Raw genomic sequence first — 57,671 nt, 5'->3', positions numbered from 1 at the left:
GCCGCACTGAGTCCATCACCCCGGGTCTGTGCGTCAATATTGTGAGCCAGCAGCAACCCTTTCAGACTGTGTGCCTCCAGCATGTTAGCGGCGCTATACACCTTGCACCAAGGTTCATTCATCATCGACCTCCTGTATCCAGCCTAGCCTGTACAGCCAAGAGCACCTATTCCCCTTTAGCGAATAGCCTCATAACGGCGCGCATCGCCGGTTTCGCCGATTGTCCCACCTCCGCGCCGCATCCCCTGCTACAGCGGCATGAAAACCCGATAACCGACCATGCAAACGATTACTCAGCCCAATGAAACACCAACACGATAACGGAGATCACAAATTGGCGGCAACGGCAGGCATGAGACGATAAAATCGCACTTAAAAACAGCCAACAACAACCTTTATTATCAACAAGATAAACAAGAACAAGGCAAAAAAAAGCAGAAAATACACCAGCCAGTACTCAAACAAAAAAAAGGGACTGATCGCCCAGAAAAACAGACGGTCGATCACTATTTTGTCAGACAAAAATAGAGCATCTTGTTTTATTCGTCTATCATTATGGCAAGCAAAAAGCAGAACACGCGAATATCTAACATCACGCTGACAAAAGCACTGTTTTTACATTTTTATTCTCACCACATGGTAAAAATGCACATTGGYGACAAAACAAACAGCAAAATAAATATCAAAAACAACACATTAACTGAAAATCCACGGCGAAAATTACCAACGGACACCTTTTAACCAAAACAAATAACCACGTTTACTGTGCCATTTTCGCCCCATCAACACCCTATAAAATGTTTTTATTACCGCAAAATTACATTGAGGCTTGAGAAAGCAGTGAAAATGATGCTATTCTAATCACATCAATTATCCAGTAGCACGCCAAGGAGCCTTCTATGTTCACTTCTTCTCAAAAACAAGGCCTAGTTATGATCGCCGTCGTTGTCGGTCTGATGACGCTGCCTGTGATTTATTAAGCCTAAATTCGCATAAAAAAAGGTGCCCTAAGGGCACCTTTTTTTATGCGTGTTTGTTGGCGATAAGCCTTGGTTATCAGCGCCGAGTACTAGGCGCTCAGTGCTACGCTATTCGTTCTCACGTCAGGCTATCAAGGCATTAAGTCGATACGGTGCCAGTGCACGGAATAAAACCATAACGCCATCGCCGTCACCCCGACCACCAGTAAGATGGCTGCCGTCCAGACAAAACGCCCACTGCGCGGTGTCAGCTCTTTTTCACACACCTTACACGCCGCAATAAACCCTTTTTTATCGTCTAGCCGATAACCGTCCTCGTGGACCGTTTTATTACGTACTGAGGCAATGAAACGCAGTTTGGCTATCACGTCATGGGGTAAACGCTCTTCACAACTGTTGATCAGCTGATGTAAGCCCTTCCCCTCTGCATGGTAATGCTCACGCAGTAAGCGTTCTATCCGCCTTGACCGTGTCACCACTAACTCAATATTCGCCATAATCCATGGTTCCTTTTTAATCGCTCACTGTAACTTACCGCGAGTTGACAAGAAAACAAAGGGGGAATGATGCTGCCGATCCCCTTGCTCACAGGTCAAGCATAACCGATTGAGTCACTGCTTTTTTCACCCTTCCCTCACGTGTTTCGGGTGGATTACCGTATCCGGATCACGCTTTGCTCTCTCGCCCATACTCTCACTGGCTGTCATCCGGAATAATAGCGGCTAAATGCGTCATACAGGCAGTTAGGAGGACTCATGCCAACTTGGATCATTGTGGCCGTGGTGGCCATGCTCGCCGTTGCGGTCATTTTATTTATTCGTTTCTACCGCCGTCACATGCTGGGCGAAAACGCACCGGAACGCACGATTGAGGTCCAAATTCTCGATAAGCAAAGTAACGCCATCATTGGCGCACAACCGGGTGAGGACAACGAAGAGTACTGGATTTACGTGCAACCGACGAAAGGCGGCCCCAAGCGCGAGTTCATGGTAGGGATCCATTACTATCACCATCTGCAACCGGGCGACTATGGCACCATGACGTATCAAGGCGTGAAGTTTTTACACTTTGCCTTGCAGCGTGACTAACCCCAATCTTTGATTATGGCACCAGCCAGGCCGTTTTGGCGCTTTTCGCCAATAGCCAGCTGGCTGCCAATGACACCGCGGTGATCACGACCGTCAACAATGGGATCATCACCGCCGGTGGCCACACATACCCATCAAACGCCCGTACCGGCCACAAGAACAGCGGGTGCAGCAGGTAAATCCCTAAACTGTAGCGACTCATAAAGGCCATGCCGGTCATCAACCGAGGTGAACAGCGTGTCGCCAGATAGCGCCCCAAGGCAAACACGGCGGCAGCAATCAACGCGGTATTGAGGGTTTTATACGATAACCAGCGGCCGACGGTGTATTCCCCCGAGGCAAAGCTGCGACTGAGTACCATGTAATCGGTCACCACCAGCGCCAAGGCACCGAATCCCCATAACCAGCCCGCCCGCGGCCATTGATATTGGAATAAGCCATACCCCAACAGCAAATAGCCACTGTAGAGCACGAGCTCATGGCTCCACGGGCCATCAATATGGCATAAAAATAACGTCGTCAGCCCCAACCACACAGCGGTCATGGCCGTCACGGCGGTGCGATCCCCGTGTTGAACGGCGTGGCGCAAAAAAGGCACCACCAGATATAGCGGCAAAAAATAATAGAAGAAGCCAAGGTGGTAGTAGGTTTCATGCACGGGCAAATCGCGCAGTTTCTCCCACACCACCTGACCGTCAAACCCACTGAGGGTCACACCTGACAACACGGCGTAAAAACACGACCAAACCAAAAACGGGACCAGCACTTTGCCCAGTCGGCGCTTAAGGTAATAACCAAGTTCAAACGGCCGCTGATCCGACAGCATAAGCGCCCCGGTGATCATGATGAACACGGGCACCGCCCAGCGACTGGCGCTATTGATACTCACGGCGGTGATCCAGTCGGCGTCTGGGATCACCCCCAGCTGATCGCGGTAGGGACCCAGCACATGAATGGCCACCACGGCCAAGGCCGCCATGCACCGTAGTACATCAAAAAATAGGATCTTTTCTCTCACCGGTTTGCTCCGCCTCTCTTCGATCAACCTGCTGCCAGACAGCGCCAAAAACGCCAAAACGGCGCCTCCCCGCAAGGGAAGACGCCGTTTTGACTATAGCAGCCAGTCACCATGAAGTAACTGATGCCAGAAGAGAAACTGCCGGTCGAGATTACGGCTGCTGACGCGTCGCCGCCAAGACAATCTCACGAATACACAGGTGCTGTGGCTGGTGATAAGCGTAGCTGATCGCATTGGCGATATCTTGTGGTGCAATCACGCCGCCCATGCCTTCTTTCCACTCTTCGTAACCGTCTTTGATCGCGTCACTGGTGGTATGGCTCAGCAATTCAGTGTCTACCGCGCCAGGGGCAATCGTAATGAAACGCACATTATCATCGGCCACTTCTTCACGGATATTTTCCGTGATGGCATGCACCGCAAACTTGGTGCCGCAGTAGGCCGCGTGGTTCGGGAACGTTTTACGGCCCGCCACCGAGCTGATGTTGATCACAGTACCGTGCTTGCGGGCTTTCATCGGTGCCAACACCGCATGAATGCCATTCAGCAAGCCCATCACATTCACATCAAACATGGTTTTCCATTCTGTCGGATCTTGCTCGTGCGCCAAGCCAAGTAGCATGACACCGGCATTGTTCACCAAGCAATCCACCGGACCAAATTGGGCTTCCGCTTCGGCAATCGCCGCAGACACCGCCGCACCGTCGGTCACATCAACCTGACGACACAAGGTATTGGGTAGACCCAACGCTTCTAAACGGTCTAAACGGCGTGCCAACAACAACAAAGGATGACCGGCAGCAGACAAGGTACGCGCGGTGGCTTCGCCAATGCCAGAGCTGGCGCCAGTGATCACGACAAGAGATTGAGTAGACATAGTAATACCTTCAGAAAAGAAAACCTTGTCCCCATAGCGCCAGCCTATCGCCGCACCTCAGGGGAGCACTTTCATCCACGGCCGTGTGATGTTAGCCGTCACTATAATCCGTTTTGCTATAAGTGAAAAATACGCATTTCTTCTGTTTATCATTGGTTTTAGTTATGGATAGCACACTATACAAACCGTCAGTAAATTAACTTTTTTGAGACAAAAAACGAACAGTTAGCCATATTATGTGCAACTTCCTCTTGTTTTATGCATTAACAATAGCGTAACCTTTCGCAAAACACATATCGAAAGACGTACCCATTGATGGGATTAAAACGCTAAATGGAGGTCGGGATGCATAGCGCTTCACCGCAAACACAACATCCACAAAAACCGCAGAAAACCCGCTTTACCCGGTTCCTCGACACGGTCGAGTGGCTCGGTAACTTATTGCCCCATCCCATCACTCTGTTCGCCTTGTTCTGTTTAGCCATTTTGATCACATCAGGGATCGCGGGCTACTTTGGGGTCTCCGTGATGGATCCCCGCCCTGAAGGGGCACCGGGTCGGGCGGCCGATGGTATGATCCATGTCGTGAGCCTGCTGAACGCGGAAGGCTTGCAAAAAATTGTCGCGCATCTGGTGACGAACTTTACCGGTTTTGCCCCGCTGGGCACCGTCTTGGTAGCCATGCTGGGTGTCGCCATTGCCGAACATTCGGGCATGCTTTCTTCCGCCATGCGTGGCTTGGTCATGGGCGCGTCCAAGCGCATGGTGACCTTGGTCGTGGTGTTTGCCGGTATCGTGTCTAACACCGCGTCTGAACTGGGTTATGTGGTATTGGTGCCGCTGGCGGCCATGCTGTTCCATTCGCTGGGTCGTCACCCGTTGGCGGGCTTAGCCGCAGCCTTTGCTGGTGTGTCAGGCGGTTACAGTGCCAATCTGCTGCTGGGCACCGTCGATCCACTGCTGTCTGGGATCACCCAAACCGCCGCGCAAATGATTGATCCGACCTACACCGTCGGCCCTGAAGCCAACTGGTACTTCATGTTTGTCTCAACCTTTGCCATCACCATCATGGGTGCCTTGGTGACAGAGAAAATCGTGGAGCCGAAACTGGGTAAATACAACCCGGACGACGCCAGCGTGGATCTCGGTCAAGATAAGCTCGGCTCGCTGACGGCACTGGAAAAGAAAGGCTTGAAAGCCGCGGGTCTGGCAGCCTTGGTGGTGTCAGCCCTCTTGGCGCTGACCATCGTGCCGGAAAACGGCATTCTGCGTCACCCTGACACGGGCCTCGTCGCGGGCTCACCGTTCCTGAAAGGGATCGTGGCCTTCATCTTTGTGTTCTTCGCGATTCCGGGCTTTGTCTACGGTAAAGTCGTCGGCACGATGAAAAACGACCGTGATGTGATTGATGCGATGGCGAACGCCATGTCATCGATGGGCATGTACATTGTGTTAGTGTTCTTCGCCGCGCAGTTTGTCGCGTTCTTTAAGTGGACCAACTTCGGTCAGGTGTTTGCCGTCGGGGGTGCCGACTTCCTGCAGTCCATCGGCCTGACGGGTCCGGCGCTGTTCTTCGCCTTTATCCTGATGTGTGGCTTTATCAATCTGATGATTGGTTCAGCCTCCGCGCAGTGGGCCGTGACAGCACCGATCTTCGTGCCGATGCTGATGCTGGTCGGCTATGCACCGGAAACCATTCAGGCGGCGTACCGTATTGGTGACTCGGTGACCAACATCATTACCCCGATGATGAGCTACTTCGGCATGATCCTCGCGGTGGCATCCCGCTATCAGAAGAACCTGGGGCTAGGCACGCTGATTTCCACCATGCTGCCGTACTCGATGGTCTTCGTGGTCGGCTGGAGCATCATGTTCTACGTCTGGGTGTTCATCTTAGGACTGCCCGTCGGTCCGGGCGCCGCGACCTACTACAACGTCGCCGGTTAATCCCATCGACATCCACACAAGCCGGGCATTCTGTCCGGCTTGTGCTTTTCTGCTATGATCGCTCACACCCTCCCTCTTGTTCCCCAAGCGCATCACGATTATGGATTTACGTTTATTACGCTGCTTTGTGGCGGTCTATGAAGAAAAAAATATCACTCTGGCGGCCGAACGCTGCTTTGTTTCTCAACCGGCGATCTCGACGGCGATCAAGCAGCTTGAGAACGAACTCAATACGCCGCTGTTTGAACGGCACAAAAAAGGGGTCACGCTGACCGATGAAGCCCATTACCTCTACCCGCTAGCGATTCGCCTGCTGGCCGATGTACAGCGCTTACCCGGCCTGTTCCAAACCCGCACCGAGTGCTTGACGCTCAAACTGGGGCATTTCCCCGATCTCAGTCAAACCGCTTTGGCCAGCGTGATGGCGACCTTGGGGGCGCACATTCCGCATTTATTGTTGGAATTGGTGGATCACGACGCCCCGGCGGAGGCCCGTATTACGCTGGATATGTTCAAACAAGACGGCGAGATTTTTTTGCCGCTGTGGGAGGAAGATTATTTGCTGTGCATGCTGCCAGATCACCCGTTGGCCACACTGAAAAGCGTCCGCCCGGAACAATTACATCAGCATGATTTCATTGAGTGCCCACCGTGTGAGGCCCACCAGCAGACCATTGGTTTGTTAGCCTGTGATGGTTTGGCGGTGAATTTGGTGGCCAAAGCCGAACATAAAACGCAGGTGATGCACTTGGTGCAGGCGGGATTTGGGATCTCGTTTTTACCGACCGGGGTATTAGAAGCGGCGAACCGACTGATCACTGTGCCGTTAGACGGGCCGCGGATGTTTCGTCGCTTAGGCTTGTGTTACCCAGCCAACAAAACGCTGAATCCGGCGTTGGCCGCCGCCGTGAAAGCGCTGAGCCAGTGGTCTCTCGCCGCCACCGCTGATCGTTAGCGGTACGCCACCATCAGATATTGCGATACCCACTGCATCGCCTGATGGTAGCTGCTCCCAATCAACTCACTGCTTAAACCCAGTGCGCGGCCGTACTGATTCACGGTGGGCCAATCGGCCTGCTCAAAAGCTTCCACCAAGTGTAACATCTGCCCCATCGTCCCTTGTCGCGTTAATAATGCAGCACGAATGTCCCGCTCCAACGGCAACTGCGCCAACAGTTCTGGCAAGGGGCTATCAAGCAACGCATCCAGTAACGACAATAACCCCGCCATAAAGGCCATCTTACTGTCAGCATGCACACAACGGCTTTGTGCCAACACTTCACACATGCGCCCACGGACCAACGACAGCACATACAACTCTTGCGGTTTGTTGACCGTTGCTTGCGCGGTGGCCACTGCACTGACGAACATGCGCAGACGATCTTCGCCTAAATAGACCAAAGCTTGGCGAAAATCACGGATCGGCACTTTCGTCCGCTGAGCCGCATTATTAACGAAGCGCAGCAATAAATAAGAGAGAGAGACATCAGCAATGATGATCTGCTCGACCCGTGAAAAATCCACCGCCGGTCGACAAACTTCCTGCAATAAACGCAACGTGGCCACACGCTCAGGGGTAATTTGACGGTTCTTCATCACTTGCGGGCGGCTAAAGAAGTAGCCTTGAAAAAAATGAAAACCGCCTTCCAGCGCCCGATCAAAGTCGGCCTGGGTTTCCACTTTCTCAGCCAGAAACATCAATTTTCGATGGCGGTTATTGGCCACAAACTCACACGCCGCAGGCAAGCCCAGCGTCATTAAATCCAACTTAATGATGTGCACATAGGGTAGGAAACGCTCCCAGCGTGGATCCATTTCAAAATCATCCAGCGCAATCATATAGCCCATGCGGTGCAAATGACGGATCGCCAGAAACAGTTCGTCATTGGGCTCACACGTTTCCAGTACCTCAATCACCACCTGCTTTTTCGGCAGTAAAGTAGGCAATAAACGCACTAGACTCTGCTGAGGGAAGTTAATAAAACGGCGTTTGCCGAGATCGCACGCATCGCTCCCCATCGCAATGAAGTTTTCCACCAACAACCTGCACGTGGCCTTGTTGGCATCGATATTGGGAAAAGCATTGCTCTCGCCATCACGAAACAATAACTCATACCCGACCGTTTTCTGTTGACGGTTAAAGATAGGCTGACGCGCAACGTAAGCATACATGGTGTGAGTGACCCTCATGGCACACGAAAGGAATAACAGAGAATAATATCACTGAGCCATGCTGCATTCTTCACACGATTCCGTATTACGCCTAATTAACCACGCTTTATCGCGCAGAAAAAACCACAAAATGGCCACATACAACACAAAATTAAAATAATCCCGCCTATTTATGGAATATACATCCAGTTGCACCAATGTAACCCGCCATCCGCCCGACGCCACACGCAGATCACCCCTATTGTGATAATCCGGCCGAAAGTCGTGCACGTTCCTGATAGGACAAACGCGGATCTCAAACCCGCTTAGGTATATACTTGGCTCAGTAACGATTCACAGAGACCCCGCATGACAGCCCCTGCCACACAAATAAATGAGTTTACCCAAGAAACCCACTACCTTGAGACCCTATCCGGGCCGGCCGCCGCATTGTGGCAGCAACGCCAAGAGGGCGAGATACTGGGTGTCGGTCAACGGCGTATTGGTTGGGTGGCCTTCACGGCGGCGCAGCATGATAAAGCCATCCTCGTAGTGAACGGGCGCATCGAGAGCTATTGGAAATACCAAGAGCTGTTTTATGATCTCACTCGCCAAGGCTACGATGTGTACGCGTTGGATCACCGGGGACAAGGGGTATCCGATCGCCTTGCAGCTGACACCGAGCTGGGCCATGTCGAACAGTTTGATGACTATGTGGCGGACTTAGCGACCTTCTACCAGACGGTGATAGCGCCCAAAGGCTATCACCAGCGTCATTTACTGGCCCATTCCATGGGCGGCACCATCGCTAGCCTGTTTTTGGCGCAACACCCTAATCTGATCACCAGCGCGGTACTGAGCGCCCCGATGCACGGCATTGCGATCAAAAACTGGATGCGCCCAATTGCCTCACCGCTGGCGCGCGTGGTCGAACAATTTCAGCGTCAACCGAGTTACGCCCCCGGCCAAGTACCGTATTACCCGAAACCTTTTGCGGATAACCCACTCAGCCACAGTGCTGTGCGCTATCAGTGGTTCCGTCAGCTCTATCATGACCACCCTGAACTGCGCATCGGCGGGCCCAGCGCCCGTTGGGTGTGGCAAAGCATCGCGGCTGCTCACCGCAGTGTGGCACAAGCCGGTAACATTACCGCGCCCTTGCTGGTGCTACAGGCCGGGTTGGACAGCATTGTCGATAATGTCGCACAACAGCGTTTCTGCCACACCATGCAGCAAGCGGGACGAGATGGTCAGCTGCAGATCATCGACGGGGCATTCCATGAGCTGCTGTTTGAACGCGATGACTACCGCAATCCTGCGCTAAAAGCTGCGCTGGATCACTTTCGGAAAGCGGAAATCCACGTGCGATAAATTAGCCTCTTTTTTCTTCCGGTTTCTGGTTTACACTGCGGGCAGTCTCCCTATCCCGTGACGGTGATGGGGCTCTGTTTTTATCGCGAGAGGTTGCATGTACAAAATTATTGCGTCGGATCTGGATGGTACCCTGCTAACGCCTGATCATAAGATTGCCCCCTTCACCAAAGACGTCCTCAACCAACTTCATCAACAAGAGAAGGACTTTGTCTTTGCCACCGGTCGCCACCATGTGGATGTCGCCGGTATGCGTGAACAATTGGGGATCCCGGCCTACATGATCACTTCTAACGGCGCACGCGTGCACAACTGCCAGAATGAAGTGATCTTCAAGCAAGACGTACAACCTGACGTGATCCGCGACATCATCGCGCTGACCAAGCACGATCCAGCCTTGCGCATCCATATCTACCGCAATGAAGATTGGTTGCTGAACCAAGAAGACGAAGCCCTGCGTGATTTCCACGACACCTTCACCTACCAGGTGTTTGATGTCGAGAACCCACCAGTAGAAGGCGTGGCGAAAATTTTCTTCACCAATGACGACCGCGATCATGACAAGCTGGTGGTGTGGGAAGACAAGCTGAATGCGCTGTGCGGCGATCGCGCTAACATCGCGTTCTCCACCCCGTGGTGCTTGGAAGTGATGGATGCCAATGTCTCGAAAGGCCACGCGCTGGACGCCGTCGCGAAAGCGAAAGGCTACACGCTGGCAGACTGTATCGCGTTCGGCGATGGCATGAATGACGCCGAAATGCTACGTATGGCAGGCAAAGGCTTGGTGATGGAAACCGCCCACGAGAAAGTGAAAAAAGCCCTGCCTGATAATGAAGTAATCGGCAGCTGTGCCGATGAAGCCGTGGCGCACTACTTGGTTGAACACTGCCTGAAATAAGCGGCCATTCTGCCCACAGCACTCCCCACAAAGCGGCCTCGGCCGCTTTGTGTTTTTCGTCAACGTGAAAGGGCACACCCTATGCAATCACCGTCTTCTACCCCGCCCATGGCGGCTTGCCCACGCTGTGGCTTACGACACAACTGCATTTGCCATGCCGAGCCGAAGTTGCACAGCCAAAGCCACTTTGTGCTGCTGACCCACCCCCGTGAAGTGGGTAAAGCCACCAATACCGGCCAACTGATGCTGCGTAGCCTGCCCCATTGCCAGCGTCCGATTTGGGACAGGATCAATCCACCGGCTGAACTTTTGGCGCAACTGGCCGATCCCCGTTTTCAGCCTTGGCTGCTGTTTCCCGGCGATGACACAACCCCCGCCCAGCCGTATCAGCCCCAAGATGGCAAGATCCCCCTGTTTATTGTGCTCGATGCCACGTGGCAGGAAGCCCGAAAAATGGTGCGGCGTAGTCCGTGGTTAGCCACCTTACCGCGCTTAGCGTTACAACCCACAAGCACGTCACACTATGCCCTGCGCCGTAATCAGCAAGCGGGAAACTTGTGTACCTGTGAAGCGGGTATTGCCTTGCTCGACATGCTCGGTGACACGCACGATGGTCAACAACTGCAACAGTATTTCGACACCTTCATGGCCGTGTTTCATGCCGAACAAAGCGGCCATACGTTGCCCGCTAAATAATCGCGTGAGGTGGTTATTGCGCACACGCCAAGTTGTCTAGCAATTCACAGTCGGCAGCAGGGAAAACCGGTACACTAAAAACCGACTCTTTGTCGGTTTTTATAACGCTTACCTGATACGGAATTTAACGATGACTGCGGCCGAAAATGTCCATGCACTTCCAACCATCAGCCAACAGATGGAAGCCACGCTTTATAGCCAAAAAACAGCCTATCAAGCCGCAACGACACCCTCACTCCAAGAACGACGGGCGCATCTTTCCGCACTGAAAACGTCGATAAAAAAACACCGAAAAGCCCTCTGTCTGGCCCTCAATGAAGACTTTGGACAGCGCAGCGAACAAGATACGTTGTTGGCCGATATCGTACCGTGTATCACCAACATCAATTACAGCCTGCGTCACCTCAAGCACTGGATGAAGCCCTCGCGTCGCCATGCCGGCGTAATGCTGACCCCAGCCAATGTCAGTGTCATTTATCAGCCCCTCGGTGTTGTCGGTATCGTGGTACCGTGGAACTTCCCTGTGATGCTAAGCCTCGGGCCACTGATCACGGCACTGGCAGCAGGCAACCGCGCCATGATCAAACTCAGCGAATTTACGCCAGCGACCAATCAAATACTCCGCACTCTGCTAACCGATATTTTTCCCCCGGAACAGGTTGCGGTATTTGAAGGCGAAGCCGACGCTGCCGCCTATTTTTCGAGTCTCGCGTTTGATCACCTACTGTTTACCGGCTCCACCGCTGTAGGCCACCATGTCATGCGTGCAGCTGCGGATAACCTCACGCCAGTGACGCTAGAGCTGGGGGGAAAATCTCCCGTGATCATTGCCCCTGATATGCCGATGGCACTCGCTGTCGAGCGGATGCTGTTTGGCAAGTGCATGAATGCCGGTCAAATCTGTGTCGCCCCTGACTACGTCTTAGTCCCGAACGGGCAAGAGCACGATTTTATTGAGACGTTTAAACAGCAGTTCAACCGTCATTACCCCGGAGGGATTGCCAATAAAGATTTTGCTTCGGTGATCAATACCCGCCAATACACCCGCCTGTGCCGATGGTTAGCAGAAGCGGAAGAAAAAGGCGCCAAGATCCACCCTTGTCATGACAATGCCCGTAATGATGCACAGCATCGTTTGATCCCACACTTGTTAACAGAGATTCCGGCCGATGCCACAATCATGCACGAAGAAATCTTTGGGCCCCTGCTTCCTGTCATCGGCTATGACACCCTGGATGAGGCTATCGCCTACATTCAGCAACGGCCTCGCCCCTTAGCCTTGTATCTCATGAGCTTAGATCCATTGATACAAGCCAAAGTGAAACACGCAACCCACTCTGGCGGAATGGGGATCAATGAAACCGTATTGCATGTCGCCGCTGACGACGCCCCCTTTGGTGGGATCGGTCCATCAGGCATGGGGCACTACCACGGCAAAGAAGGTTTCTTAGCCCTGTCCAAAGCCAAAACCGTACTAACCCGTGGCAAATTCACCACCACCCGATTAATGGCTCCTCCTTATGGCCGCTGGTGGCAAACACTGATGCTGGCATTTTTCATGCGTTAACCAATGGGGGGAGCGTGTCAATACGCAAAAACACCCGCCAACTCACCGTTGAGCGCATAAAAAAACGGCAGCCAAGGCTGCCGTTCTTTGTTTTCTTTGCTCAGTATTACGCTTGGTTACGCGCGTACTGGCTTAGCTCGTCAACGCTTACCGCAGTGATGAATTCACCGTCTAGGTAGAAGTTCACGTTGTCGCCGGCTTTCTCGCCGCGCAATACCGCAGTCTCACCGTTGGTGTAAGACACGTTCATTTCTAGCGTGCTGTCATCCAACTGGTTGAAGCTTGCGGCTTCAATATCGCTATTGCGAACGCTTGCCAATGGTGGCGTAGACAGATCGCTGCCTAGCTGACCGTTCACTTTGATCACGGCATTCATCGGTGTATCAGCCAATGCGGGTGATTTGCCGGTAATTGGGTTGCGGCCAGTCCAGAATTCAATGGAGTTGAAAATGAACAAGTCCGCGGTCGCTGCAATGCCGTAAACCGGACCAAGAAGCAGATACAAACCTGCACGAGCGTAACGGTTATCTACCACGCTCAGGTTCACTTTGGTCACAAGCTGAGAGGTGCCCATCTGACCGATACAACCAGTCAATGATGTGGCAAGGATAGTCATCGCTACGGCTTTGAGTGCGATTTTTTTCATCTGGGGGGTAACTCCGAAAATAGAGAGGCGTAAAACACGTAAAAAAGCGCGCGAATTATAGGCTTTTTTTACGTCTCCGCTAGTGAAATCCGCATAAAATGGACGGAATTTCACTGTACCGACACAAACGTGACACTATCGCGACGCTATCGTGATGAAATCGTTAACAAATCGCCCCCCTGTGGCGACCGTCTATTCGTCGAATGAGAATGTGCGGCAAGCAACATTTCCAGTCCCTCGAAATGCCCGTCAGACACGGTTTGGTGTACGCTGTTTATCGCGGCCCCTAGGGGCAAAGTACATACGTGCAACTCGCGCGCAGACAGGACTGTGAGGAAAAGACAATGAACTGGTCTATCGAACCCAATACGGTATTTGCCGCCTCACCGGTTGTTCCGGTGATGGTGATTGAGCACCTTGAAGAGGCGCTCCCGATAGCGAAAGCGCTGCTGGCCGGTGGGATCGCGGTGTTTGAGGTCACTCTCAGAACCGCCTGTGCGCTAGATGCCCTTCGCGCGATTGCCACCGCCATGCCTCATGCACTGGTCGGCGCGGGTACGGTGATCAACACTGCGCAATACGATGCGGCGGTGGCGGCTGGCGCCAAGTTCGTGATCTCCCCGGGCATAACGCCCACGTTATTAGCGCATGCCAAACAAGGCCCTGTGCCACTTATCCCGGGCGTCAGTACCCCATCAGAAATCATGCAGGCTGTAGAGCTGGGCTATACCCATCTGAAGTTTTTCCCTGCCGAAGCCAACGGCGGGGCGGTGGCGCTCGCTGCCATTGCCGGGCCATTGCCACAAGTCCGCTTCTGCCCGACAGGCGGGATCAGCCCGACTAACGTGGCGGAATATACCGCCTTGCCTTGTGTAGCCACCGTCGGCGGATCGTGGATGCTGCCAAAAAAAGCCATCCGCTCAGGCGACTGGGGGCATATCAGTCACCTCGCCCATGAAGCGGTAGCGTTAACTAAACAGCGTTAACCACTTTGACAGTGATTAATGGAAAATAGACACAAAAAAAGCGGTGACATCACGTTACCGCTTTTTCATTACTGAACAGGCATCTTAATTAACGCAGATCACGCGTGCTGACCCACCACAAATCCTGAGCTCCACGCCCACTGGAAATTGTAGCCTCCCAACCAACCGCTCACGTCCATCACTTCGCCCGCAAAATAGAGGCCTTTGACCTTTTTCGCTTCCAAGGTTTTTGATGACAGCTCGTCAGTATCTACCCCACCCAATGTGACTTCGGCAGTACGGTAACCTTCGGTGCCGTTTGGCGCGATGGCCCACTGGTGCAGATAGGTAGCCAGCGCAGTAATGTCTTTCGGGTTAAGCTGTTTAAGCGGGCGATCCACCACGTCACCGCGGGCCATCAACACTTCAATCACGCGTTTTGGCAACAAGCGAGCCAAGGCATTCTTCAGGCTCTGGTTTGGGTTCTGCTCACGCATCGCGGTCAACGTTTCCGTCACATCCTGATCCGGCAACAAATCGATCGTCACTTTCTGTCCCGGCTTCCAGTAGGAGGAAATTTGCAAAATCACCGGCCCTGACAAACCACGGTGAGTAAACAGTAAATTCTCTTTAAAGCTGGTGCCATTTTCGGCTTCGACAACGGCTGGGATCGCAATACCAGACAGTTCCGCAAAGGCGTCTTTGTCGGCCGTGTGCAGCGTAAACGGCACCAAACCAGCCGTGGTCGGCACGCGCTTCAAGCCAAATTGCTCTGCGATCTGGTAGCCGAACGGCGTCGCGCCCAGTTTCGGCATGGATAAGCCGCCGGTCGCCACCACCAATGATTCACACTCAATGGTGTCCATGTTCAGCTTCAGACTGAATCCCGTTTCCGTCTGAGCAATATCCTGCACCTCGACCTGATAGCGCTGCTGCACGGTCGGTAAATCACACTCGGCCAGTAGCATTTTCACGATATCTTTGGCGGAGTCTTCACAGAACAGCTGGCCATGCTCGCGTTCTTCATACGCGATACCGTGCTTAGCCACCATCGAAATGAAATCCCACTGGGTGTATTGCGACAACGCCGATTTCACGAAATGGGGATTACGGCAAACATAATGATTCGCAGCGACATCGTAGTTGGTAAAATTACAGCGGCCCCCACCTGAGATCAGGATTTTACGGCCAGGTTTCTTGGCGTTATCGACCACTAGCACAGAACGACCACGCTTGCCTGCTTCCGCCGCACACATCAGGCCGGCAGCACCAGCGCCAATCACTACTACATCAAATTTTTCTGTCATTACGTCACCGCTGTCGGTATCAATCGTACCAAGCTTATCAACAAAAAAGGGATGCATTGCCACGTGGACAGCATCCCTCTCAAGGTTTTTTCTGGCTCACCATCGCCAGAGCGCGCTAATTTTAACCGCCCTCTGGGCTGAATACCAATGGATTATCGTGATGGGGAGATAGCGCCCGTGCGGCCTATCCGGCTTTTGCCAACACCCGATCCGGCGCGTCGAACTGCAACGTGGTGGTCGGGAAGGCAAAATCCGCCCCGTGCTCTTTGACGATTTCGACAATTTTCAGCATCACGTCTTGTTGCACGTCTTTATATTCGACCCACCCAATGGTTTTGGTGAAGGTGTACACCAGAATATCGAGCGAGGATGGGCCATAATTATCGAAGCTAACAATCAGGGTTTGTAGGGTGTCGATTTCATCATGCAGCGTCAGCATCGCTTTTATGTCTTTCACCACCCCCGCAATTTTATCGGCATCCTGATAACGCAAGCTCACTGTTTGTTTGATCCGGCGGTTTGTCATGCGCGAGGCATTCTCTACCACGATCGAACTGAATACGGAGTTCGGCACATACAGCGGCCGTTTATCAAAGGTGCGGATCATGGTGACACGAAAGCCGATTTGCTCCACCGTGCCTTCAATGTTGCGGTCAGGGCTGCGGATCCAATCACCGAGTTGGAACGGGCGATCAAAATAAATCATCACCGCCCCAAAGAAGTTGGCCAACAGATCTTTTGCCGCCATACCGACAATCAAGCCGCCCACCCCACCAAAGGTCAGTACCCCTGACAGACTCAGGCCGAGGTTTTGCATCGCGGCCAAGCCCCCGATCACAAACACGGTCAGGCGCAGCACTTTCGAGATAGCGGTAATGGTAGTGACATCTTTCGCCGTGCGGCTGATCGCCTCTTCGGCATTGCTGATCAAACGCAGCAAAATCCAAATCACGGTCCAAACGAGGAACAGATGACGCAGCACGGCCAAGAAAGCCGCCGAATGGGTCGAGGTATTTTCGATCACCACCCCGAGCGAAAACGCCGCCGGCCACAGCCAAATCAGCCAACTGATTGGCCGACGCACCGCTTGGACGAACGCATCGTCCCAAATTAAACGGGTTTTCTGGGTGACCTGTAACAGGTGGCGGGTGAGCAGCAACCACGCCGCCCACAACACGGCGCTAAACAGCAGCAGCACGCCGATATTCGTGATCCAGTTCTGGCTGACCCCTTGCTGCAGGGCATCCCACCAGAGATAAAAATGAGTCATAGCAACCCTATGGGTAAGTCACACAAGGGCGCTTAAGGTAGTGCGGAGTCCATCAGATAGCAAGCCTGACTCGGTAAGAAACGCTTATATGCCGAGATAAGCCACAACAAAGATAGAAACCAGAAATAACATGAGGTAGGCGCTGGCCAAAATGAACAGCTTGCGCACTTTGACGCATTTTTGCATGAACACCGGATCGTGATGATTGTGGTATTGCTCACTGCGGATATAGTGGAAAAGGCGGATTTGTTTAGTGACATTGCCTTGTGACGAGAAGAAGCCGCGGCCATCTACTTGCTGGTACAACAGTGGATCACATTCGCGCATCACAACCAACAACGTACGCAACGTGCTGACGTACCGTGAAACATTCACGACCGCGACCAAAAAAAGTGCAAGAAGCAGTGCATCACCACTAATCATATGAGCCCCCGAACAACGTGACAGGTAAGCCGGCTGACCGTGGAGAGAAGGGCATGTCACCATGCCCGTAAGACGGATCAGCCAGCGGTAGAGTCCATAACAGATGAAGAGTCAGCCTTCGCCATAGCAGCAAGGTCTTTATCGATAAAGAACAGTGCCTTACCATCTTCACCCACTAACTCGATCTTATCAAGAACGCTTTTAAACAGTTTTTCTTCTTCGTGCTGCTCTGCGACATACCACTGCAAGAAGTTAAACGTTGAGTAGTCTTGGGCGATGAACGCAGCATGGGCTAACTTGTTAATCTTACTCGTGATCAACTGCTCATGTTCGTACGTTTCACGGAAGACATCACCCAGTGATGCAAACTCGTGCTTAGGGGCTTCAATCGCACCTAAAATTGGCAGTGAACCGGTTTCGCTCACATACGTAAACAGGCGCTGCATGTGCTGCATTTCTTCTGCGGCGTGAACACGCAAAAATTCTGCCGCCCCTTCAAACCCTTTGTCTTCACACCACGCACTCATTTGCAGGTACAAGTTAGAAGAAAAGAATTCCAAGTTGATTTGCTCGTTGAGTTTCTCAACCATTGCTTGCGCTAACATCGTACTACTCCTATTTATTCTAGTGTATACCAATCTCAACGACAGGGATGAAATCGGCGATCCCCATTGTTACCCTGCACTTATGAGAATGCAACTCAACAGCCGCCTCAACCTCCTACGCGCTTGGCATTTTGCGTGAACAGCGAGGAAGGTAGAAAAAAGGGAAGAAATTCAATTTGTTTTCTTCACTGCAGCACACCATTACCCGCTATCAAGATGCGATCACGGTAATATTTTTTCGATCTCTTCAGTGCTAGCATAAAATAAAACCCGCACGGTGAAGGAGTGCATTATTATGGCTTACAAACATATTTTGGTCGCCATCGACCTCTCTCAAGATAGCCAGCTCATTGTCAGCAAAGCGGCGGCGCTCGCCAAGGCCTTGGATGCCAAATTGTCGTTAATCCACATTGATGTCAATTACGCTGAGCTGTACACCGGCCTGATCGACATTAACCTGTCGGAAGCCCAACATCGCATGGCTGACGATGCACAGAAACAGCTGCATGTACTGGCGGAATATGCTCAGTATCCGGTGTCTCACACCTTGGTCGGCAGTGGCGATCTCAGTGATGAAATCTGCCATGCGATTGATGACTTAGACATCGAACTGGTGGTGTGTGGCCATCATCAAGATTTCTGGAGCAAAATTCTCAGCTCTGCCCGTCAGTTGATCAACCGCTCACCAGTCGACATGCTGATGGTTCCTTTGAAGTAGATAGCGCCACTGAAATAAAATGGCAACCGCCAAGGCTTCGGTCTTGGCGGCGTATTTCCCCCACCCGTTACCACTCCGCTTATCACTCGCTATCTTCCCTTACGTCATGCCACGGGCCGGCGATCACGTTGACGCCCGCTTCTCGTCCTCGAGAGCTATCACGCTCCTGGCGATTCCACATAGGGACGCCCGAGAAATTCCGTTACACTCTCGGTCTATTTTTCAATCTCGGTTAACACGATGGGATATCTTTCTGCTGTCACCCTGCTTTGGGCGTTTTCATTTAGCCTGATCGGGGTCTATCTTGCCGGCCAAGTCGATGCGTGGTTCTCGGTACTGACCCGCGTGTCGCTCGCGGCCTTGGTCTTTTTGCCGTTTCTGCGTCGCCAGCACCTGCATTGGCGTTTGGCGCTCAAATTGATGGTGGTGGGCGCGTTCCAGCTCGGGATCATGTACTGCTTTTATTACCAATCTTTCTTGTATCTGAGCGTACCGGAAGTGTTGCTGTTCACCATTTTCACCCCGATTTATGTCACCTTGATCTACGATTTGCTGCACCGCCAGTTCTCTGCGTGGTATCTGGTAACGGCTGCCGTGGCGGTACTCGGTGCCGCAGTGATCAAATTTGAGGGAATCAACGAAGATTTCATTCTCGGCTTTTTCATCGTGCAAGGGGCGAACCTGTGCTTTGCCATCGGGCAGGTCGGCTATAAACGGATCATGGAACAAGAAAAAACCGATATTCCCCAACACACGGTATTTGGCTTGTTTTACCTTGGCGCGATGTGTGTCGCCCTACCGATGTTCTTGCTGTTTGGTAATACCGAGCAACTGCCCACCACCAGCACACAATGGGGCATTTTAATTTACCTTGGCACCATTGCCTCAGGGCTGGGCTATTTCATCTGGAACAAGGGGGCAACAATGGTGAACGCGGGCGCGCTGGCGATCATGAACAACGCGTTAGTACCCGCGGGCCTTATCGTCAATATCGTGATTTGGAACCGCGATGTCGACTATCTGCGCCTGATCCTCGGTGGGGCGATCATCATGGCCTCCCTGTGGCTGAATGAAGTCTGGGGTAAAAAAACTCAACGTTGTGACACTAGCCGCAAAGCCTAACATGGTAATGCGTCTTTCTCCGGCCAAGTTTGCTTGGTCGGCCTCCTCGCTTTCATACTGAGCTCGCCATTTATTATGTCAGTATCCAAGGAGGGATCATGACCCCATTACACTCACCCCATGACCAATTTTGGGCTAAAAGACTTAACACCCCTCTCACGGTGGGGCTTCACTTTTCAGTACTCGATTACTGGGATATGGGCGATCCCGATACGGTTGGATTTCTCTACAGTTCACCCGACTTGACCATACTCGACCTCGCGCCAGATCTCCTGCCACTATTACAACAAACCGTCGCTTCAATGCCCAATGCTCGCTTGCAATGTTTCAATCAGGCTATCAGCCTCAATCCGGCATTAGCGAGCTATGAGGTCGACTGCAATGATGGCGATTACTTCCGCCAAAATTGTCCCCCGCTCACCGCGCCCAATGTACCTTCAGGCTATCGAATCGAGGTGACGACCGAGCGTCCTGCGCTCCTTGACGCTTTCCTTGAGCAGCAGCCAGAGGCAGATCAACTCAGCGCCGGACTGGACGATGAGTTTGATCGCTATTACAGCGTATACCGTGACCAAGCGCTCGTCGCCTGCTTAGGCACCTTCCAGGGGCGGTCTTCTTACTTTGTGTCACTGGCTATGTTGGTCGACCAGCATGAGCGCAGGCAGGGGCTCGCTAAATACGTATTACAACAAGCAGTACACGAGATAGAAGCCAACAACGGGACGCTCTGCTATCGCGTCAATGTGGATAATGCCGCCTCGATTGCGGTCTGCCGCTCGCTTGGCTTTTCCCTCACCAATCAAGTTCAGACCCTTTCTATCAAGCACTCAGAGTGACAGACACAAAAAAGGCGAGATCCGTGATCTCGCCTCTTGTTTTGGTTCTGTAAGCGGAGTATTCGCCGCAACATCAGGTCGCCGAAGAACCCCCACAGGACCTTAGGATCATCGATCCGCTCTCATCGCTTTTCCTCGTCCCTCGCTACTCGCTACTCGCTACTAAGATCTAGATAAAGGAGAAAGCATCGGCAAACATGCGTTCGCGATCCGCCCCTTTTTCCGCAGAAAATTGCTCACGCGCTGCGCCGGCCATTTCAAAACGACCACAGATGTAAATGTCGTATGCAGACAAGCTGATAAAATCGCTGTTCACCGCATCCAGCACGTTACCCACTTTGCCCTGCCAATCAGCGGACGCACTTTCCACTACCGGCACATACGTCAGGTTTTTGTGCGCCGCAGCCAAGGCCTGCAGTTCATCATTGGCGTACAACTGACACAGATCACGACCACCCCAGTAGACGAAGATCGGCTGAGACACGCCACGGCTTAGGCAGTTGTCCAAAATACTGCGTACATACGAGAAGCCGGTGCCACCCGCAATCAACAACAACGGCTTGTCGCTGTCATCACGGACCCATGCGTCACCGTGCGGCGCTTCCACCTCGACCGTGTCGCCACTGGCCAAGGCGGCTTTCATCGTCTCGACCACTTCCATCGCGTATGGGTTATGCTCGGCCGCACCAATGTGCAACTCTAGCTCGCCGTCACGGCACGGACTGCTGGCAATGGAGAACGGACGTTTGTCTTTCTCACCCATCACCGCCAACAAATATTGGCCGGCTTTAAAATCCACCGGCTGGGTGGGTACCAGCAAAATACGGTAGGTATTACACGCCAATGACGTTACTGACTTTACTTCACATTTAATCGACATTTCTTTCCTCTACGCTAGCGCGAGCACCAAGTCACTGTCCGCCACCGCCTGACAGGCGAAGATCCAGCCTTCTTCTTGCTCTTTCTCTGTGAGCATGGGTTCCAACTGATAATGGATCTCCCCCGACAGTTTGCGGCACAGGCACATGGCACAGACCCCAACCTGACAGCGGTTCGGAAAAGCGATACCTGCGTTGAGCGCAGCCTCTAACACCGTGTGTTCACCGTCGGTGGTGAACGTCACGTCGCGAGGCAACAGGCGCACTTGATACCGTTCTTGATTCATGGTTATTCTCATTGTTGGTCACATGACCAACCGTCATGATGGTGTTCTTTATTACAGCTTGATGCCTAAGGCTGGCCACAACGCATCGACACTGGCCACCACCGCCGGATCTTTACTGATGGACGTTCCCCATTCGCGGGGTTTATCGTGCGCGTTATCGCCGGTTTCACTCGGCCACTTATTGGTCGCATCCCACCCCATGCGTGAACCGCCCTGCGCATCACGCACAATCAGGCTGTCACGACCGGGATCCATACGCGTGGTCACCGCCCAAATCACGTCATTCCAGTCGCGGCCATTCACGTCTTCGGCATCGCACACAATCACCTGCGCCAAAGCCGATGACTCGCCCGCAACCGCCCATAGGCGCGAGAGCAGATCCGCCCCTAAGCCCGCGTCGGTTTTATTCACGGTCGCGATCGCCAACTTGCCGTCACCGTTCGGGAAATGCAAATCAACGATCTCAGGGCACGCCTCTCGCACGGCCGCAATCAGCGCGTCAGGCGCGATCGTTGCGGTCGGCATCACATGGCCGCCCAAGGCGATTTCAGCGTCCCATTTACGGGTCGCATCCAGCCCCATTTTCGACCCTAACCCCACCACTGGCGAGGCAAAGTCGAGGGAATCTATCGGCGTGCTGTCGATGATCAACGTGTCGCGCGCCGGTGCCATATGGCCCGTCATCGCCTGTACCACACTGCCCCAATCGCGGGCATTGACATCCTCATCACACACCACGACAAACTTGGTGTACATGAACTGGCGCAAGAAGGACCACACCCCCATCATCACGCGCTTGGCATGACCGGGGTATTGTTTCTTCATGGTCACCACCGCCATGCGGTACGAACAGCCTTCTGGCGGCAAATAAAAATCGGTGATCTCCGGAAATTGCTTTTGCAAAATCGGGACGAACACTTCATTCAGAGCCACCCCCAGCACAGCCGGCTCATCCGGCGGACGACCGGTATAGGTGCTGTGGTAAATCGGATTGTTACGCATGGTGACATGGGTAATGGTGAACACGTGGTGACGTTCCACCTCGTTGTAATACCCCGTGTGGTCGCCATACGGGCCTTCATCGGCAAACTCGTTCGGATCAATGTAGCCTTCCAACACGATTTCCGCACTGGCAGGCACGTCCAAGTCATTACTCAGGCTCTTGACCACTTCGGTCTTGCGCCCACGCAGCAAACCGGCAAAGGCATACTCAGACAACGTGTCCGGTACTGGCGTGACGGCACCCAAAATGGTCGCCGGGTCAGCACCAAACGCGACCGTGACAGGGAACGGCTTACCCGGATGGGTTTCCATCCAGTCACGCAAATCAAGCGCACCGCCACGGTGCGCCAACCAACGCATGATGATCTTGTTCTTGCCGATTTTCTGCTGGCGATAGATCCCCAAGTTCTGGCGTTTTTTGTTCGGCCCTTGGGTAATGGTCAGCCCCCAGGTCAGTAACGGTGCGACATCACCCGGCCAACAACTCATCACCGGGATCTTGTCCAAATCCACCTCGTCACCTTGCCACACGATGTCTTGGCAAGGCGCCTGACGCAAGCGTTTCACCGGCATGTTCAACACTTGTTTAAACAGCGGTAGCTTGTCGATCGCATCGCGGAAGCCCCGTGGCGGTTCCGGCTCTTTCAAATAAGCCAGTAACTGGCCCACGTCACGCAGATCACGCACATCTTCACGCCCCATGCCCATGGCAACACGCTCTGGGGTGCCAAACAGGTTGGCCAATACCGGGATGTCGTAACCCACTGGATTTTCAAATAACAATGCCGGGCCACCTGCGCGCAAGGTGCGATCGCAGATCTCGGTAATTTCCTGATCCGGATCGACAGGCTGCGTGATGCGCAGCAACTGTCCCTGCTGTTCTAGGTAATCAATAAACTCTCGTAGATCCTTGAATTTCATTGTTTGCCGTGACCTTTCCTACATACGCTGACACGCAGGTGCCGTGGGCACCTGCGTAAAAAAAATCATTCTCGGGTTATTATAACGACTTGTTAACGTCTGAATAGCGGAAAATCGTGTCGGATCGCCGCCCTAAAGCCGGCGTGAGATCGCGGTTTTGATATTTTTCTGTAGCACTTGATTACGACTGCCCGTCACCAGTTGCTCTAACCAACTCAGGTACCCCTGACTCAGTAATTCTGAGGCCACCAGCTGACCATCGCTAACATCGGCCAAGCGGCCACTGAGAAAATCTTGCGTGCTGACAGGCAACGGCTGCAGCGCAACCAAAGCGCGGTAAGCCGAGGTTTTCAACGAGGGATTGATGGTCGCCGCCATCAGCTGCGCCGTGGCCATGGGCTCTGGTGCCAGCTGCGCTAAACGGTTGAGTTCAGTCAAACTGTACTGATCGCTGCGACGACGCCACAACAAATGGTACACCGCCTCATCACCGGAGGCCGCGGCTAACGCGGCAATCACCGCATTATCCGGCAACCACAACAAGGCTTTATCGGTCGAGAATTGGGCCGCGAGCTGCGCAATGGCCTGTGCCGATAAACTCGGTAACTGGGCCAGTAAAATATCGCGTTGCACGGTTTTCGAGGCCAGATCGCCCGCTAACCATTGTGACAGTATCAACTCGCCGCGTTCGGCCTGCGCATGCATGGCTTGGGCTTTGAGCATCTGAGCCCAACGCGTGACCTGCGCACGGGCTTTGGTCGCATAATGGAACGCGGTTTGCGTGACGGTATAGCCGTCCCCCTGCTCAACCACGGTAAACGCCGGTTTGCGCAGCGCCTGTGACTGCAGCCAGTTGGCTTTATATTGATCCAACACGGGGTGGGCCGCGGCGTGATCCACCAGCAATGACCGAATCGCTTCTTGCTTTAATGGCGGCAAGAGAGAAAGGTTAAATTCCAACTCGCGAAAATCATTATCATTATAGAGAGTCGCCAACGCGGTCGCGCGGGATTGGCTGTGCGGGGCAGTCAGCACCTCCGTCACAGTTTGGGACGAGATCTGAATCGCCGGGATACCGGTCGCCGATATGGCCGTTGCACTGGCCACGGCCATGTGTGTGGCTAACCATCCTATTAGCATGCACTGTCCTAGTCGCATGTCACCTCCTTGGTGAAAAGGAAATTGAGTGAACTGATCCATCCTGGTATCAGGTGCCCTGCTGATTCGCATGCAAAATTGAACAGCGCACAATAGGAGTATGCCCGAATTTAGGCAATAAAAAACGCCACACGAGGTGGCGTTTAGGAAACTGTGAGTCAGACAGTAAAAATATTATTTTTGACGGCGCATCGCGTCAAAGAACTCATCATTGGTCTTGGTCATCGACAACTTGTCGATCAAGAATTCCATGCTGTCTGTTTCACCCATTGGGTGAACGATTTTACGCAGGATCCACATCTTCTGTAGCTCATCCGCTTTCGCCAATAGCTCTTCACGACGGGTACCTGAACGGTTGAAGTCAATCGCAGGGAAGACACGCTTCTCAGCACTTTTACGAGAAAGGTGCAGTTCCATGTTACCTGTACCTTTAAATTCTTCGTAGATCACTTCATCCATCTTCGAGCCGGTATCAACCAACGCGGTTGCGATGATCGTTAAGCTACCACCTTCTTCTACGTTACGTGCCGCACCGAAGAAACGCTTTGGACGGTGTAGGGCGTTGGCGTCGACACCACCGGTCAATACTTTACCTGATGATGGGATCACGGTGTTGTACGCACGCGCTAGACGGGTGATGGAATCCAGAAGGATAACCACGTCTTTCTTGTGCTCAACCAAACGCTTGGCCTTCTCAATCACCATTTCAGCGACCTGTACGTGACGAGACGCTGGCTCATCAAACGTAGAAGCAATCACTTCGCCTTTTACCAGACGCTGCATTTCGGTCACTTCTTCCGGACGTTCGTCGATAAGAAGAACCATCAACTCACACTCAGGGTGGTTGTAGGCAATGCTCTGCGCAATATTTTGCAGCAGCATGGTTTTACCCGCTTTTGGCGGCGCCACAATCAGACCACGTTGACCTTTACCGATTGGCGAAGCCAAATCAAGGACACGGGCAGTGATGTCTTCGGTTGAACCGTTACCACGCTCCATACGCATACGCTCGTTCGCGTGCAATGGGGTCAGGTTTTCAAACAGGATCTTGTTACGTGCGTTATCCGGCTTATCGTAGTTAACTTCGTTAACCTTCAACAGGGCAAAGTAGCGCTCGCCATCTTTCGGCGGACGAATTTTACCTGAAATGGTGTCACCAGTGCGAAGGTTGAAACGGCGGATTTGGCTTGGAGAGACGTAGATGTCGTCAGGACCGGCAAGGTAAGAACTGTCTGCAGAGCGGAGGAAGCCGAAGCCATCTTGAAGAATTTCTAGAACACCATCGCCAAAAATGTCCTCACCACTTTTTGCATGCTGTTTGAGAATCGCAAAGATGATGTCTTGTTTTCTCAAACGGGCTAGATTCTCAAGCCCTAAGCTTTCGCCAAGCGCAACCAATTGTGGAATAGGTTGGCTCTTCAATTCAGTAAGATTCATAGTGGTGGGTTTCTTGTCAGTCAAAATCGGGGTTCTATATTAATTGAGAGAAGGTAGACCAATGGGGCAGGTCAAGGAATGAACGAATGTGCAGTTTACGTGCAATAAGTTAGCACTAAAGATCTCTTCCGTCTAGCATAGACGGTTGTCAAACCATGCACAACTGAGAAATTGCGCATGGCTTGAATTTGAATCGCTTACAGGTTCGCGTCAAGGAACTCTTTCAGCTGACTCTTAGACAGTGCACCCACTTTGGTGGCTGCAACACTGCCGTCTTTGAACAACAATAGCGTTGGGATACCACGAATACCGAACTTTGGTGGTGTGCCTGCATTCTGATCGATGTTGAGTTTACCGATCGTTAGCTTACCTTCGTATTCGTCTGCGATTTCATCAAGAATTGGGGCGATCATTTTACAAGGACCACACCACTCTGCCCAAAAATCGACTAGCACAGGGCCGGCAGCAGTAATTACATCGCTGTCGAAACTTGCGTCTGTCAGCTGCACAATCTTGTCGCTCATCTTCCACTCCAATGGTTGATTTTCTTAGCTGATTTGATTTTAACCAGCAAATCGTTGCTCTATTTGAATGGAATCCGTTTCGTATTGCAACCCTAAGCTGATATTCTATACGAATGAAGATGACTCATATCACAGAGCAAAAATTTGCCGACCTGGGGTTAGATCCTCGGGTTTTACAAGGATTGGAAGCCAAAGGTTTCCATAATTGTACGCCGATCCAGGCGCTGGCATTGCCGGTAGTGCTCTCCGGCCATGACATTGCGGGTCAGGCTCAAACAGGCACAGGGAAAACCCTGGCTTTCTTGACCGCGACTTTTAACCACCTGCTGCTAACACCAGCCAAAGAGGATCGTAAACAGAACCATCCTCGTGCCATTATTATGGCACCGACGCGTGAACTGGCCATCCAGATCTATAACGATGCCCAGCCATTGCTTGAAAGCACTGGCCTGACCGCAGGCCTAGCCTACGGCGGTGAAGCGTATGAGAAGCAACAAAAAATACTGGAAGATGGCGTTGATATTCTGATCGGCACCTGTGGCCGTATTATCGACTTCTATAAGCAACGTGTGATCGACTTACGTTCGATTCAAGCCGTGGTTCTAGATGAAGCCGATCGTATGTTCGATTTGGGCTTTATCAAAGATATCCGTTTCTTATTCCGTCGTATGCCTGTACCGGCTGAACGTCTGAACATGCTGTTCTCTGCCACACTGTCTTACCGTGTGAAAGAGTTGGCATTTGAGCACATGAACAGCCCTGAAAGTGTTGTCGTTGAACCGGAACAAAAAACCGGTCATCGAATTCAAGAAGAACTGTTCTACCCGTCTAACCAAGACAAAATGCGCCTGCTACAGACCTTGATTGAAGAAGAATGGCCAGATCGTGCCATCATCTTTGCTAACACCAAGCACCGTTGTGAAGACATCTGGGCGCACCTTGCGGCCGACAAACACCGCGTAGGCTTGCTAACCGGTGATGTACCACAGAAGAAGCGTACGCGCATTCTGGAGCAATTTACCCAAGGTGAAGTGGACATTCTGGTTGCAACCGACGTTGCCGCGCGTGGTCTACACATTCCACAAGTGACGCACGTATTTAACTATGACCTGCCTGACGATGCAGAGGATTATGTCCACCGTATCGGCCGTACCGGTCGTGCTGGCGCCAGCGGTAACTCGATCAGCTTTGCTTGTGAAGAGTACGCCATCAACCTACCAGCGATTGAAACGTACATCGAGCACGCGATCCCATTGTCGAAATACAATGCTGACGCGCTGCTTGACGATCTGCCAGAGCCACTGTTCGTGCCGCGTGCCCCTCGTCAGGGTGGCAACCGTCGCAACAACAACAATGGTGGTTCATCGCGTCAAGGACAGCCGCGCCAACGTAATCGCCGCCGTCCGCCGCAAAATAAAGCTTAATTACAGATAGATATGCCCATGGAAAGAAACGTATCCCCTTTGTATGCCGCCATTGACCTTGGCTCTAACAGCTTCCACATGTGGATTGTGCGAGAGTTTGCCGGCAACGTGCAGACACTGGCCAAGATCAAACGTAAAGTCCGCTTAGCCGCGGGGTTAAATGCCCAAAACGTGCTGAGCGATGAAGCCATGCAACGGGGCTGGGACTGCCTCAGCTTGTTTGCCGAACGTCTGCAAGACATTCCGGCAGGCAACATTCGTATTGTCGGCACCGCCGCCTTACGCACCGCAGTCAACGCCGATACATTTCTTTCCAAAGCAGAAGCGATCCTCGGTTACCCGGTCGATATTATTCCGGGCGAAGAAGAAGCGCGCATTATCTATCAAGGGGTTGCCCATACCTCTGGCGGTAGCAGCAAACGCCTGGTGGTTGATATTGGTGGCGCCAGCACCGAAGTGGTGATTGGCGAAGGGTTTGATGCCAGCGCCCTGACCAGCCTGAAAATCGGTTGTGTCACGTGGCTAGAGCGTTACTTTAAAGATCGCGCCCTGACCGCGGCCAACTTTGACGCTGCCATTCAGGCAGCAAAAGCGGATATTGCCCCGATTGTGGCGCAATATCAGGCGCTGGGGTGGAATACCTGTGTCGGTGCCAGCGGTACCGTGCAAGCCCTACAGGAAATCATGCTGGCACAAGGGATGGATGAAATCATCACCTTGGCAAAACTCAAGCGTTTGCAACGCCAAGCGATGCAATACGAGCGATTAGAAGATTTGGATATCGAAGGACTGACGCTTGAGCGTGCTCTGGTCTTCCCAAGCGGTCTGTCTATTTTGATCGCCATTTTTGAATCGCTGAATATTGCCACCATGACACTGGCTGGCGGCGCCCTGCGTGAAGGCATGGTGTACGAAATGATGCGCCAAATGCGCCATCATGACGTGCAAACCCGTACGCTGCACAGCTTACAATCGCGCTTTCAGCTCGATAAAGCGCATGCGGACTACGTCGCTGACACGGCCAATGCCTTATTAGCCGCCACCACACCGACTTGGCAACCGGAACCGCACGCGGCTAACCTGTTGCAAGCCTGTGCGGCGCTGCATGAAATTGGCACCATGATTGAATTTAAGCAAAGCGGGGATCATGCCGCGTACTTGATCAATCACAGTGACTTGCCGGGCTTTACCCGCGCACAAAAATTCCTGATCGCCGAGTTACTGCGTCGCTTCCGTGAGCAGCTCAGCAACTTGCCGACTCAGCATGCCTTGCCGACCGACAGTGCCACTCGCCTGCTACGCCTTTTCCGCTTAGCCGTGCTGTTGTGCCACCGTCGTGACAAGACTCAGCAGCCACCGTTTAGCCTGCACGTAGAACATAATGAGCTAGTGCTCACGCTACCAGCCGCTTGGCTCGCCGCGCACCCACTGACCCATGCAGAGCTACAACAAGAAGCCGAACGTCAAACCGACATGGGCTGGCCGCTGACCTTAATCGCCAGCGAATAACATATCCCCTCTATGATCCGATGGGATACCCCAAACAAAAAAAGCACCCTATGGGTGCTTTTTTATTGCCTCAGAATCCCGAATTAACCGGTGATTCCGCTGTGCTTTAAAAGCGCATCAATCTGCGGCTCACGACCACGGAAACGCTTGAACAACGCCATTGGCTCTTCACTGCCGCCACGCTCTAGGATGCAATCCAAGAAATCCGCGCCGGTTTGTGGGCTGAAAATACCGTCTTCTTCAAAACGTGAGAACGCATCTGACGACAATACTTCGGCCCACAAGTAGCTGTAGTAACCCGCGCTGTAACCACCGGCAAAAATGTGGCTGAAGCTGTGTGGGAAACGGCCCCATTCTGGGCTTTGTACCACAGAGACACGTGACTTGATGTCAGCCAGTGTGTCGAGCACTTTGGCACCGACTTCAGGATCGTACTCGGTGTACAAGGTGAAATCGAACAAGCCGAATTCTAACTGACGCAAAATGCCCATCGCAGACTGGAAGTTTTTCGCCGCCAGCATCTTATCGAGCATTTCTTTTGGCAGTGGCTCGCCGGTTTCGAAGTGGCCAGAGATAAAGGCCAAGGCCTCTTCTTCCCAGCACCAGTTTTCCAGGAACTGACTTGGTAATTCCACCGCATCCCATGGCACACCGTTGATGCCCGATACCGCTGGCACATCCACTTGGGTTAGCATGTGGTGAATACCGTGGCCGGTTTCGTGGAACAAGGTCACCACTTCATCGTGGGTAAACAGCGCAGGCTTGTCGCCCACCGGCTTGTTGAAGTTACATGTCAGGTACGCCACTGGCGCTTGCAGGCTGCCGTCTTCACGGGTACGGCGCACCAAGCACTCATCCATCCAGGCACCGCCACGCTTGTGTTCACGGGCATACAGATCCAAATAGAAGCTGCCGCGCAGTTCACCGTGCGCATCAAAGATGTCATAAAAGGTCACGGAATCGTGCCACACATCGACGCCATCACGTGGTTTCACGTCCATGCCAAACACACGTTTAAGCACTTCAAACAAACCGGCCACGACTTTTTTCTCAGGGAAATACGGACGCAGCTGCTCATCGGAAATGCTGTAACGGTGTTGCTTGAGTTTCTCGGCATAGAAAGACAGATCCCACGGCGACAGATCGGTCGCGCCAAACTCGCTTTGGGCATACTCACGCAGCTCAGCGATTTCACGATCACCTTGTGGCTTGGCACGGCTCGCCAAGTCATTCAAGAAGCCCAACACTTGCGCCGGGGTTTCCGCCATTTTGGTGGCCAACGACTTCTCACTGTAGCTGTTAAAGCCCAGCAGACGGGCAATCTCGTGGTTCAGTTTCAACTTCTCAGCGATGATGTCGCTGTTGTCCCACTTACCGGCATTCGGACCGCGATCAGAAGCGCGAGTCACGAACGCTTCGTACATTTCCTGACGCAAGGCGCCATTTTCACAGTACGTCATTACCGGCAGGTACGACGGAATATCTAACGTGAACAAGTAGCCGTCTTGCTCTTTATCTTCCGCATTGGCTTTGGCGGCCAGCAACGCCGATTCAGGCAAACCTGCTAACTCAGCCTCGTCCGTCACCAACTTACTCCAGCCCATAGTCGCATCCAGCACGTTATTGCTGAACGTCGACGACAGCTCAGACAAACGCTTGCTGATCTCACCGTAGCGGTGCTGCTCTTTGGCTGGCAAGCCGATCCCGGACAATTCAAAATCTTTCAGCGCATCGGTCACCGACTTTTTCTGCGCCAGTGTTAGGTTCGCGAAGCTCGCATCAGCTTTGATCGCTTTATAGGCGTCATACAGCCCTTTGTGCTGACCGACCCAGGTGCTGTAATCCGACAGGATTGGTAAACAGCTTTCATACGCGTCGCGCAGCTCATTGCTGTTTTTCACCCCGTTCAAATGGCCGATCGGCGACCAGATACGGTTTAGGCGATCATCGGTTTCCGCCAATGGCACACAAATCGACGTCCAGCTTGGCGCCTCGCCACTGGCCAGTACGGCTTCAACGGCGGCACGGCAATCGGCAATGGCTTGCTCAACGGCCGGTTTCACGTGTTCCGGTTGGATCTGTGAAAACGGGGGTAAACCTGTCATCGTAAGTAATGGGTTAGACATGCGCGATTCCTTTATTCTGTTATCCCTTAATACATGCGTCTTCAACGGCGAAAAATCAATCCTTTACTCGCCCTAAAGCGCAAAAACATCTTACCATTTTAACCTGACATTAACATCTGACGCAGTCGATGTCGTCACCGCCCCTAGCTATTCCCCGCCAATTCGCCATAATACGGGGCTTATTCATTACTTCTTTCTGTCGAGATCCCAGCCATGCTGAGCTACCGCCATAGTTTTCACGCCGGCAACCATGCCGATGTGGTCAAGCACATTGTCCAGAGCCTGATCCTTGATGCCCTCAAGCAAAAGGATAAACCCTTTGTATACCACGATACTCACTCCGGGGTCGGCCGCTACGATTTGCAAGACGAACGCAGCGAGAAAACCGGTGAGTTCAAACAAGGTATTGCCCGTATTTGGGGCCGCGATGACATTCCGGCAGATCTCAAAAGCTACCTTGACGCCATCACGGTATTGAACGACAGCGACGAGCTGCGTTACTACCCAGGCTCACCGAAAGTCGCCCGCGCACAGATCCGTGAGCAAGACCGCATGGTACTCACGGAACTGCACCCAAGTGATTTCCCGTTGTTACTGCAAGAATTTCGTGGCGATCGCCAAGTAAAAATCTACAAAGAAGATGCCTTTGCGCGTCTGAAAGCCAGCCTGCCACCGAAAGAGCGCCGTGGCGTGGTGTTGATTGACCCACCGTACGAGCTCAAGCATGAGTATATGGACGTGGTGAAAGCCATCAATGAAAGCTACAAGCGTTGGGCGACTGGCACGTACGCGATTTGGTACCCAGTGGTGTACCGCGAGACCATCGACAAGATGCTAAAAGGCCTGAAAGATTTGGGGATCCGCAAGATTTTGCAAATCGAATTGGGTGTTGAACCAGACACGGAAGAGCGCGGTATGACCGCCTCGGGCATGATTGTGATCAACCCACCGTGGACACTGGAAAGCCAGATGCAGACGATTCTGCCTTGGCTGCAGCAAGCCATTGCACCGACGCACGGCCATCACAAAGTGGAATGGATCGTCCCGGAGTAATACGGGATACACACCAGAGCCAATCGCTCAAAAGCATGATAACGGCGGGGATTTCCTCGCCTTTTTTATATTCGTATTTTCTCGATCTGCCCCACTCGTAACTCACTCCGTTCTTGATTACACTACTAGACCCAAGCTATCTCAAGATGCTGAACTCACTCTGAATCCAGTCTCTTGAGATAACTTGGGTATAACAGCCAAATTAATAAAATCATTGGAGTAAAGTCATGGCGAAGCATTTTGATTACATCTGTATCGGTGGTGGCAGCGGCGGGATTGCCTCAGCTAACCGTGCGGCTATGTATGGTGCAAAAGTGGCATTGGTGGAAGCCAAAGCCCTTGGCGGTACCTGTGTCAACGTCGGTTGTGTGCCGAAGAAAGTGATGTGGCACGGCGCGCAAATCGCAGAAGCGATGCACCTGTATGCCAAAGACTACGGCTTTGATGTCGATGTAAAAGGCTTTGATTGGAGCAAGTTGGTGGAAAGCCGTGAAGCCTACATCAGCCGCATCCACACCGCGTACGACAACGTACTGGGCAACAACAAGATTGAAGTGATCAACGGCTTTGCGACCTTCGTGGATGCAAAAACGGTTGAAGTAAACGGCGAGCACTACACCGCGGATCACATCTTGATCGCCGTCGGCGGTGAGCCAACGATCCCGAACGTACCGGGTGCTGAGCACGGTATCGACTCGAACGGTTTCTTTGAACTGACCGCGCAACCAAAACGCACCGCCGTTGTGGGTGCCGGTTACATCGCAGTAGAAATCGCGGGCGTACTGAGCGCACTGGGTACTGACACCCACCTGTTCGTACGTAAAGAGTCGCCACTGCGTAGCTTTGATCCGATGATCATCGATACCTTGGTGGAAGTGATGAATGCAGAAGGCCCAACACTGCACACCCACTCTGTCCCTAAAGAAGTGGTAAAAGAAGCTGACGGCTCTATCACTCTGCACTTTGAAAACGGCGAGAGCCACAACACTGACGTGTTGATCTGGGCGATCGGTCGTCACCCAAGCACGCACAAAATCAACCTTGCCGCGACCGGTGTTGAAACCAACGCACGTGGCTACATCAAGGTCGATGAATACCAGCAGACCAACGTTGAAGGTATCTACTGTGTCGGCGACATCATGGAAGGCGGCATCGAGTTAACGCCAGTCGCCGTTAAAGCGGGTCGTCAATTGTCTGAGCGTCTGTTCAACGGCAAAACCACCGCGAAGATGGACTACAACCTCGTCCCTACCGTGGTATTCAGCCACCCGCCTATCGGCACCATTGGCCTGACTGAGCAAGATGCCATTGCCCAGTACGGCGAAGATAACGTGAAAGTGTACCAATCGGGCTTTACCGCGATGTACACCGCGGTAACTGCGCACCGTCAGCCATGCAAAATGAAGCTGGTCTGTGCGGGTGACGACGAGAAAGTCGTAGGCTTACACGGCATCGGCTACACCGTCGATGAAATGATCCAAGGCTTCGGTGTGGCAATGAAGATGGGCGCAACCAAAGCAGACTTCGACTCTGTTGTCGCTATCCACCCAACGGGCTCGGAAGAGTTTGTGACTATGCGTTGATCGCAGCGTAGATAAGTGAATGCACTGAGCATTCAGGCATCAAATACACAAAAGGGAAGCAGTGGCTTCCCTTTTTTCGTTCGATATAAAATAGACAAAAGACTCTCGTGAATTCAACAAGTCAATACATTAGTAAAGGTTATCTATTTTTTTCATCCTCTCTGGAGTGCTATTCTTGAATACAGCATCAGACCCCATCCAGAAACTATCATTTGGAAGCTCATCTAACAATGACATATCAACAACTTTAATATCGTTTCCGTAAAGGCTAATGGATTTTAGTGAAGAAGGTAAATATAAGGTTTCTATTCGCTCAATATTATTCATATCCAATGATAACTTTTMTAATTTATTTAATTTATCAACATTTTCAATGTGACTAATTTCACCTTGTTCAATTGTTAGTTCAACCAAATTTTTCAAATTTTCCAACCCACTCATTTTCTTAATAGGATTTCGTGAAAAATACAAACGCTCAAGATTAACAAGGTTATCTAGACCAGAAATTTCATCAATTCGTGTTCGCTCTATTATAAGATCTTTAAGTTTTGTTAGTTTAGACAAGTTAGGTATTTTATAATTAACCTGTCCAGAAAATTCAAACAACTCTAAAGAAGGAGGAACATTAATGTTTCCGACATAAACCTTATCGCCAAGTATTAATGATTTTAGCTTCCTGAGATTACCTGGGTTAAATTCACTGACAGTCACCCCATCTGAAATATATAGATAATATAAACTAGTGAACTTTGATGGGTCTATATCCAAAACACCTTCCCCAGAAAAGCTTAAATATTCCATCGGATTATTAACACTTAATCTCTCAATATTTTTCACATCGGAATTCACTGCCAACACTTTTAACTTACTTTGCTTTTCAACATTTGACATGGATTTATAATCGCCAGATAGTGTCCCTATCAACTCGAGGTTACTATCTATAGGAAGTATTRAATTAGATATTACACCTCTTGATAAATATAGTTCTTTCAGGTTATTGTTATTAGCTAAGTCAATAGTTACATCCTGTTCCGTCATGACATCCAAACCTAAAAACTTCAAACTATTTAATTTTGAAAAGAAACTTGCATGAAATGACTTGTTAATYGGTAAATTTAAATGCGTTATTTCATGTAATTGGTTCAGAATCATATAATATCTGTACCTAGAAAAGTAATATTCTCCTTTTCCTGAAAGCTCCACTCTTGAGGTGACTAATTTATGTTTTCTATTTAAATTATAGAATGGCAATCTAGGTATAGAATTAGCATTTATTCCTTCAATAAAAACTCCTGGATTTTCAGTTAATCCTTGTGATTTAACAAAATCTAAAACATGTTTAACATCATTGGATTTAAATGCATCATCCGAAAAAGTTGAATCAGCCTGTACCATAGAAGATAAAAACACGAGAAACATAACGGCTAACCAATAAAATCCTCTACCAAAAATTTGGCAACACGGTTTATGTATGATCATGATGAACCTCCTTGTGTGTATGATTATGCGCCACGCTTTCCATGCGTTTTGCAATATATCAATCTATATTTTTAATTTCGCGGACAGATCACCACATCGAGGATATCTTCTATCATGCCTTCAACCCGTTTCCCCATTTTTTGTTGTCGTTCAGTAACCGTTACAACACTGAATATAAAAAATGGAAGCAGTGGCTTCCCTTTTCTTTTCCATTTCATACTGTGCTATTTCTTTGTTTGGTCGGAATCGTTTTGCTGATAAGCTCGAATAAGTTCTTTCTTTTTATTGATTTCGTCCTGCGCAGGCTTAAGAATTTTTGATAACCAAATCGCCAAACCCAACAAGGCGATGAAGACCCCTACGATGATTGCAAAAACTAACGCTACATAGCCAAAACTAAGATCACGCGATTCACCGTTTAACCAGGCATTTACCGATGGGCTCTTTGACATCGTATTGATGAATGACAACAACACTGTGATAAACACCACAACCTTTCCGAACAATTGCATACGCTCTCCTAAGCCCGCGCTCACATGCATTCCTTACATGTGAAAGAAAACATCGCAGTATAACGACTCCTTGCGCGCAATCCGATGCAAGACCCCAGTCTCTTTCATTATTGAAACCGGTTTCCCATTTTTACCGTGTCAGCCTGTAACTCACCATCCTATCACTATTGATCAGCATCACCCGCCTATTCACCACTCCGCCTCCCCGCACGTTCACGCTTTACAAACGCACAAGCCACTCACAATCAATAGCTTAAATGGCGATAAACACACCCAATAAAGAAGTCACGAGTGAATGATTAATCTCAATCACGGGTATTCTTGCACTCATTTCGCATAAAAAAGCACATTCCGCGATTTACTATTCCACCCCTTGGGTTTTACCTGTAGTATTCGCCTTCCCATTCCTACTTTAGTAGCGAATGGTTATAAAACTTGTTGAATAGTCAATTTATTATGCTGTTACTGACTGGATGATCTATGCAAGAGCAAACCCTCGCTGTTAAGCGCCCTACACCTGCCAATTGGCTCATGTTCGTGCTCCCTTCTTTGTTGGGTGTGTTCTTGTTTATGGCGCCCATTAACTATCAAGACTCGTTAACCATTCCTATCGCGATACTGGCCAAATCGGTGCAGGCGTTGTTTGAAGGCTCACTGACCACGATGGTCACGGGCATGATCAGCCTGACGGCGGCTGCGACCATTGTGACCAAAATTTTCAAGCCACAGGCCATTTTGAAGAGCCATTTTTTCAGTGGCCTGCTGAACCCGTCACTGCCTTGGTTCATTGTCCAGCAGCTGGGCGCGTTGTTCGTGCTGTTGACGTATTTCGGCGTGGGCCCAGAGATGATCCGCGATGGCGCAACGGGCGGCTTAGTGCTGAATGACCTATTGCCAGTGCTGTTCTCGGTGTTCCTGTTCGCGGGTTTGCTACTGCCTTTGCTATTGAACTTCGGCTTGTTGGAGTTTGTTGGCGCACTATTTACTCGCATTATGCGTCCGCTGTTTAACCTGCCAGGCCGCTCTGCGGTGAACTGTATCGCCTCTTGGTTGGGTGATGGCAGTGTGGGCGTGTTGATGACCAGCAAGCAGTATGAAAGCAAGATCTACACCGAGCGTGAAGCGGCAGTCATTGGTACCACCTTTACGGCGGTGTCGATCACCTTTAGCTTGGTGGTGATTGCGCAGGTGAACTTGGAACACATGTTTGCCCCGTTCTACCTGACGGTATGTCTGGCGGGCTTGGCAGCAGCGGTGATCGTGCCGCGTTTACCGCCACTGTCTTGGAAAAAAGATCGCTTCATTGATGGCACGCCATTAACAGAAGATCTTGAAGCGGTGCCTGCTGGCCACACGGTGGTAAGCTTTGGTCTGGAACAAGCGCTGGCGAAAGCCAATGAAGTCACCAGCCTGCGTGCCGTGATGGTGGATGGCATCAAAAATGCCGCTGACATGATCTTCGGTGTGCTACCCGTGGTGATGGCGATCGGTACTACCGCATTGATGATTGCCGAGAATACGCCGATCTTCAGCCTGATGGGTCTGCCGTTTATCCCATACTTGGAGTTATTGCAGATCCCGGATGCCGCTGCGGCGTCTGAAACCATTGTGGTGGGTTTTGCGGATATGTTCCTGCCGTCGATTTTGGCCTCTGGCATTGAGAGCGATTTAACCCGCTTTGTGATTGCGGCGATGTCAGTAACCCAGCTGATCTACATGTCAGAAATTGGTGCACTGTTGATCGGCAGTAAAATCCCAGTGAAACCGTGGGAGCTGTTCATGATCTTCATCCTGCGTACCTTGGTGACACTGCCTGTGATTGCGCTGATGGGTCACATCTTCTTCTGATAGGCTTGCTCACAGGCGACAAATAACAGACACAAAAAAACCGGCCTTGGCCGGTTTTTTTTATCGTTCTACATCGTGGTTTAGTCGATGTCTTCGTCTTCCTCTTCTTCGTGATCGCGCACGTAGAATTTCGAGAAGAACAAGCCCACTTCAAACAGCAAACACATTGGGATCGCCAACAGGGTTTGCGAGATGATATCAGGCGGAGTCAACAACATACCGACAACAAACGCCGCGACGATGATGTAAGGCCGTTTTTCACGCAGGCTCTGTGGATCAGTCGCACCGGTCCAACACAGCAGCAGAATGGCCACCGGAATTTCAAACGCAATACCGAACGCCATAAACAACGCGAGAACGAAATCGAGATAACTCGCGATATCGGTGGCCACTTCCACCCCTTCGGGGGCGATGCTGGTAAAGAAACCAAAGACCAGCGGAAAAACCACAAAATAAGCAAACGAGACGCCGGCATAAAACAGCAGCGAACTGGATGCTAACAACGGCATGATCAGCTTGCGCTCATGCTTGTACAAACCCGGTGCGACAAAGCCCCAAACCTGATACAAAATCATGGGTACAGCAACAAAAACCGAGGTCACCAAGGTGAGCTTAATTGGTGTAAAGAATGGTGAAGCCACATCCGTTGCGATCATGGTCGCCCCTTCTGGTAGACGTTCTACCAAGGGAGCGGCCAAGAAGGTATAGATGTCGTTGGCAAACCAAACCAGACCAAGAAAAACCACAATGACACTCAGAATGGAACGCAATAGACGGTTACGCAGCTCAATCAAATGGCTGAATAACGGTTGCGTATCTTCAACGGTAGACATAGTGATGTAATTTAATCCTGCTTGTGAGAGGTCGTCACCGAGGGCTGCTCATCTTTTTTCTCTGCATAAGGACGCTGTACGTCTGCCGCTGCTTTTCTCAGCTCGTCAACAGAGTCCTTTAGCTCAGGCGAGAGATCTTTCATCCCCATTTGCTCAGCTTTTTTCAGGTTTTCCTGCAGCTCTTGGAGTTTTAGCTCCTGCGACAGTTCATCCTTCACTGAGTTCGCCATATTCCGAGCAGCTCCTACCCAACGCGATACCGAACGGATCGCGACAGGTAGGCGTTCCGGCCCCAGTACCACCAATCCCACGACGGAGATCAGTACTAATTCCCAGAACCCGATATCAAACACGCGTTAAACCTGCTCTTTGTCTTTTTGGCTCTTTTGAGCCTGCTCAGTCTGCTGCTGTTCAGTCAGTTTCTTCTGATCGAAGTCTGCGTCAGCTTCGGCGTCTTTCTTCGCGGCTGGCTCATCATCGCTGATCGCTTTTTTGAAGCCTTTGACCGCCGAACCCAAATCACCACCCATACTGCGTAGTTTTTTGGTTCCGAATAGAAGCACAATGATCAGTGCAATGATTAGCAATTGCCAAATACTAATACCACCCATGCTTGTTTTACCTCAGCTTATTGTGGTTGATAACAAAACGTTTTTTGTGTCGGGCGCTCACTTTACCGCCTATTTGCGACAAGCACGCCACCCAAGTAACCAAAACGTGATACCCGTTACAGCACAGCCGGCTGCATAAGTGTCCATATGATTACTCAAAAGTATGGCAGAACATACAACCAACGTTGCACCAATGCCAAAGTGGAACCGTGCCTGGCCCTGATGGCGGCGATTCTCCATGAAATGATCATAGAGGGTATCGATCCGCTGATTCAGCGTATTGCCCTGACGCAAGCTGTCATAGAGTAATTCCGGCAATTCCGGCAGCTTTTCAGCCCAGAACGGTGCACGGCTTTTGACTCCATCAATCACGGCTTGCGGGCCGACCTGACGCGACATCCAGTCTTCTAAGAACGGTTTGGCGGTGTCCCACAGATCAAGCTGCGGATACAACTGACGACCAAGCCCTTCTACGTACAACAGGGTTTTCTGCAGTAACACCAGTTGCGGTTGCACTTCCATATTGAAGCGACGCGCGGTATTAAACAGATTCAGCAATACATGCCCAAAAGAGATTTCTGCCAGTGGCTTTTCAAAAATCGGCTCACACACCGTGCGAATGGCAAACTCGAATTCATCGACATTGGTATCTTTCGGTACCCAGCCTGAATCGACGTGCAATTCCGCCACTTTGCGGTAGTCGCGATTGAAAAACGCCAGCAGGTTTTCGGCCAAATAACGCTTATCTTCCCGGTTTAGGGTGCCGACAATACCACAATCTAACGCTATCCACTGCGGATTTTGTGGATTTTCCCGCGCGACAAAAATATTCCCCGGATGCATATCTGCATGGAAGAAGCTGTCACGAAACACCTGTGTGAAAAAGATGGTGACGGCATTTTCTGATAGCAGTTTCATATCGGTGCCGTTGGCGATCAATGCGTCAACATCCGACACCTGGATCCCGTAAATACGCTCCATCACCAACAGGTTTTCTCGACTTAAGTCGGTGTAAACCTCTGGCACGTAGAGCATCGGGTTGTCTTCAAAGTTGCGACGCAGCTGGATCCCGTTGGCAGCTTCACGCATCAGGTTCAGCTCATCGAGCAAGGTTTTCTCGTACTCACGCACCACTTCCATCGGGCGCAAACGGCGCGCTTCTGGCAGCATTTTGGACAGTAAACTGGCCATGCGGTACATCAGCTTAATGTCGGCTTGGATCACTGGCAAAATGTCGGGACGGATCACCTTGAGGACAATTTCTGCCCCATTTTCACGCAAGGTGGCAGTGTGCACCTGCGCGATGGACGCAGACGCTAACGGCGTTTCATCAAAGTCATCAAACCAGGTTTCCAATGGCCCGCCTAACGCGGCTTCCATTTGCTGCTTGGCCAACTTGCCATCAAACGGCGCGACCTGATCTTGCAACAAGGCCAATTGGTCTGCGATGTGCGGCGGGAACAGATCCCGACGGGTCGACATCATCTGACCGAATTTGATCCACACCGGCCCGAGCTCTTGCAGGGCTAAACGCAGGCGCTCACCCAAGGGTTTCTCGGGATGTTGGTTCTTGAGCCAGTACAAACCACGGCGCGCCGTTTTCGGCAAACGCAAGCGTGGGTCGTCAGGCAGCAGTTCATCCAATCCGTAGCGTAATTGCACGGCGGTGATCTGGTAAAGCCGTTTTAATTCGGCATACGCAATCATGAGGCGCTCTGCTCAAGTAAACGGTTCAAACGGGCTTCACAGCGGGCCACGTCACTCTTCAAGTCATCCACTTGATCGGCAAAATAGGCGATTTCCAACGCTTGCGGCGCCAGTTTCCACTCTTCGGTGATCACTTCGGCCACGTAACGTTGATGACGCTCGACACCCTTTTGTACCCAGCGTACGCCTTGTTTGGCTCCACTGACTAACGTATGGGCGACGATATCACCGGTGTAATGAGACAGCTTCTCTTCCACGTCCGGCTTCAGGCCACTCAGCAACGTCGAGAACTGTTGTGCCAACTGCACATCCCCATCAATCGATAACTTGTCGGCTTTGATCAGCTGGGTCAAGTTGGCTTGCTGGCGCAATTCTGGCAATACCGAGAGGTTCAATGCCAATTCGCAATCGGCCTCACCCTCGTACGCACCCAGCACATCAATCTGCTGGCTGAAAACAAACACCAACTGCTTGCCAAACTCATTGAGCTTGACGCGGATGATCTTGCCACGCAGACGGGCGAGACGGCGTTGGCTGTCTTCGTCTTCTTTGATCAGGGTGTTGAGTGAGGTCTCAATCGCCCCCGTGACTAACGCATCAACCGGCATAGGATCCTCAGAACTTATAACCACGGTGCAAGGCAACAATGCCGCCCGTCAGGTTGTAATAATTGGTTTGCTCGAAACCGGCGTCTTGCATCATGCTTTCCAGCGTATTTTGGTCAGGATGCATGCGAATCGATTCCGCCAGGTAACGGTAGCTTTCGCTGTCGTTGGCAATGATTTCACCCATTTTTGGCAACAGGTGGAACGAATACGCATCGTACACTTTCGACAACGGCTCAAGGATTGGCTTGGAAAATTCCAGCACAAGTAAGCGGCCGCCCGGCTTCAGTACGCGGTACATCGAGCGTAAGGCTTTGTCTTTATCGGTCACGTTACGTAAACAGAAACTGATGGTAATACAGTCAAAAAAGTCATCCGGAAACGGCAACTCTTCGGCATTCGCCTGCACGTAACCGACATTGCCGACCACGCCCAAGTCTCGCAGTTTACTGCGACCCACTTTCAGCATGGAGTTGTTGATATCGGCTAAGATCACTTGTCCGCCATCACCCACAATACGGGAGAATTTCGCAGTAAGATCGCCGGTACCGCCGCCTAAATCCAGCACTTTATGACCGCGGCGTACACCACTGCAATCGATAGTAAATCGCTTCCAGACCCGGTGAACCCCCATCGACATCAGATCGTTCATGATGTCGTACTTGGCGGCAACAGAGTGAAAAACTTCCGCGACCAGCTCCGCCTTTTGATCCTTGGCTACGGTACGATAGCCAAAATGGGTCGTATCTTGTGTGGTGTCCGTCATGTTCATTCCGTCATGGTTAACTATTTGTCAATTACCGGCCTAGTGTACTTGATGGTTGTCCTTTGCTCAAAGCCCAAGATTTAATCATTTATCGACCTCGTCCGAGCCGGGATGCTGAGCCACTTGACCGTCTTCCCCAAAACGCACCGCATGGCGCAAGGTGTGGTGTAAGACCTGACTGTGCGCAGCAGGTGCTGGCGCCGGACGCGTCGTCGACAAGGCAGCAAGGTGATTCGGCGTATCGCTCTTCGGTACCTTGATCTCCGGCATGTCATTCTTGGGGCCACCGTTCAGTGGTACATCATGCTTTGGCGCCTCACTCTTCGACACATCGCTCTTTGGCCTATCGAGTTCAGGCACATCTGCCGCACCCAACATGGCTCGCTCCACCAGCAGTGGCGTAATATCGCGTTTCACTTCTACGCCCAATTGGCGGAACCCTTCCGCTTGGCGGATCACGTTGCCACGCCCCGTCACCAGTTTATTCATCGCCCCTTGGTAGCTTTGGTTGGCTTTCTCTAACGAAGCCCCCACCCCTTCCATGTCCGTCACAAACAGGCGCAGCTTGTCATACAACTTGCTGGCACGTTCGGCGATCTGTTTGGCATTCTGATTCTGGCGCTCGTTTCGCCACAGGTTACTGATGGTACGCAGTGCCACCAGCAAGGTGGTCGGGCTGACCAGCATGATGTTTTGATCCATCGCATCACGGATCAAGCGCGGATCGGCGGCAACGGCCGACTGAAACGCGGGCTCAACCGGAATGAACATCAAGACATAATCGAGGCTTTCGACCCCGTGCAGCTGATGGTAGTCCTTACGGCTCAGGCCGCGAATGTGGCTGCGTACCGAGGCGATGTGCTCGCCCAGCGCCAACTCTTGCTCGGCCAAGGTCTCGGCATTGAAGTAACGCTCGTACGCCACCAGTGACATTTTGGCATCGACCACCACGTCTTTGCTTTGTGGCAGGTGGACGATCACATCCGGCTGATAACGTTTGCCGTCTTCATTTTCTAAACTGACCTGCGTTTGGTATTCGTGGCCTTCGCGCAAGCCTGACTCACTCAAGACGCGTGCCAATACGACTTCGCCCCAATTCCCTTGCGCTTTGTTGTCGCCTTTCAGGGCTTGGGTCAGGTTAACGGCTTCACGGGCCATCTGTTCATTGAGTTGTTTGAGGTTGTTGATCTCATGCACCAGCGTATGACGTTCACGCGCTTCCTGGCTGAAATTGTCATTCACCTGTTTGCGGAACCCTTCCAACTGTTCACGCAACGGGCCCAACAGGCCGTGCATGCTGATCCGGTTTTGCTCATCAACGGTACGGCTTTTCTGCTCAAACAAGCGGTTGGCTAAACTCTCAAACTGAATCCGTAGGCGCTCTTCGGCATTTTCCAGCAGGGCGATTTTCTCGTCTGCGGCTTTTTGCTCTTCAAAGTGGCGGGCTTCTTGTTCACGCAAATCCGCTTCCAATCCAGCGTTGGCCATACGGGCATTCTCGAGTTGTTCGGTCAGATAGGTTTTTTCATTTTTCAGCGCCTCGAAATGGCGCATTTTTTCGAGTGCCGCCGCTAAACGGCCGTGCATCTGGCGCAATTCTGCCGTCAGGCGATCGCGCTCCACGTCCATCTCATCCAGCTCTTGGTTGCGCTCATGCAATTGGCTTTGGCAGTGCTCCTCGCGGCTCTGAGCCAGACACACATCGGTGTCGGCCTGCTGCTGTAACAGTTGGATCTGCTGCTGCCATCGGGTGTTGATCACCCATGCGGTGATCGCACTGGCCAGTGCCGTGCACGACACCCCAGCCACTACCACCCATCCATATCCGGACAGCCACTCATTGATCATGTTTTTTATCCTGACTCATTGTTTTTTCAGGCGCGATCACGCCGTATTTTCATCTATCAAGGCTAAGGGGATACTGGATGAATGTCCAGTCGCAATCCATGGGATAACAGTCGCTGTTCTGCAAAATATTACATTGACTCTGTGAGGTGCTAGCCGCCCTTTAGACAATCGCATACACTGACTTTCTAACCGATCCCACCCCGTGGCATCGCTGCCCCGGTCGCACTTGATTATGGATGAACAATGAACGAACGTTATGCGCTCGGGTACGGCTTATCGGCCGTCCTCTTGTGGTCGACGGTGGCCACTGCGTTTAAAATTACCCTGAACTATTTCTCGCCGGTACAAATGCTGGTTGCCGCCAGTGTGGTGTCCGCTTTGGCGCTGTTGGCAATCGCCCTCTACCAAGGCAAGCTTCACCTACTCAGCCGCACCTTCCTAGCGCGCCCGCTGTATTATTTACTGCTCGGGCTCATTAATCCGTTTGCTTACTACTTGGTACTGTTCAAATCCTATGAGCTGCTGCCCGCCTCACAAGCACAACCGTTGAATTACAGCTGGGCGATCACCTTAACCTTGATGGCGGCGGTGTTCCTTGGGCAGAAAATCCGTAAGCAAGATTGGATGGCCTGTTTGCTGGGGTATCTGGGCGTGGTCGTGATTGCCACCAAAGGCGATGTCATGGCATTGCAGTTTGATAGCCCGATGGGCGTAGCGCTGGCGTTGCTGTCTACCTTGCTGTGGGCGATGTATTGGATTTTGAATACCAAAAATCAGGCGGATCCGGTACTCGGTGTATTTCTGGGGTTCTTGGTCTCGTTACCCTTTTCGATCGGTCTGAGCCTGTATCACGGCGGCTGGGGGGACGTGCCTTGGCAAGGCTGGGCAGCGGTGAGTTATGTGGGTCTGTTTGAAATGGGGATCACGTTCGTGTTGTGGATCAATGCACTCAAGCTGACCCGCAATACGGCACGGATCAGCAACCTGATCTTCATCTCGCCGTTTATCTCTCTGATGCTCTTAGCCACCATTATCGGCGAGCAGATCTACCCGTCAACGCTGGTTGGCTTGGCCCTGATCATCTGTGGCTTAGTGATCCAGCAATGGAAAGGCAAAAGTAAAAACAAGAAAGACGCGACCGCCGATCCCTCTTCTGCTGCGTAATCTTTCTGCTCGGCACCAGACATAAAAAAGCCTGCCACTTACGTGGCAGGCAAAGAAGTATCCGGGTTGTCGAGACCCTGCGCCTTTTGAGCTGAAGCGTCTTATTATTGAAACTTATCGATGTCTGTGTAGTGCGCCTTATGCAGTAACGGGTGCATGCCAACGGCGACCCAAACGGCTCCACAGCAAAATCAGCCCCGGGATCAGTAGCCACATTTGCAGCACCATCAAATTTGGTGGTGTCAGATCCAAACGCTGGGTCAAGCTGACCATCACACCCGCCCCGCTCATCTGGAATAAACCCAGCAAGGCGGCGGCAGTACCGGCGCGGTCACCAAACGGCGCCAACGCTTTACCGGCCGAGGAGCCCAATACAAAGGCAAAACCAAACGATGAAAGGAAAATCGGTACCATGAACGCCCACGCGGCGTGAATATGACTCATCACCAGCATCAAGCCGCCCGCCACCAACAAGATCAGCAAGCCGGTGCTCAGAGTGGTGCGCGAACCAAAGCGATCCATGTATTTCGGGGCAACCATACACGCCAGAATATTCAAGGCGGCATTCACGCCAAACCACACGGTAAATTGGTTCATGTCTTGGCCCAGTTCCATCATCAACCACACTGGGGCAGAAGTGACGTACGCCAGGATCACGGACATCGCCAACATGCACAGCGAGGCATGGAACAAGAAGGTCGGTTCACGCAGTACCGACAGGTAACGAGATAAGCTGATCGTCGAGCCTGACACGTCGGTGGTCGCTGGACGCGTCTCTTTGAACTGCAGCACAATCAACAGACCGGCGACAATGGCAAAACCCGCCATGAAACTGAAGTTTGAGCGCCAGCCGAAATGATGCGTCAGCCACGTGCCCAACAGTGGCGCCAACGCGGGAATAAAGCAGATTGCACCGTTCAGGTAGCTGATCATGCGGCCGCTTTTCTCGGGACCGAAGCTGTCACGCACCGCTGAGAACGCCGCCACCGACGTCGCACAGGCGCCGAAGCCTTGCAGCAAACGGGCCACCAGCAACATGTCGAGGCTTTGTGCCATATACGCCAACGTGGCACTCACGCCGTAAATCAGGATCCCGCCAAGGGCGATCGGACGACGACCAAAACGGTCAGCTAAAGGCCCGGCTAACAATTGGCCGAGACCCAGACTGAACATGAACCACGTAATCGTGTCTTGCACGCGGGTCGTATCCACGGCAAAGGTATCTGCCATCGCAGGGAATGCGGGCAGGTAAATATCAATCGCCAATGGGCTGAAAAGCACCAATATCACCATCAAGGTGACCAACTTGGCACCGGTCGGGCCAGCGGAAGAGGATAAGGGAGTGGGCTGCGGATTTGATTGCATAGTGATGGCTCAGGGGTGTCCGAGTGAAGAATGGCGGCAGTCTACGTCGAACCTGATATGAATAGAAATGGTTTATATTCAAGTCACGATTTCCTTTTTGGAATATCACTATCCTTTCTCAATTCCTCCCTCACCACGCCAGCATGTCCTTCTCTCTTCAGTGCCCCCTTTGGCATCACATCAGGCCACAGTGGATAAATCCAGCCCGTTCCATTGCTGTTGCTACGCTGTAAACAGGATTTCACTGCCCACCAATTGCAGCCACTGAGCAAACACGCTAACGTAGTACGATCAGCCTGAACAGTTAAGCCTTTTCATGCGGCTACACAGCGGCCTTTACGGGAACGGTTAACTCTTCAGGCTGGCATCCATGCCGTCACAGGGACGGTGACAAGTGAAAGGAATAAAGCACATGCAAACCAATATCGCACAACGCGTAGCGCAGATCCGCCAGTGGTTGACTGACAACCAGCTGGATGCCCTACTGATCCCCCACGAAGATGAATACCTCGGGGAGTACATTCCCGACCATAACGAGCGCCTGCACTGGGCGACCGGCTTTACCGGCTCAGCGGGTATGGCGGTGATCGCGCGCGACAGTGCCGCCATGTTTGTTGATGGCCGCTACGTGGTACAAGTGCGCAAGCAAGTCCCGGGCGACATCTACGAATACCGCCACCTGATTGATGAGCCGCCAATGCAATGGGCCTTGGATCACCTGCCAGCGGGCAGCAAAGTGGCCATTGATGCCCGCCTGCACAGCAGCGCATGGCTGACCCGCCACACCGCCATGGTGGCCAGTGAACTGGAGCTGGTCTGCATTGACGACAACCCTATCGAGTTATTCTGGCATGACCGCCCTGCTGCGACGCTGTCAAATGCCAAACTGATGGGGCTGGATTTTGTCGGCCAAAGCAGTGCGGATAAACGCCAGCAAATCGCTGCGAACGTCACCAAGCAAAAGGCCGATGCCGCGCTACTGACTCAGCTCGACAGCATTGCCTGGCTATTGAACGTGCGTGGCAGCGATGTCCCAAGCCTGCCTGTACTGCTGTCGACGGCCATCATCCATGCCGATGCCAGCGTCGATTTCTTTATCGATCCTGCTCGCCTGCCCGCAGAGTTTACCAACCATGTCGGTGACGGCGTACGCGTCCAAGCCCCTGAAGCCTTGGAAGCGGCCCTGCAGCAATTAGGCGGCAAAGCGGTGTTGGTCGATCCGGCCACCAGCAATGCGTGGGCCAGTCAGGTTCTGCGTGCAGCCAACGCCACATTGATTGAAGCAGCCGATCCTTGCTTGCTACCAAAAGCGGCGAAGAACGCCACTGAAATCGCGGGCATGATAGCCTGTCACGTACGTGATGGCGTGGCGGTATCAAAATTCCTCGCTTGGGTTGATCGCCAAGTGGCACAAGGCAACCTGCTTGATGAAGGCACCTTGTCCGATCAACTGTGGCAATTCCGTACGCTCGACAGCAGCTGTACCGATGTCAGCTTTGATACTATCTCCGCGGCAGGCGGCAACGCCGCGATGTGTCACTACAACCACCTGAACCAACCGACACCAAGCGTGTTGGAAATGGACAATGTTTACTTGGTGGATTCAGGCGGCCAGTACCCAGACGGCACCACCGATATCACCCGTACTATCGCGATCGGCACGCCGGGGGATGAGGTGAAGCAGACCTTTACCTTGGTGTTAAAAGGCCACATTGGTTTGGCGTCAGCTCGCTTCCCTGCGGGAACCACTGGCTCACAGTTGGATGCCTTAGCGCGTCAACATCTGTGGGCATACGGGTTTGATTACGACCACGGCACTGGCCACGGCGTCGGCCACTTCTTGAGTGTGCATGAAGGCCCGCAGCGTATCGCCAAGGTATACAACCCAACGGCACTGCTACCAGGCATGGTCTTGTCTAACGAGCCGGGTTACTACCGCGCTGACGCGTTCGGCATTCGTATCGAAAACCTGGAGTTGGTGGTCGAGATTGAAACCGCGGGCGACAGACATGTCATGGGCTTTGAATCACTGACCCGTGCGCCGATTGATCGTCGCTTGGTGGACGTCGCCTTGATGACAGACAGCGAACTGGCTTGGTTGAACCGCTACCATGAGACAGTCTTTGCGGCGATCAGCCCAGCCCTTGAAGGCGACGACTTGGGATGGCTTGAACAAGCGACCGCACCGCTAAGCCGCTAAGCCGCTCATCCAAGAGCAGTAAATCAGCAAGCCACATAGAAACAGAGTAAAACAAAACGCCCGTCTTGCACGGGCGTTTTTCTTTATGCTGACTTCGTTACTCAGGCAGTTATCCCGAATAAGCGTGATGCCAATCCTTCCACACCACTTCAAACCCGTGCTGCTTGACCGCTTCCGCCACCTTGGCCACAGAGCGTTCATCACTGATCGCAAATTGCTCCAGCTCTGGCTCGCCATCCGCGTACCCGCCTGGCTGGGTTTTCGATCCTGCCGACATAGACGTGATCCCCAAAGGCAACACGTTATCGCGAAAGTGCGCGGATTCACGGGTCGATAATGACAACTCCACTTCCGGATTCAGTAACCGAAAGGCACAAATCAGCTGCACCAATTGAGGGTCTGTCATGATGGATTTCGGCTGCAACCCCCCTTCACACGGGCGCAAACGCGGAAATGAAATGGAATAACGGGTCTGCCAGTAAGTGCGTTCCAGATACGCCAAGTGCGCCGCGACAAAGAAGCAATCCGTGCGCCACTCATCCAGTCCAATCAAGGCACCAATACCGATTTTATCGATCCCCGCACGGGCCAAGCGATCCGGCGTGTCCAACCGATAGTGGAAATCCATCTTATTGCCCCGCAGATGATGCTCCGCATACGTCGAGGCATGGTAGGTTTCCTGATAAACCATCACGGCATCTAACCCGAGGGTTTTCAGCTCAGCGTATTCGGCCTGATCCAGCGGTTGCACTTCCATCGCCAAATAACTGAACTGCGATTTAATCGCGGGCAAGGCCTCACGGAAATAGTCCATCCCGACTTTGCGCTCATGTTCTCCGGTCACCAGCAAGATGTTGTCAAACTGCATCGCTTTGATCGCCGCGCATTCGCGCTCAATCTCGGCCACATTCAATGTACGTCGCTTAATCCGGTTCTCCATGGAAAATCCGCAATAGGTACACGCATTGGCACACAGGTTCGACAAATAGAGCGGGACATAAAAAGACATGGTATGACCGAACCGTTTGCGGGTCAGGGCCGCTGACTGCTGCGCCATTTGCTCAAGGTAAGGTTCCGCCGCTGGTGAGATCAGGGCTTTGAAATCCTCCAAGTCGCGCTTGGGCTTGCGCAGGGCCCGCTCCACATCCGCCGCTGTCTTGCTGTAGATAGACAGGCGAATATCGTCCCACTCCAGCCGCTGCCACACATCGACAAAACTCATCGCACGCTCCTTTATGCTGGCTGATCCAAAAAGGCCGTTAAGGGACTGGAAGCGATGGCTTGATTCACCGTCCCTGCCAGCCCAGCCTCATACGCCATGCGCCCGCCTTCCACTGCCAACTTAAACGCTCGCCCCATCACAATTGGATCGGCAGCTGCAGCAATCGCCGTGTTTACCAAGACGGCATCAGCGCCCATTTCCATCGCTTCTGCCGCATGGGACGGCGCCCCGATACCGGCATCCACAATCACCGGCACCCGCGCCTGATCGATGATGATTTCGAGAAAATCACGCGATGCCAGCCCTTTGTTGGTGCCAATCGGCGCGCCCAGAGGCATCACGGCCGCACAGCCGACTTCTTCTAGCCGCTTACACAACACCGGGTCGGCATGGCAATATGGCAAGACAATGAAGCCTTCGCGCACCAGCATCTCAGCCGCTTTCAGGGTTTCTATCGGATCGGGCATCAGGTATTTCGGATCCGGGTGAATTTCCAACTTCAACCAGTTGGTGCCCAATGCCGCACGAGCCAACTTGGCAGCAAACACCGCCTCTTGGGCATTCTTCGCCCCAGACGTATTGGGCAGCAGGTTCACCCCCGCTTCGATTAAGGGGGCGAGAATGTCATCGTCCCGCTTGTCGATATCCACACGCTTGAGCGCCATAGTGACCAATTCAGAGCCCGAAGCGATAATCGATGACGCCATGGTATGGCGGTTCGCGTACTTCCCTGTGCCTGTGAATAGGCGTGAAGAGAAGGTTTTATCTGCAATCGTTAACATCTCATCCTCCTGCAATCGCTTGAAACAGGGCAATACGATCCCCGTCACTCAAGGCCGTTGTCTCCCACACCGGACGCGAGACAATCTCTTCATTCACCGCGATGGCCGTGGCCTGTAGCGGCATCCCTAAATGTTCCAGCAACGCCGTGATGCTGAGCCCTTCCGGTACCGCCACGGCTTTATCATTAACCTTTAACGTAATTGTCGACATCAACATTGCTCTCTTTTGACACGGACGGGCCACACACCGGGCACGACGTATCTTGCGTGAAATGAAAAGATTGCCAGTGCAGGGTCAGGCCATCAAAGTGTTGGAGACGGGAGAAGCTCCCCTCTCCCGCGCCAGTCAGCAGTTTGAGGGTTTCCAACGCTTGCAGGGTACCGATATTGCCCACGACGGGGCCGATGATCCCACCGGTACTGCAGTTTTGCGGGGTGTCTTGCGCCTGATCCGCCAACGGAAACACACAGTGGTAACATGGCCCGTGACCGTGGCGAAAATCAAACGCCATTAACTGCCCTTGCCACTGGATCGCGGCCCCCGAAATCAAGGGAGTATGCGTCGCATAACACGCACGGTTCACCGCATGACGGGTTGCCAGGTTATCCGAACAATCAAGCACCACATCGGCCTGTGCCACTTCCATGGCTAAACGTTCAGCGGCCAAACGGGCATTCACCGCACGTACTCGCACGAGCGGATTGAGCGCCCGCAATTGTGCGGCGGCTTGCTCGGCTTTCGGCAAGCCCACATCGGTTTCCCGATAAAGTACCTGACGCGGCAAGTTAGAAGCCTCAAGGTGATCATCATCAGCAATCACCAATTGACCCACACCAGCGCCAGCCAAATACAACGCAGCTGCCGAACCTAAACCGCCGGCTCCCACAATCAACACGTTGGCCTGTGTGAGATTGACCTGTCCTTGCTCGCCGACCTCCGGCAACATGATCTGTCGGCTGTAACGTAAGAACGCCTGATCACTGAGCATGGTCGGGAACTCCTTTATGCTCGCGCACCAACACCTGCTGAAATGCAGCGACCGCGAGTGCCGGATCGTCGGCTTGGGTAATGGCGCGTACCACAGCAACACTGCTAACACCGGTGCGCCACACTTTCTCAACGCGTGACAAATCAATCCCGCCTATCGCCACGGTGGGGAACGCGTCGCCGATCAGTTTATGGTACAGCGCCAAGCGGTTGAGCCCTTGCGGCTTGGACGGCATGGTTTTGGTGGTCGTTGGAAAGATATGGCCCAGCGCGATGTAGCTCGGCGAGAATTCGGCCGCACGCAGAATTTCATAGTAACCGTGCGTTGAGAGGCCTAAACGCAGACCCGCAGCCGCAATCGCGGCGAGATCGGCGGTGGTCAAATCTTCCTGTCCCAAATGCACCCCGTACGCGCCATGATCGATCGCCAGTTGCCAGTAATCATTCACAAACACTTGTGCCTGATGCGAGGAGCCCGCAGCCACAATACGGGCAATTTGCGACGATAACGCCGGAGCGAGGGGATCTTTGATCCGCAGTTGGGTAGTCATGACACCGCATGTCAGCAACTGCTCCACCCATTCTGCCGAATCGACCACGGGATACAGCGCTAACTTGGAGCGATCCACAGGAGCAAAAGCCGCCACAGCCACTTCGGTATACTGCCAGCCCAACGCATCAACCTCGGCGTGATTCGCCGTTAACGGACGCGGAAACAAACGGCGATCCACTGGCCATGTACCGCCAGCGTCACCGTCTGTCTCAAACACATACCGACGCGCATAAGCGCGCGCCAAGGTCACCGCATCCTCTAAGGGATAGTCCAATGCTAAGGCGGCCAACAACATAGCGCGCTGAGCATCACTGCCGCCAGTATGATGGCAATACACCGCACGCGCTTCACCGTCGTGGTGCCACACATCAACACAGCCGCTGTCGGTCGGCAAGCCACACACCACAAGGTGCGATGAGATGGCAACTTGCTGCTGGATCTCGGCCAATGTCGGGTACGGGGCCAGCCATTGGTCACGCACCACGTAAACATATCGTCCATCCTCGTTATTGACGGGCTGTGTCGCGTCAAACGCCACACTGAAACGACGCCCGTCCACATCCATGTCTACCACTGCCGATTCACTCCATGCCAGATGCACCGGCTCGCCCAGCTGATAATGATCAGCGGCAGCCAATAATGGCTCAAGGTGCATCAACAACGGCGTCAGGTGATCGGGTAAACAGATGGTGTTCATTAGCTATCCTCTTTAGCAGGGTGATAAAGCTCACTGCCTCGGGCTTTGAATGTCTCCGACATCTGCTGCATACCAGCCTGCTGAATCGCCACCGCCGAATCGTCCATCACCTCAATAGCTACCGCTTTGGCGGCTTGTTGATCCAAATCTTTGGCGTATTCACGCACTTCCTGCGAAATTTTCATCGAACAGAATTTCGGTCCACACATCGAGCAAAAGTGAGCGATTTTGCCCGACTCTTGCGGCAGGGTTTCATCATGGTAAGCACGTGCCGTTTCAGGATCTAAACCGAGGTTAAACTGATCTTCCCAGCGGAATTCAAAGCGCGCTTTCGATAACGCATTGTCACGCACCTGCGCGCCGGGATGACCTTTGGCTAAGTCTGCCGCATGGGCACACAGCTTGTACGTGATAAGCCCTACTTTGACGTCTTCTTTATTCGGTAGGCCTAAATGTTCTTTCGGGGTGACATAACACAGCATGGCACAGCCGTACCAACCAATCATCGCTGCGCCAATCCCGGACGTAATGTGGTCATAACCCGGTGCAATGTCTGTAGTCAGAGGGCCGAGGGTATAGAAAGGAGCTTCATGGCAGTGCTTGAGTTGCTCTTCCATGTTTTCTTTGATCATGTGCATGGGGACATGACCGGGGCCTTCAATCATCACCTGCACATCATATTCCCAGGCGATCTTGGTCAGCTCACCCAAGGTACGCAACTCACTGAACTGGGCTTCATCATTGGCATCAGCCACCGAACCGGGACGCAGGCCATCGCCCAGTGACAGGGAGATATCGTATTGGGCACAGATCTCACAGATCTCGCGGAAGTGCTCATACAGGAAGCTTTCTTTATGGTGAGCTAAACACCACTTAGCCATGATGGAACCGCCTCGTGACACAATACCGGTCACTCGCTTGGCGGTCATGGGGACATAACGCAACAACACACCAGCATGGATGGTGAAGTAATCCACCCCTTGCTCGGCTTGTTCAAGCAACGTGTCGCGAAACACGTCCCAATTGAGGTTCTCTGCTACCCCATTCACTTTTTCCAGCGCCTGATACATGGGCACGGTCCCAATAGGCACAGGGCTGTTACGAATGATCCATTCACGGGTTTCATGAATATTACGGCCGGTCGATAAATCCATCACGGTGTCGCCCCCCCATCGGGTCGACCACACCAATTTTTCGACTTCTTCTTCAATAGAAGAACTGACCGAAGAATTGCCAATGTTGGCGTTCACTTTCACGAGGAAGTTGCGACCGATGATCATCGGCTCAGATTCAGGGTGATTGATGTTGGCAGGAATAATGGCGCGTCCTTCAGCGACTTCCTGACGCACAAATTCGGGGGTGATTTCGGCCGGTAAGTTAGCACCAAATGCCATGCCTGGGTGCTGTTGGTTTAACACCTCATCACGGTATTTGGCACGCCCCATGTTTTCTCGAATCGCGATGTATTCCATCTCGGGGGTGATCACCCCTTTACGGGCATAGTGTAGCTGGGTGACATTGGTGCCAGGTTTGGCACGGCGAATACGGGCTTGTTCACTAAAACGAAGATCATCCAGCGTAGTATCTGATAGGCGCTCTTTGGAGTAGGCCGAACTTTGTTCATCGAGCAATTCGGTGTCACTGCGCGATGTGATCCACGCTTCACGGATTTGAGGTAACCCGGTGTAAATATCAATCTCGTGGTTAGGATCGGTATAGAAACCAGAGGTGTCGTACACCCGCACGGGTTCATTCGGCTCTAGAATGGGATCATCTTTCGTGCCACCGACCAGACTGTCGGCTAAGCAGATTTCACGCATCGGCACTTGAATATCATCGCGGCTACCCGTGACATACACTTTATGCGAATTGGGGTAAGGTTGAATCGTCAATGATTCAATAAATTGTTTCGCTTCCAGTCTCGCTTGTTTGCGATTCGACATAGCAATTTCCTGTTAATCCATTTGGGAAAGTTGCTTGACGGATGGGTGCGTAAACAAGAGGCTACACGTAGGGGTATAGCATCATCTGATCCTGCAGTCAGGCTTTATAAGGTATGAGGCAACATATAAGCACATGACAAAAAAGATAATTTTCTCTTGTTCCCTTCGCAGGTATTAGCCTGATCAGGTTCTACGGATCCCGCAATGCGGTCTCAGCCCATGGGCACTCCGACAAGTTGAGCATTGAGTATAAATTAGCCATTTATCATCATCAACCCGAAACGGAGATTTCACCGACTATCATCCACAAACCCTACTGCATTCTCATTTTATCTCATTACTGGCAGACCAGCACATCGCCACGAATATGCTGCGATAAGGTATGGCCGACATCCCCTAACCAATGCACGCCGGACTTACGGCAACCGATGATCACCAAACTCGCTTCCAACGTCTCCGTCAACGCGATCAAATGCTTGATTACATCACCATTCGCGAGATGGATACCCGTCACGTGATAGGGGGACTGCGCTGACAATGCCATCAGTTGCTGCTGGCGCTTATGTTCAAGGCTCTCATGAGCGGCATCCAATTCAAGTTCGGCATCTGCAAAACTCACATTTCCCATGCCCGGCTCGACAAAGGCGACATGCAGCTCGGCGTTATTTTGCTCTGCGACCACCGCAGCTTTCACTACCAAGCGATGAGCTTCATTATCGTCAGGGTTAACCGCCACTAAAATTGTGGGATACAGCGCCATGATTCTCTCCTTTAATCTCAACAATGTGCGAAATGCCATGCTATACCTAATTGTCAGCCTACACCCTTGTGGGTACGGCGATATACAACTCAATCAATGATTGCAAAAATACCGCAGCCGGAAGGTGATAGTGACCGTCATAACATGGTATTAGTATGGCATTCTTTACTTATCGAATGAGATCCCAATGAACCAGTTCATTTTTCTGGGACTAATCGCCCTTGGTGGAGCGTTTGGTGCTTGCTCCCGCTACCTCATTTCTGAATTCTGTGTATCCTTGTTTGGGCGTGGCTTTCCGTACGGCACACTCGTTGTGAACGTGGTGGGATCGCTGATTATGGGACTGATGATGTCGGCCCTTAATCAAGGCATGATTGGGGCGGTACCTTCCCGCCCGTTAATCGGACTCGGTTTTCTTGGCGCACTCACTACCTTCTCAACCTTTTCCATGGACAACGTCATTCTGATGCAGCAAGGGGATTTCATCAAAGCTGGCCTGAACATCTTACTCAACGTCACACTGAGTATTACCGCCTGCTTTATTGGTTATCAGTTGATGCTGAAAAGCTAACCTATAACGTCATACACCCTTACCGCAGAAACAAAAAAGCTCTCGTTGCAAAACGAAAGCTTTTTTATTAGAACATCGAAAATTATAAATCCCAGAAACGAGCAAGGCCCTGATCTTTCGATCAGGGCCTTAAATGTGGCAGGGGTGGAGAGATTCGAACTCCCAACACGCGGATTTGGAATCCGCTGCTCTGCCAATTGGAGCTACACCCCTAGTGCATGTAAATATACTACTGATCCACACTCAAACTGCAAATACATTTTCTTGTACTCACTCACAGTATCCGTAAAAAATCACACTACATGACGTTTCTCACTTTTTACAGAGTATGCAAGTACTCGGTATCGATAGATCTACAACTCTGCCAGTTAAGTGTAAAAAACGAAAAAGGCGCTAGCATTTCTGCTAGCGCCTTGAATGTGGTAAGGGGTAGAGAGATTCGAACGCCCACACGCGCTGATCGTTGGTATGGCGGAATCCGCGGCTCTGCCAATGACAGAAATATTCACCACCACAAAACACTAGACGTAAAAAAGCCCCAGCATTTCTGCTGAGGCTTTAAATGTGGCAGGGGTGGAGAGATTCGAACTCCCAACACGCGGATTTGGAATCCGCTGCTCTGCCAATTGGAGCTACACCCCTGTAGTTGTTTTAAAGACTTAACTGTGTCTGAATAAAGTGGCGGAGCGGACGGGACTCGAACCCGCGACCCCCGGCGTGACAGGCCGGTATTCTAACCAACTGAACTACCGCTCCACACGGAGATAAAACTTTCGTTTTATCCGATACCTGTCGTTCAGAACAAATATCTTAAATTTGAAGCCTGGCGA

General features: G+C 52.1%; 52 protein-coding genes, 3 tRNA genes, 1 pseudogene and 1 riboswitch (1 of these 57 running past the window's edge). Of the genes and pseudogenes, 19 read left to right on the top strand and 37 right to left on the bottom strand.

What is annotated here, in order from left to right; translation table 11 throughout:
• Together L4C36_RS00745 and L4C36_RS00740 are read right to left on the bottom strand one after the other, a co-directional pair.
• On the bottom strand, positions 1-125 hold the beginning of the coding sequence (locus L4C36_RS00745) for a putative signal transducing protein (RefSeq protein WP_428475873.1). It extends 196 nt beyond the left edge of the window; 125 of the gene's 321 nt are visible here — the first part of the coding sequence; its start codon is at positions 123-125; its stop codon lies beyond the left edge, outside the window.
• Between the two features lie 986 nt (positions 126-1,111).
• The gene (locus L4C36_RS00740) at positions 1,112-1,477 is read right to left on the bottom strand and encodes a DUF4145 domain-containing protein (protein WP_428475872.1); all 366 of its coding nucleotides are present in this window, start codon (positions 1,475-1,477) and stop codon (positions 1,112-1,114) included.
• Positions 1,478-1,735: 258 nt separating this feature from the next.
• Between L4C36_RS00740 and L4C36_RS00735 the strand changes: the two genes are divergently transcribed.
• Positions 1,736-2,068, top strand: a complete 333-nt coding sequence (locus L4C36_RS00735) for a DUF2500 domain-containing protein (RefSeq protein ID WP_428475871.1) — start codon at positions 1,736-1,738, stop codon at positions 2,066-2,068.
• 13 nt (positions 2,069-2,081) lie between these two features.
• Here the strand turns inward: L4C36_RS00735 and L4C36_RS00730 are convergent, their stop codons facing one another.
• Together L4C36_RS00730 and L4C36_RS00725 are read right to left on the bottom strand one after the other, a co-directional pair.
• Positions 2,082-3,086, bottom strand: coding sequence for an acyltransferase (locus L4C36_RS00730; protein ID WP_428475870.1), 1,005 nt, complete (start codon positions 3,084-3,086; stop codon positions 2,082-2,084).
• A gap of 151 nt (positions 3,087-3,237) precedes the next feature.
• Positions 3,238-3,963 carry an SDR family oxidoreductase gene (locus L4C36_RS00725; protein WP_428475869.1) on the bottom strand — a complete coding sequence of 242 codons (726 nt, stop codon included), beginning with the start codon at positions 3,961-3,963 and terminating at the stop codon, positions 3,238-3,240.
• A 345-nt stretch (positions 3,964-4,308) separates the two neighbouring features.
• On the opposite strand from L4C36_RS00725, the gene L4C36_RS00720 reads away from it, so the two are divergent.
• Together L4C36_RS00720 and L4C36_RS00715 are read left to right on the top strand one after the other, a co-directional pair.
• Positions 4,309-5,910 carry an AbgT family transporter gene (locus L4C36_RS00720; protein WP_428475868.1) on the top strand — a complete coding sequence of 534 codons (1,602 nt, stop codon included), beginning with the start codon at positions 4,309-4,311 and terminating at the stop codon, positions 5,908-5,910.
• A 100-nt stretch (positions 5,911-6,010) separates the two neighbouring features.
• Positions 6,011-6,865 carry a LysR family transcriptional regulator gene (locus L4C36_RS00715; protein ID WP_428475867.1) on the top strand — a complete coding sequence of 285 codons (855 nt, stop codon included), beginning with the start codon at positions 6,011-6,013 and terminating at the stop codon, positions 6,863-6,865.
• Here the strand turns inward: L4C36_RS00715 and L4C36_RS00710 are convergent.
• Positions 6,862-8,082, bottom strand: a complete 1,221-nt coding sequence (locus tag L4C36_RS00710) for an EAL and HDOD domain-containing protein (protein WP_428475866.1) — start codon at positions 8,080-8,082, stop codon at positions 6,862-6,864. The genes L4C36_RS00715 and L4C36_RS00710 overlap by 4 nt on opposite strands.
• A gap of 348 nt (positions 8,083-8,430) precedes the next feature.
• Here L4C36_RS00710 and L4C36_RS00705 point away from each other — a divergent pair, with 348 nt between their 5' ends.
• The 4 genes from L4C36_RS00705 to L4C36_RS00690 all read left to right on the top strand — a co-directional run bounded on the left by L4C36_RS00705 (position 8,431) and on the right by L4C36_RS00690 (position 12,593).
• Positions 8,431-9,432: an alpha/beta fold hydrolase gene (locus tag L4C36_RS00705; RefSeq protein WP_428475865.1), complete on the top strand. Its 1,002-nt coding sequence runs from the start codon at positions 8,431-8,433 to the stop codon at positions 9,430-9,432.
• A gap of 97 nt (positions 9,433-9,529) precedes the next feature.
• On the top strand, positions 9,530-10,330 hold the full coding sequence (locus L4C36_RS00700; RefSeq protein ID WP_428475864.1) for a Cof-type HAD-IIB family hydrolase: 801 nt from the start codon (positions 9,530-9,532) through the stop codon (positions 10,328-10,330).
• 81 nt (positions 10,331-10,411) lie between these two features.
• Positions 10,412-11,026, top strand: a complete 615-nt coding sequence (locus tag L4C36_RS00695; protein WP_428475863.1) for a tRNA-uridine aminocarboxypropyltransferase — start codon at positions 10,412-10,414, stop codon at positions 11,024-11,026.
• Between the two features lie 130 nt (positions 11,027-11,156).
• A complete protein-coding gene (locus L4C36_RS00690; RefSeq protein ID WP_428475862.1) occupies positions 11,157-12,593 on the top strand; it encodes a coniferyl aldehyde dehydrogenase in 1,437 nt (478 codons plus the stop codon).
• Between the two features lie 106 nt (positions 12,594-12,699).
• Here L4C36_RS00690 and L4C36_RS00685 read toward each other — a convergent pair whose 3' ends face one another.
• A complete protein-coding gene (locus L4C36_RS00685) occupies positions 12,700-13,239 on the bottom strand; it encodes a DUF3332 domain-containing protein (protein ID WP_428475861.1) in 540 nt (179 codons plus the stop codon).
• Positions 13,240-13,583: 344 nt separating this feature from the next.
• Here L4C36_RS00685 and L4C36_RS00680 point away from each other — a divergent pair, with 344 nt between their 5' ends.
• Positions 13,584-14,225, top strand: a complete 642-nt coding sequence (locus L4C36_RS00680; RefSeq protein WP_428475860.1) for a bifunctional 4-hydroxy-2-oxoglutarate aldolase/2-dehydro-3-deoxy-phosphogluconate aldolase — start codon at positions 13,584-13,586, stop codon at positions 14,223-14,225.
• Positions 14,226-14,323: 98 nt separating this feature from the next.
• Here L4C36_RS00680 and L4C36_RS00675 read toward each other — a convergent pair whose 3' ends face one another.
• The 4 genes from L4C36_RS00675 to ftnA form a co-directional block, all read right to left on the bottom strand.
• A complete protein-coding gene (locus L4C36_RS00675; protein ID WP_428476032.1) occupies positions 14,324-15,511 on the bottom strand; it encodes a BaiN/RdsA family NAD(P)/FAD-dependent oxidoreductase in 1,188 nt (395 codons plus the stop codon).
• 184 nt (positions 15,512-15,695) lie between these two features.
• Positions 15,696-16,781, bottom strand: a complete 1,086-nt coding sequence (locus L4C36_RS00670; RefSeq protein WP_428475859.1) for a mechanosensitive ion channel family protein — start codon at positions 16,779-16,781, stop codon at positions 15,696-15,698.
• A gap of 84 nt (positions 16,782-16,865) precedes the next feature.
• On the bottom strand, positions 16,866-17,204 hold the full coding sequence (uspB, locus tag L4C36_RS00665) for a universal stress protein UspB (RefSeq protein ID WP_428475858.1): 339 nt from the start codon (positions 17,202-17,204) through the stop codon (positions 16,866-16,868).
• A gap of 77 nt (positions 17,205-17,281) precedes the next feature.
• Positions 17,282-17,809, bottom strand: a complete 528-nt coding sequence (ftnA, locus tag L4C36_RS00660) for a non-heme ferritin (protein WP_428475857.1) — start codon at positions 17,807-17,809, stop codon at positions 17,282-17,284.
• 295 nt (positions 17,810-18,104) lie between these two features.
• Here ftnA and L4C36_RS00655 point away from each other — a divergent pair, with 295 nt between their 5' ends.
• From L4C36_RS00655 to L4C36_RS00645, 3 genes are all read left to right on the top strand, one after another.
• Positions 18,105-18,527 carry a universal stress protein gene (locus L4C36_RS00655; protein WP_428475856.1) on the top strand — a complete coding sequence of 141 codons (423 nt, stop codon included), beginning with the start codon at positions 18,105-18,107 and terminating at the stop codon, positions 18,525-18,527.
• A gap of 240 nt (positions 18,528-18,767) precedes the next feature.
• Positions 18,768-19,649 carry a carboxylate/amino acid/amine transporter gene (locus L4C36_RS00650; RefSeq protein WP_428475855.1) on the top strand — a complete coding sequence of 294 codons (882 nt, stop codon included), beginning with the start codon at positions 18,768-18,770 and terminating at the stop codon, positions 19,647-19,649.
• A gap of 98 nt (positions 19,650-19,747) precedes the next feature.
• Complete coding sequence (locus tag L4C36_RS00645; protein WP_428475854.1) at positions 19,748-20,485, top strand: GNAT family N-acetyltransferase; 738 nt, start codon at positions 19,748-19,750, stop codon at positions 20,483-20,485.
• Between the two features lie 169 nt (positions 20,486-20,654).
• Here L4C36_RS00645 and fre read toward each other — a convergent pair whose 3' ends face one another.
• From fre to trxA, 6 genes are all read right to left on the bottom strand, one after another.
• Positions 20,655-21,365: an NAD(P)H-flavin reductase gene (gene fre / locus L4C36_RS00640; protein ID WP_428475853.1), complete on the bottom strand. Its 711-nt coding sequence runs from the start codon at positions 21,363-21,365 to the stop codon at positions 20,655-20,657.
• Between the two features lie 9 nt (positions 21,366-21,374).
• A complete protein-coding gene (locus tag L4C36_RS00635) occupies positions 21,375-21,662 on the bottom strand; it encodes a 2Fe-2S iron-sulfur cluster-binding protein (RefSeq protein ID WP_428475852.1) in 288 nt (95 codons plus the stop codon).
• Between the two features lie 39 nt (positions 21,663-21,701).
• Positions 21,702-23,573, bottom strand: coding sequence for a 4-hydroxy-3-polyprenylbenzoate decarboxylase (gene ubiD, locus L4C36_RS00630; protein ID WP_428475851.1), 1,872 nt, complete (start codon positions 23,571-23,573; stop codon positions 21,702-21,704).
• Between the two features lie 132 nt (positions 23,574-23,705).
• On the bottom strand, positions 23,706-24,731 hold the full coding sequence (locus L4C36_RS00625) for a hypothetical protein (RefSeq protein ID WP_428475850.1): 1,026 nt from the start codon (positions 24,729-24,731) through the stop codon (positions 23,706-23,708).
• A 174-nt stretch (positions 24,732-24,905) separates the two neighbouring features.
• A complete protein-coding gene (rho, locus tag L4C36_RS00620; RefSeq protein ID WP_428475849.1) occupies positions 24,906-26,168 on the bottom strand; it encodes a transcription termination factor Rho in 1,263 nt (420 codons plus the stop codon).
• Between the two features lie 197 nt (positions 26,169-26,365).
• Entirely contained in the window at positions 26,366-26,692 is a 327-nt protein-coding gene (trxA, locus tag L4C36_RS00615; RefSeq protein ID WP_428475848.1) for a thioredoxin TrxA, read from the bottom strand.
• Positions 26,693-26,805: 113 nt separating this feature from the next.
• Here trxA and rhlB point away from each other — a divergent pair, with 113 nt between their 5' ends.
• Positions 26,806-28,116 carry an ATP-dependent RNA helicase RhlB gene (gene rhlB, locus L4C36_RS00610; protein ID WP_428475847.1) on the top strand — a complete coding sequence of 437 codons (1,311 nt, stop codon included), beginning with the start codon at positions 26,806-26,808 and terminating at the stop codon, positions 28,114-28,116.
• Between the two features lie 18 nt (positions 28,117-28,134).
• Positions 28,135-29,625, top strand: coding sequence for a guanosine-5'-triphosphate,3'-diphosphate diphosphatase (gene gppA / locus L4C36_RS00605; RefSeq protein ID WP_428475846.1), 1,491 nt, complete (start codon positions 28,135-28,137; stop codon positions 29,623-29,625).
• An 83-nt stretch (positions 29,626-29,708) separates the two neighbouring features.
• Here the strand turns inward: gppA and prlC are convergent, their stop codons facing one another.
• Entirely contained in the window at positions 29,709-31,751 is a 2,043-nt protein-coding gene (prlC, locus tag L4C36_RS00600) for an oligopeptidase A (protein ID WP_428475845.1), read from the bottom strand.
• 213 nt (positions 31,752-31,964) lie between these two features.
• On the opposite strand from prlC, the gene L4C36_RS00595 reads away from it, so the two are divergent.
• Both L4C36_RS00595 and gorA read left to right on the top strand, forming a co-directional pair.
• Positions 31,965-32,804, top strand: coding sequence for a 23S rRNA (adenine(2030)-N(6))-methyltransferase RlmJ (locus L4C36_RS00595; protein WP_428475844.1), 840 nt, complete (start codon positions 31,965-31,967; stop codon positions 32,802-32,804).
• 227 nt (positions 32,805-33,031) lie between these two features.
• Complete coding sequence (gene gorA, locus L4C36_RS00590) at positions 33,032-34,387, top strand: glutathione-disulfide reductase (RefSeq protein ID WP_428475843.1); 1,356 nt, start codon at positions 33,032-33,034, stop codon at positions 34,385-34,387.
• Between the two features lie 129 nt (positions 34,388-34,516).
• Here gorA and L4C36_RS00585 read toward each other — a convergent pair whose 3' ends face one another.
• A complete protein-coding gene (locus L4C36_RS00585; RefSeq protein ID WP_428475842.1) occupies positions 34,517-35,866 on the bottom strand; it encodes a leucine-rich repeat domain-containing protein in 1,350 nt (449 codons plus the stop codon).
• Between the two features lie 224 nt (positions 35,867-36,090).
• The gene (locus L4C36_RS00580; protein ID WP_428475841.1) at positions 36,091-36,402 is read right to left on the bottom strand and encodes a hypothetical protein; all 312 of its coding nucleotides are present in this window, start codon (positions 36,400-36,402) and stop codon (positions 36,091-36,093) included.
• A gap of 456 nt (positions 36,403-36,858) precedes the next feature.
• Here L4C36_RS00580 and L4C36_RS00575 point away from each other — a divergent pair, with 456 nt between their 5' ends.
• Positions 36,859-38,226: a YjiH family protein gene (locus L4C36_RS00575; protein WP_428475840.1), complete on the top strand. Its 1,368-nt coding sequence runs from the start codon at positions 36,859-36,861 to the stop codon at positions 38,224-38,226.
• 80 nt (positions 38,227-38,306) lie between these two features.
• Here the strand turns inward: L4C36_RS00575 and tatC are convergent, their stop codons facing one another.
• The 7 genes and pseudogenes from tatC to rmuC all read right to left on the bottom strand — a co-directional run.
• Entirely contained in the window at positions 38,307-39,059 is a 753-nt protein-coding gene (gene tatC / locus L4C36_RS00570; RefSeq protein WP_428475839.1) for a Sec-independent protein translocase subunit TatC, read from the bottom strand.
• 11 nt (positions 39,060-39,070) lie between these two features.
• Positions 39,071-39,412: a Sec-independent protein translocase protein TatB gene (tatB, locus tag L4C36_RS00565; RefSeq protein ID WP_428475838.1), complete on the bottom strand. Its 342-nt coding sequence runs from the start codon at positions 39,410-39,412 to the stop codon at positions 39,071-39,073.
• Positions 39,413-39,415: 3 nt separating this feature from the next.
• The gene (gene tatA / locus L4C36_RS00560; RefSeq protein WP_428475837.1) at positions 39,416-39,670 is read right to left on the bottom strand and encodes a Sec-independent protein translocase subunit TatA; all 255 of its coding nucleotides are present in this window, start codon (positions 39,668-39,670) and stop codon (positions 39,416-39,418) included.
• Positions 39,671-39,739: 69 nt separating this feature from the next.
• On the bottom strand, positions 39,740-41,377 hold the full coding sequence (gene ubiB, locus L4C36_RS00555) for a ubiquinone biosynthesis regulatory protein kinase UbiB (protein WP_428475836.1): 1,638 nt from the start codon (positions 41,375-41,377) through the stop codon (positions 39,740-39,742).
• Complete coding sequence (locus tag L4C36_RS00550) at positions 41,374-41,985, bottom strand: ubiquinone biosynthesis accessory factor UbiJ (RefSeq protein ID WP_428475835.1); 612 nt, start codon at positions 41,983-41,985, stop codon at positions 41,374-41,376. Before L4C36_RS00550 ends, ubiB begins: the two co-directional genes overlap by 4 nt.
• 7 nt (positions 41,986-41,992) lie before the next feature.
• Positions 41,993-42,748, bottom strand: a complete 756-nt coding sequence (gene ubiE / locus L4C36_RS00545; protein ID WP_428475834.1) for a bifunctional demethylmenaquinone methyltransferase/2-methoxy-6-polyprenyl-1,4-benzoquinol methylase UbiE — start codon at positions 42,746-42,748, stop codon at positions 41,993-41,995.
• A gap of 378 nt (positions 42,749-43,126) precedes the next feature.
• Positions 43,127-44,596: pseudogene (rmuC, locus tag L4C36_RS00540) on the bottom strand (DNA recombination protein RmuC); the annotation flags it as partial.
• A 243-nt stretch (positions 44,597-44,839) separates the two neighbouring features.
• On the opposite strand from rmuC, the gene L4C36_RS00535 reads away from it, so the two are divergent.
• Entirely contained in the window at positions 44,840-45,760 is a 921-nt protein-coding gene (locus tag L4C36_RS00535) for a DMT family transporter (protein ID WP_428475833.1), read from the top strand.
• A gap of 138 nt (positions 45,761-45,898) precedes the next feature.
• Here L4C36_RS00535 and L4C36_RS00530 read toward each other — a convergent pair whose 3' ends face one another.
• Positions 45,899-47,125: a multidrug effflux MFS transporter gene (locus L4C36_RS00530; RefSeq protein ID WP_428475832.1), complete on the bottom strand. Its 1,227-nt coding sequence runs from the start codon at positions 47,123-47,125 to the stop codon at positions 45,899-45,901.
• A 412-nt stretch (positions 47,126-47,537) separates the two neighbouring features.
• Between L4C36_RS00530 and L4C36_RS00525 the strand changes: the two genes are divergently transcribed.
• A complete protein-coding gene (locus L4C36_RS00525; RefSeq protein ID WP_428475831.1) occupies positions 47,538-49,325 on the top strand; it encodes an aminopeptidase P family protein in 1,788 nt (595 codons plus the stop codon).
• Between the two features lie 109 nt (positions 49,326-49,434).
• Here L4C36_RS00525 and thiH read toward each other — a convergent pair whose 3' ends face one another.
• From thiH to L4C36_RS00490, 7 genes are all read right to left on the bottom strand, one after another.
• Complete coding sequence (gene thiH / locus L4C36_RS00520; RefSeq protein WP_428475830.1) at positions 49,435-50,547, bottom strand: 2-iminoacetate synthase ThiH; 1,113 nt, start codon at positions 50,545-50,547, stop codon at positions 49,435-49,437.
• 11 nt (positions 50,548-50,558) lie between these two features.
• A complete protein-coding gene (locus L4C36_RS00515) occupies positions 50,559-51,329 on the bottom strand; it encodes a thiazole synthase (protein ID WP_428475829.1) in 771 nt (256 codons plus the stop codon).
• A 1-nt stretch (position 51,330) separates the two neighbouring features.
• Positions 51,331-51,540 carry a sulfur carrier protein ThiS gene (thiS, locus tag L4C36_RS00510; protein ID WP_428475828.1) on the bottom strand — a complete coding sequence of 70 codons (210 nt, stop codon included), beginning with the start codon at positions 51,538-51,540 and terminating at the stop codon, positions 51,331-51,333.
• On the bottom strand, positions 51,515-52,318 hold the full coding sequence (locus tag L4C36_RS00505) for a HesA/MoeB/ThiF family protein (RefSeq protein ID WP_428475827.1): 804 nt from the start codon (positions 52,316-52,318) through the stop codon (positions 51,515-51,517). The genes thiS and L4C36_RS00505 overlap by 26 nt, the downstream gene beginning before the upstream one ends.
• Positions 52,308-53,567: a thiamine phosphate synthase gene (thiE, locus tag L4C36_RS00500; RefSeq protein WP_428475826.1), complete on the bottom strand. Its 1,260-nt coding sequence runs from the start codon at positions 53,565-53,567 to the stop codon at positions 52,308-52,310. Before thiE ends, L4C36_RS00505 begins: the two co-directional genes overlap by 11 nt.
• Positions 53,567-55,510 (bottom strand): phosphomethylpyrimidine synthase ThiC, encoded by a 1,944-nt coding sequence (thiC, locus tag L4C36_RS00495; protein ID WP_428475825.1) that lies wholly within the window; start codon positions 55,508-55,510, stop codon positions 53,567-53,569. Before thiC ends, thiE begins: the two co-directional genes overlap by 1 nt.
• Positions 55,511-55,653: 143 nt before the next feature.
• Positions 55,654-55,751: riboswitch (TPP riboswitch) on the bottom strand.
• A 96-nt stretch (positions 55,752-55,847) separates the two neighbouring features.
• On the bottom strand, positions 55,848-56,270 hold the full coding sequence (locus L4C36_RS00490) for a universal stress protein (protein WP_428475824.1): 423 nt from the start codon (positions 56,268-56,270) through the stop codon (positions 55,848-55,850).
• A 187-nt stretch (positions 56,271-56,457) separates the two neighbouring features.
• Between L4C36_RS00490 and crcB the strand changes: the two genes are divergently transcribed.
• Positions 56,458-56,841, top strand: a complete 384-nt coding sequence (gene crcB / locus L4C36_RS00485) for a fluoride efflux transporter CrcB (protein WP_428475823.1) — start codon at positions 56,458-56,460, stop codon at positions 56,839-56,841.
• Positions 56,842-56,977: 136 nt separating this feature from the next.
• Here crcB and L4C36_RS00480 read toward each other — a convergent pair.
• From L4C36_RS00480 to L4C36_RS00470, 3 genes are all read right to left on the bottom strand, one after another.
• Positions 56,978-57,054: transfer RNA gene (locus L4C36_RS00480), tRNA-Trp, on the bottom strand.
• A 352-nt stretch (positions 57,055-57,406) separates the two neighbouring features.
• A tRNA-Trp gene (locus tag L4C36_RS00475) sits at positions 57,407-57,483 on the bottom strand.
• A 37-nt stretch (positions 57,484-57,520) separates the two neighbouring features.
• Positions 57,521-57,597, bottom strand: a tRNA-Asp gene (locus L4C36_RS00470).
• Between the last annotated feature and the right edge of the window lie 74 nt (positions 57,598-57,671).

The sequence above is a fragment of the Photobacterium japonica genome (assembly GCF_050337005.1).
GTDB lineage: Bacteria > Pseudomonadota > Gammaproteobacteria > Enterobacterales > Vibrionaceae > Photobacterium > Photobacterium japonica.
This window is presented reverse-complemented; position numbering and strand designations above follow the sequence as displayed.

Excerpts from the sequence above, each read along its gene's own strand:
- tatC (WP_428475839.1), bottom strand. The coding sequence starts at position 39,059 with ATGTCTACCGTTGAAGATACGCAACCGTTATTCAGCCATTTGATTGAG.
- L4C36_RS00595 (WP_428475844.1), top strand. The coding sequence starts at position 31,965 with ATGCTGAGCTACCGCCATAGTTTTCACGCCGGCAACCATGCCGATGTG.
- thiS (WP_428475828.1), bottom strand. The coding sequence starts at position 51,540 with ATGTCGACAATTACGTTAAAGGTTAATGATAAAGCCGTGGCGGTACCG.
- L4C36_RS00680 (WP_428475860.1), top strand. The coding sequence starts at position 13,584 with ATGAACTGGTCTATCGAACCCAATACGGTATTTGCCGCCTCACCGGTT.
- L4C36_RS00625 (WP_428475850.1), bottom strand. The coding sequence starts at position 24,731 with ATGCGACTAGGACAGTGCATGCTAATAGGATGGTTAGCCACACACATG.
- L4C36_RS00735 (WP_428475871.1), top strand. The coding sequence starts at position 1,736 with ATGCCAACTTGGATCATTGTGGCCGTGGTGGCCATGCTCGCCGTTGCG.
- rhlB (WP_428475847.1), top strand. The coding sequence starts at position 26,806 with ATGAAGATGACTCATATCACAGAGCAAAAATTTGCCGACCTGGGGTTA.
- thiE (WP_428475826.1), bottom strand. The coding sequence starts at position 53,567 with ATGAACACCATCTGTTTACCCGATCACCTGACGCCGTTGTTGATGCAC.
- ubiB (WP_428475836.1), bottom strand. The coding sequence starts at position 41,377 with ATGATTGCGTATGCCGAATTAAAACGGCTTTACCAGATCACCGCCGTG.
- L4C36_RS00675 (WP_428476032.1), bottom strand. The coding sequence starts at position 15,511 with ATGACAGAAAAATTTGATGTAGTAGTGATTGGCGCTGGTGCTGCCGGC.
- L4C36_RS00725 (WP_428475869.1), bottom strand. The coding sequence starts at position 3,963 with ATGTCTACTCAATCTCTTGTCGTGATCACTGGCGCCAGCTCTGGCATT.
- thiC (WP_428475825.1), bottom strand. The coding sequence starts at position 55,510 with ATGTCGAATCGCAAACAAGCGAGACTGGAAGCGAAACAATTTATTGAA.
- L4C36_RS00530 (WP_428475832.1), bottom strand. The coding sequence starts at position 47,125 with ATGCAATCAAATCCGCAGCCCACTCCCTTATCCTCTTCCGCTGGCCCG.
- ftnA (WP_428475857.1), bottom strand. The coding sequence starts at position 17,809 with ATGTTAGCGCAAGCAATGGTTGAGAAACTCAACGAGCAAATCAACTTG.
- ubiE (WP_428475834.1), bottom strand. The coding sequence starts at position 42,748 with ATGACGGACACCACACAAGATACGACCCATTTTGGCTATCGTACCGTA.
- uspB (WP_428475858.1), bottom strand. The coding sequence starts at position 17,204 with ATGATTAGTGGTGATGCACTGCTTCTTGCACTTTTTTTGGTCGCGGTC.
- L4C36_RS00655 (WP_428475856.1), top strand. The coding sequence starts at position 18,105 with ATGGCTTACAAACATATTTTGGTCGCCATCGACCTCTCTCAAGATAGC.
- L4C36_RS00740 (WP_428475872.1), bottom strand. The coding sequence starts at position 1,477 with ATGGCGAATATTGAGTTAGTGGTGACACGGTCAAGGCGGATAGAACGC.
- L4C36_RS00720 (WP_428475868.1), top strand. The coding sequence starts at position 4,309 with ATGCATAGCGCTTCACCGCAAACACAACATCCACAAAAACCGCAGAAA.
- L4C36_RS00635 (WP_428475852.1), bottom strand. The coding sequence starts at position 21,662 with ATGAGAATAACCATGAATCAAGAACGGTATCAAGTGCGCCTGTTGCCT.
- trxA (WP_428475848.1), bottom strand. The coding sequence starts at position 26,692 with ATGAGCGACAAGATTGTGCAGCTGACAGACGCAAGTTTCGACAGCGAT.
- L4C36_RS00645 (WP_428475854.1), top strand. The coding sequence starts at position 19,748 with ATGACCCCATTACACTCACCCCATGACCAATTTTGGGCTAAAAGACTT.
- L4C36_RS00490 (WP_428475824.1), bottom strand. The coding sequence starts at position 56,270 with ATGGCGCTGTATCCCACAATTTTAGTGGCGGTTAACCCTGACGATAAT.
- ubiD (WP_428475851.1), bottom strand. The coding sequence starts at position 23,573 with ATGAAATTCAAGGATCTACGAGAGTTTATTGATTACCTAGAACAGCAG.
- L4C36_RS00505 (WP_428475827.1), bottom strand. The coding sequence starts at position 52,318 with ATGCTCAGTGATCAGGCGTTCTTACGTTACAGCCGACAGATCATGTTG.
- L4C36_RS00575 (WP_428475840.1), top strand. The coding sequence starts at position 36,859 with ATGCAAGAGCAAACCCTCGCTGTTAAGCGCCCTACACCTGCCAATTGG.
- fre (WP_428475853.1), bottom strand. The coding sequence starts at position 21,365 with ATGTCGATTAAATGTGAAGTAAAGTCAGTAACGTCATTGGCGTGTAAT.
- L4C36_RS00715 (WP_428475867.1), top strand. The coding sequence starts at position 6,011 with ATGGATTTACGTTTATTACGCTGCTTTGTGGCGGTCTATGAAGAAAAA.
- L4C36_RS00710 (WP_428475866.1), bottom strand. The coding sequence starts at position 8,082 with ATGTATGCTTACGTTGCGCGTCAGCCTATCTTTAACCGTCAACAGAAA.
- L4C36_RS00690 (WP_428475862.1), top strand. The coding sequence starts at position 11,157 with ATGACTGCGGCCGAAAATGTCCATGCACTTCCAACCATCAGCCAACAG.
- thiH (WP_428475830.1), bottom strand. The coding sequence starts at position 50,547 with ATGAGTTTTGTCGATGTGTGGCAGCGGCTGGAGTGGGACGATATTCGC.
- prlC (WP_428475845.1), bottom strand. The coding sequence starts at position 31,751 with ATGTCTAACCCATTACTTACGATGACAGGTTTACCCCCGTTTTCACAG.
- L4C36_RS00685 (WP_428475861.1), bottom strand. The coding sequence starts at position 13,239 with ATGAAAAAAATCGCACTCAAAGCCGTAGCGATGACTATCCTTGCCACA.
- gorA (WP_428475843.1), top strand. The coding sequence starts at position 33,032 with ATGGCGAAGCATTTTGATTACATCTGTATCGGTGGTGGCAGCGGCGGG.
- rho (WP_428475849.1), bottom strand. The coding sequence starts at position 26,168 with ATGAATCTTACTGAATTGAAGAGCCAACCTATTCCACAATTGGTTGCG.
- L4C36_RS00550 (WP_428475835.1), bottom strand. The coding sequence starts at position 41,985 with ATGCCGGTTGATGCGTTAGTCACGGGGGCGATTGAGACCTCACTCAAC.
- L4C36_RS00695 (WP_428475863.1), top strand. The coding sequence starts at position 10,412 with ATGCAATCACCGTCTTCTACCCCGCCCATGGCGGCTTGCCCACGCTGT.
- tatA (WP_428475837.1), bottom strand. The coding sequence starts at position 39,670 with ATGGGTGGTATTAGTATTTGGCAATTGCTAATCATTGCACTGATCATT.
- L4C36_RS00535 (WP_428475833.1), top strand. The coding sequence starts at position 44,840 with ATGAACGAACGTTATGCGCTCGGGTACGGCTTATCGGCCGTCCTCTTG.
- L4C36_RS00515 (WP_428475829.1), bottom strand. The coding sequence starts at position 51,329 with ATGTTAACGATTGCAGATAAAACCTTCTCTTCACGCCTATTCACAGGC.
- L4C36_RS00525 (WP_428475831.1), top strand. The coding sequence starts at position 47,538 with ATGCAAACCAATATCGCACAACGCGTAGCGCAGATCCGCCAGTGGTTG.
- gppA (WP_428475846.1), top strand. The coding sequence starts at position 28,135 with ATGGAAAGAAACGTATCCCCTTTGTATGCCGCCATTGACCTTGGCTCT.
- crcB (WP_428475823.1), top strand. The coding sequence starts at position 56,458 with ATGAACCAGTTCATTTTTCTGGGACTAATCGCCCTTGGTGGAGCGTTT.
- L4C36_RS00700 (WP_428475864.1), top strand. The coding sequence starts at position 9,530 with ATGTACAAAATTATTGCGTCGGATCTGGATGGTACCCTGCTAACGCCT.
- L4C36_RS00650 (WP_428475855.1), top strand. The coding sequence starts at position 18,768 with ATGGGATATCTTTCTGCTGTCACCCTGCTTTGGGCGTTTTCATTTAGC.
- L4C36_RS00670 (WP_428475859.1), bottom strand. The coding sequence starts at position 16,781 with ATGACTCATTTTTATCTCTGGTGGGATGCCCTGCAGCAAGGGGTCAGC.
- L4C36_RS00705 (WP_428475865.1), top strand. The coding sequence starts at position 8,431 with ATGACAGCCCCTGCCACACAAATAAATGAGTTTACCCAAGAAACCCAC.